The organism is Streptomyces sp. NPDC047869, from assembly GCF_040704065.1.
Taxonomy (GTDB): domain Bacteria; phylum Actinomycetota; class Actinomycetes; order Streptomycetales; family Streptomycetaceae; genus Streptomyces.
Genome location: NZ_JBEYRK010000047.1, coordinates 1 through 49,610, shown reverse-complemented (window position 1 = coordinate 49,610; position 49,610 = coordinate 1). Strand labels below are relative to the sequence as shown.

The following is a 49,610-nucleotide window of genomic DNA, read 5'->3' as shown; positions in this document are numbered from 1 at the left end:
CCTGGTTGAACTGCTCGTTCGACATGATCTGCAGGCCCGGACGGGCCAGCTCGGCGCGCATCAGCAGCGCCATCACGCCACCGATCAGGAAGAACGCGAACGAGGTGACCAGATAGAGCGTGCCGATCGTCTTGTGGTCGGTGGTCGTCAGCCACTTGACCACGACGTTTCCAGGCTGCTTGCGCCTGACCGGCAGCTCGTTCTCGTACGAGTCCTCAGCTGCCGCGGCACCCTGGGGTTCGTTGAGGATGCTCACAGGTTGTTCGTCTCCCGGTTCTTCTCGTGGCTCGTCTGCGCGATGCCGGCGGGAATGTAACCGGTCTGCCCCTTCTTGGCGAGGTCCTTGAGGTGCTGCTGGTATCGCTCGGGGGAGACGACCTTCACGTTGAACAGCATCCGGGAGTGGTCGACGCCGCAGAGCTCCGCGCACTTGCCGAGGAAGGTGCCCTCCTTGTTGGGGGTCACCTCGAAGGCGTTGGTGTGGCCCGGGATGACGTCCTGCTTCATCAGGAACGGCACCACCCAGAAGGAGTGGATGACGTCACGCGAGGTCAGGACGAAGCGAACCTTCTGGCCCTTGGGGAGCCAGAGGGTCGGCCCGGGGTTGCCCGTCTGCGGGTTCCGGGTGCCCGGGGTACCGACGTCGTAGACACCGCCGGCGTTGGCCGGGAAGGCGTCCTTGTACCGGTCCGGAATGGCGGACAGGTTCGGGTCGGTCTTGGCGTTGCCGGACGAGCCGGGAACGCTCTCGATGTAGTTGAAGCCCCAGCTCCACTGGAAGCCGACCACGTTGACCGTGACGTCGGGCTTCTTGGAGAGACTCAGGAGCTTCGTCTCGTCCCGGGCCGTGAAGTAGAACAGCACCGAGATGATGATGATCGGGACCACCGTGTACAGGGCCTCGATCGGCATGTTGTACCGGGTCTGCGGAGGAACCTCGACCTTGGTGCGGCTGCGCCGGTGGAACATGGCGCTCCACAGGATCAGGCCCCACACCAGCACGCCGACGGCGAGCGCAGCCGCCCAGGACCCCTGCCACAGGGAGAGGATCCGCGGAGCCTCTTCCGTGGTCGGGGTGGGCATACCAAGGCGGGGGAAGTCTTCCCAGTTGTACGAGCAACCGGTGGCTGTCGCCAGGACCAGGCCCGCGGTCAGTGCCTGCAGCAGCTTCCGCCGCATCGGGCGCCGCGGCGAGCGGTCGGAGCCGTTGGGACTCACGTAGCGCCTTCCCGAGAGTCTCGCCCGCGCTGTACGGCTGCGGCCTTCTCGCTGGTCGGTCGCCGCCCTGCGTCGGGCAGGGGTTTGGATGTTTATGCGGACCAAACCCTAGCCGACGCTCTCCGAGGGTTCGCGGGGAGGGTGCCATACGCGCTGCGGGTCACTCGAAAGCGCCCGGCAGCCCGGGCGGTTTCGGTGCGTTTGCGGCTGCTGGGCACGCGTCGTGGCTGGTCGCGCCGTTCCTCGCGCCCCTTGGGTCACTCGACCTGGCGAAGTCTTACCGTTGCCGTGTGGCTTACTTCGACGCGGCGTCCGCCGCTCCCCTCCATCCCGTCGCCCGGCAGGCTTTGTTGGCCTCGCTCGATGACGGGTGGGCCGATCCCGCCCGGCTCTACCGGGAGGGGCGCAAGGCCCGGATGCTGCTCGACGCGGCCCGGGAGGCGGTGGCCGAGGCCCTGGGGTGCCGGGCGGACGAGGTGGTGTTCGGCTCCTCCGGGACGTGGGCCGTACACACGGGTGCCGCCGGGGCGTTGGCCGGGCGGCGGCGCGTGGGGCGCCACCTGATCGTGTCAGCCGTCGAACACTCCTCGGTCCTCCATTCGGCTGAAGCGTTCGAGGCGGAGGGCGGTTCGGTCCACCGGGTGGCCGTGAACCGGGCCGGGGCGGTGGATGCGTCGGCCTACGCCGCCGCGCTCCGGCCGGACACCGCGCTGGCGTGTCTGCAGTCGGCCAATCACGAGGTCGGGACCGTGCAGCCGGTGGCGGAGGTGGCCGAGGCGTGCCGGGCGGCCGGGGTGCCGTTGCTGGTGGACGCGGCGCAGTCGCTGGCATGGGGGCCGGTCGAGGGCGACTGGTCGCTGCTGGCGGGCAGCGCGCACAAGTGGGGCGGCCCCTCGGGCGTCGGAGTGCTGGCCGTGCGCAAGGGGGTGCGGTTCGCGCCCCAAGGGCCGGTGGACGAGCGGGAATCGGGGCGGGCGCCCGGGTTCGAGAACCTGCCGGCGATCGTGGCGGCAGCCGCCTCCCTGCGGGCGGTGCGGGCCGAGGCGGCTCAGGAGGCGCTGCGGCTGCGGGAGCTGACGGAGCGGATCCGGGCCCGGGTGCCGCGGCTGGTGCCGGATGTGGAGGTGGTGGGCGATCCGGAGCGGCGGCTGCCCGGGGTCGTCACCTTCTCCTGTCTCTATGTCGACGGGGAGGCCCTGCTGCACGAGTTGGACCGGGAGGGCTTCTCGGTGTCGTCCGGGTCCTCCTGCACCAGCGGCACGCTGACGCCCAGCCATGTGCTGAGGGCGATGGGCGTGCTGAGCGAGGGGAACGTGCGGGTGTCGCTGCCGGCGGGGACGCCGGAGGACGACGTTGAGCGGTTCCTGGAGGTGCTGCCCGGGGTGGTGGCGGGCGTCCGGGAGAAGCTGGGCGCGCCTGCGGCCGCACCCGTGACGGCCGTACGGGCAAAGGAGCTGCTCGTCGACTCCCTCGGCATGCGCTGCCCGATCCCGGTCATCGAGCTGGCCAGGGCCTTCGCGGACGTGCCGGTGGGCGGGACGGTCCGGGTCCTGTCGGACGACGAGGCGGCCCGCCTGGACATTCCGGCGTGGTGCGAGATGCGGGGCCAGGAGTACCTGGGCGAGGAGCCCGCGGAGCGTGGCTCGGCCTATCTGGTCCGCCGGGTGAGCTGACGAGGGGGCGGGCAGGGCCCGCCCCCTCGTTCCGGTGAGCGCTCAGCTCAGGTGGGCGCGTACCTCTTCGGCCGCGTCGTGCCCGTACGCCTTGGTGAACCGGTCCATGAAGTGGCCCCGGCGCAGCTGGTACTCCTGGGTGCCGACCGTCTCGATGACGAGGGTGGCCAGCATGCAGCCGACCTGGGCCGCGCGCTCCAGGGAGACACCCCAGGCCAGACCGGAGAGGAAGCCGGCCCGGAAGGCGTCGCCGACGCCCGTGGGGTCGGCCTTGCGCTCCTCCTCCGCGCAGCCGACCTCGATCGGGTCCTCGCCGGAGCGTTCGACGCGGACGCCGCGCGAGCCGAGGGTGGTGATCCGGTGGCCGACCTTGGCCAGGATCTCCGCGTCCGACCAGCCGGTCTTGGTCTCGATCAGGCCCTTCTCGTACTCGTTGGAGAACAGGTACGTCGCGCCGTCCAGCAGTATCCGGATCTCCTCGCCCTCCATGCGGGCGATCTGCTGGGAGAAGTCGGCGGCGAAGGGGATGTTCCGGGAGCGGCACTCCTCCGTGTGGCGGAGCATGGCCTCCGGGTCGTCGGCGCCGATCAGGACCAGGTCGAGGCCGCCGACGCGGTCGGCGACGGTCTTGAGCTCGATGAGGCGGGCCTCGCTCATCGCGCCGGTGTAGAAGGAGCCGATCTGGTTGTGGTCGGCGTCGGTGGTGCACACGAAGCGGGCGGTGTGCAGGGTCTCGGAGATCCGGACCGATTCGGTGTCCACGCCGTGGCGGTCCAGCCAGGCCCGGTACTCGTCGAAGTCGAAGCCGGCGGCACCGGCGAGGATCGGCTTCGTGCCGAGCTGACCCATGCCGAAGGCGATGTTGGCGCCGACGCCGCCCCGGCGGACGTCCAGGTTGTCGACCAGGAAGGAGAGCGAGACCGTGTGCAGCTGGTCCGCGACGAACTGGTCGGCGAAACGGCCGGGGAAGGTCATGAGGTGGTCGGTGGCGATGGAGCCGGTGACTGCGATGCGCACGGCGTGGACTCTCCTGTGGAGTTAAGAGGGGGCGCGCGAGAGCGCTCGTCGGAAGAGGCTGACAGTTCACGCTACCCGGTTGGCACGGGACGCTGAAGCAGGCAAAACTACCTGATAGTAGGTCTTTCTTCATCGCTCCCCCATGCATACGGTGCCGCCATGACGAACCTCAAGGTCCACACGTCCGCTCCGGCCGATCTCGAAGGCGATCTCGCCTCGCTGCGCGGGGACTGCGCCCGGATGGCCCCGCACTGGGCGCCGCCGCGGCGCGCCGGCTCCCGTCCGGTGCCGCCGTCTCTGATCCACGGGGTGACGGTGCCGGCGCGGTCCGCGCGGCTGCTGGACGCGATGTCGGACTACGGCGACTGAGCCGGGGCGCGCGGGCGGGAACCGTGCGCTCCCCTGGCGCGTCCCATCGGCGTTCCCCCTGCCGGGAACGCGGGACACGAGCCAGCGAGGAGCGATGCGGTGAACACCGAGCGACCCGAGAACCCCGAGGATCCGAGGGACTCCGCCGAGCCGGAGGTCTCCGGCGGCGGGACGGCCGGGGCCGCCTGGGCGGCGGACGGCGCGGTCGGTGAGGCCCGCGCGGCGGCGGGCGGGGATGCCGGTGACACCCGTGCGAGGGCCGGCGGGGATGCCGGTGACATCGGCCCGGCGGCCGGCGGGGACGGCGGGGCGAACGCCGGTGAAGCCCGTACGAAGGGCGGCGAGGACGCCGGTGCCATCGGCCCGGCGGCCGACGGGGACGGCGGTGACTGGGCCCGGCGGAGCCGCTCGCGGGTGGTGATCGTCTCGGTCGCCGCGGCCGTTCTGCTGGTGGGTGGCGGGGGCGCGTACCTCGCCGCCGCCGGTGGCGGTGCCGGTCACCGCGCGGACGCGGGCGCGTCCGGTGGGGGCGCGACTCCCTCGCCGCTCCGGCTGGACGGGTGGACGCGGGGCGGTACGGAGGGCATCGCGCCCGGGGAGCCGGATCCCTACGGCGCGACCTATGTGGCGGTGGGCGAGCTGCCGGACGGCCCGGGCTCGGCACCGGTGTACGTACCCGGGGGCGAGGTCGGCAAGGAGCGGGTGGCCCGGCTGGCCGAGGCGCTCGGTGTCGACGGGGCGCCGGTGGCCGAGGGGCCCGGCTGGCGGGTCGGCGGAAAGGACGGATCCGGGCCGGTCCTGCGGGTGAACCGGGCCGCGCCGGGCGACTGGACCTTCAGCCGGTACTCGCCCGGCACCGACGACTGCCGGAAGGTGACCGTCTGCGCGCACGACCCGGCCGCTCCGGCCGCCGACCCGGTGAGCGTGGCCGACGCCGAGAAGGCGGCGGCGCCGGTGCTGAAGGCGCTCGGCCAGGACGACGCCAGGATCGACGCGAGCCGGGTCATGGGCGCGCAGCGGGTGGTAGACGCCGACCCGGTGGTGGGCGGTCTGCCCACCTACGGCCTGACGACCGGCCTGACCGTGGACTCGACGGGCGAACTGGCCGGCGGCCACGGGCAGCTCGCGACGCCGGTCAAGGGCGACACGTACCCGGTGCTGAGCGCGGCCAGGACGCTTGAGCTGATGAACAAGGGCCCGAAGAGCACGCACCGCATGGGGATCGGCGGCTGCGCCAGTCCGGTGCCGCTGAAGGACCGTGACGAGCGGCCGTGCGGCGGATCGACGTCGGTGCCGAAGGCGTCGGACCCGGTGAAGGTGGAGCAGGCGGTGTTCGGACTGGCCGCCCGCTCGTCCGGCGGCCGTCAGGTGCTGGTGCCGTCGTGGCTGTTCGAGGTCCGGGGCTCGACGCCGGGCGGCGGCTTCACGGTGGCGTACCCGGCCGTCGACCCGAAGTACCTGGTGGAGCGGTCCCCGGCCATCGACCCGGGCGCGCTGACCGCGCCGGGCGGGCCGGTGCCCTCGAAGCCGACCGCGACGACCAGGACGGTGAAGGCGGACGGTTACAGCGCCGACGGCCGTGAGCTGAGTGTGAGCTTCACGGGCGGGGTGTGCTCGGAGTACCGGGCGGCGGCGAAGGAGAGCGCGGGCCGGGTGACGGTGACGGTGACGGAGAGGTCGCGCAAGGGCGAGATGTGCGTCGCCATGGGCAAGCTGTACGCGAAGACCGTGCGCCTCGACGCACCGCTCGACGGCCGCCAGGTGGTCGGCAGCGACGGCCGGCGGCTCCCCGAGGTGAAGCGGGCGGAGCCGCGGCCGCGGACCGACGCCCGCTAGGGCTACCCACGAAGCGGCGGCCCCCAGGAGAGGGGGCCGCCGCTTCGTCCGTCAGGCCGTGGCCGTGGCCGGTTCAGCTGAAGGAGTCGCCGCAGGCGCAGGAGCCCGTCGCGTTCGGGTTGTCGATCGTGAAGCCCTGCTTCTCGATCGTGTCCACGAAGTCGACGGTGGCGCCACCGAGGTACGGAGCGCTCATGCGGTCGGTGACGACCTTGACCCCGCCGAAGTCCTTCACCACGTCGCCGTCGAGCGAGCGCTCGTCGAAGAAGAGCTGGTAGCGCAGGCCGGAGCAGCCGCCGGGCTGGACGGCGACACGCAGAGCGAGGTCGTCGCGGCCTTCCTGGTCGAGCAGGGCCTTGACCTTCGACGCGGCGGCGTCGGTCAGGATGATGCCGTCGGTGACGGTGGTGGTCTCGTCCGATACGGACATCTACATCTCTCCCGGGTTGTACGGAGACTGCTTGCCGACGAGTGCAACCGGCGCTTCCGCGGATTCATTCCGGGCCGGGCATTCGCGTGGTCGCGTTTTTGGTTGTCTCTTCATGCTCGCACACGCGCGTGGACACGGACAGCGGCCCGTGGAGCGACCCGGGCGGGATTCACGTCACATGGACACTATGGCCGTCGTCAAAGTGACGTGAAGCGGCTATGATAGATAGCGTCAGTTAGACGAAAAGTAGAAAGGGTGCGTGTCGTGACCACCGCCCAGATCCCGGAGCTCGACGTACAGCCGTCTCCGCTCGCCCTGCTGCTGCTCGGCCGCGAGGCCGACCCCAAGAGCGAGCGGGGTGTCGAGTGCCCCGGCGACCTGCCCTCGCCGTCCGACCCCGACCTGGTGGCGCGCGCCCGTGCGGCCAAGGAGAAGCTCGGCAGCAAGGTCTTCGTGCTCGGCCACCACTACCAGCGCGACGAGGTCATCCAGTTCGCGGACGTCACGGGCGACTCCTTCAAGCTGGCCCGGGACGCGGCCGCGCGCCCGGAGGCCGAGTACATCGTCTTCTGCGGTGTGCACTTCATGGCCGAGTCGGCGGACATCCTGACGTCCGACGGCCAGAAGGTGGTCCTGCCCGATCTGGCGGCCGGCTGTTCCATGGCCGACATGGCCACCGCCGAGCAGGTCGCCGAGTGCTGGGACGTGCTGACCGAGGCGGGCGTGGCCGGGCAGGTGGTACCCGTCTCGTACATGAACTCCTCGGCGGACATCAAGGCGTTCACCGGCAGGCACGGCGGCACCATCTGCACCTCGTCCAACGCGAAGCGGGCCCTGGACTGGGCCTTCGAGCAGGGCGAGAAGGTCCTTTTCCTGCCCGACCAGCACCTGGGCCGCAACACCGCGGTGCGGGACATGGGCATGTCCCTGGACGACTGCGTGGTCTACAACCCGCACAAGCCCAACGGCGGGCTGACCGCCGAGGAGCTGCGCGCCGCGAAGATGATCCTGTGGCGCGGTCACTGCTCGGTGCACGGCCGCTTCAGCCTGGACTCGGTGAACGACGTGCGCGAGCGCATCCCGGGCGTGAACGTCCTGGTCCACCCCGAGTGCCGGCACGAGGTCGTGGCCGCGGCGGACCACGTCGGCTCAACGGAGTACATCATCAAGGCCCTGGAGGCCGCGCCCGCCGGCTCCAAGTGGGCCATCGGCACCGAGCTGAACCTGGTCCGTCGCCTGGCGAACCGTTTCGCTCCCGAGGGCAAGGAGATCGTCTTCCTCGACCGGACGGTCTGCTTCTGCTCGACCATGAACCGCATCGACCTGCCCCACCTCGTCTGGGCGCTGGAGTCCCTGGCCGAGGGCAACCTGGTCAACCGGATCGAGGTCGACAAGGAGACCGAGGCGTTCGCCAAGCTCGCCCTGGAGCGGATGCTGGCGCTGCCGTAACGGTTCACCGGCACACGGCAGGGCCCGGTCCACGCAATCCGTGGACCGGGCCCTGTCTTTCGCTCAGACGCCCGCGGTCTCCAGCACCTCGGGCTCGGGCTCCCGCCCGGCCGCCTTCTTCTTCGCGCGCCGCTCCTTGCGGAGCTCCAGCATCGCGTAGAGCGTCGGGACCAGGAGGAGGGTCAGCAGCGTCGAGCTGATCAGGCCGCCGATGACGACCACCGCAAGCGGCTGGGCGATGAAGCCGCCCTCGCCGGTGACGCCCAGGGCCATCGGGAGCAGGGCGAAGATGGTCGCCAGCGCCGTCATGAGGATCGGGCGCAGCCGGTGCCGGCCACCCTCGATCACGGCCTCCACGACGCCGTGGCCCTGCCTGCGGTACTGGTTGATCAGGTCGATCAGCACGATCGCGTTGGTCACCACGATGCCGATCAGCATCAGCATGCCGATCATGGCCGGGACGCCCATCGGGGTGCCCGTGACGACCAGCAGGCCGATCGCGCCCGTGGCCGCGAACGGGACGGACACCAGCAGGATCAGCGGCTGGACCAGCGAGCGGAACGTCGCCACCAGCAGCATGAAGACGATCGCGATCGCCGCCAGCATGGCCAGACCCAGGTTCTTGAACGCGTCGTCCTGGTCGGAGGAGACACCGCCGATCTCGGCCCGCGCGCCCGCCGGGAGCTTCAGGTCCTTGATCCGCGACTGGAGCTGGGTGCTGACCGCGCCGGTGTTGTCACCGGTCGGCCGGGCCGTGACGGTCGCGGCGCGCTGCCCGTCGATGCGGGTCATCGACACCGGGCCGTCCACCACCTTGACGGTGGCGATGTCACCGAGCTTCACCGGGCCGAGGCGCAGCGCCTTGAGCTGGGCGAGGGTGGTGGCGGGCTTGGCCGACTTCACGACGACGTCGCGCTCGGTGTCGTCGAGGATCGCCTTCGCGGCCGTCGTGCCGCGCACGGCCTGCGTGACCGCGGCGCCCAGCTTCTGGTCGTCGAACCCGGCCGCGGCCGCCTCGGAGTTGGCCTTGACCGAGATCCGCGGCACGCTCTGGGCCAGGTCGCTGGTGACGTCGGTGACGTCGTCCAGGCCGGCCATGGTCGAGCGGACCCGCTCGGCGGCCTCGCGCAGCGCCCCGGCGTCGGAGGCCTTCACCACGACGCTGAGGTCCTGGCTGCCGAAGCCGTCACCGGCGGAGACCGTGGTCGTACCGATGCCGTCGAGCTTCTTCAGGCCGTCCTCGAGGTGCTTCCGCACGTCGTCGTAGGACGCCGAGTCCTTCAGCATGACCTGGTACGACGCCTGGTTGGTGTCGGTGCCGCCGCCGAAGGCCGCCATGAACCCGGAGGAGCCGACGGTGACCTGGTAGTCCTTGACGCCCTCGGTGGAGGCGAGCAGCTTCTCCACCTTCTTCGCCTGCGCGTCCGTGGCCGCGAGGCTGGTGCCGGGCCTGAGCTTCTGCTTGACCGTGAGGACCTCCTGCTCGCCCTGGTCGAAGAAGTTCGTCTTCAGCAGTCCGGACATGCCGAACGTGACGACCAGGACGGCCACCGCGATCAGCACGCTGGTGAGCCGGCGGCGGGTGGCGAAGCGCAGGACGGGGACGTAGAAGCGCTGGAGGCGGCTCTTCGCCTCCTTCTCCTCGGCCAGCCGGCGCGCCTCGACGGCGTCCTCGGGGGTGCCCTTGGGCGCCCGCAGGAACCAGTACGACAGGACCGGCACGACCGTCAGCGACACCAGCAGGGAGGCGAGCAGGGCCGCCGTCACGGTGATGCTGAACGAGCCGAAGAGGGCGCCCACCATGCCGCCGACCAGGCCGATCGGCAGGAACACGGCGACCGTGGTGAGGGTCGAGGAGGTGACCGCGCCGGCCACCTCGCGCACCGCTTCGAGAATGGCCTCGCGGCGCTCCTCGCCGTAGCCGAGGTGCCGCTTGATGTTCTCCAGGACCACGATCGAGTCGTCGACGACCCGGCCGATGGCGATGGTCAGCGCGCCGAGGGTGAGCATGTTCAGCGACAGGCCGCGGGTCCACAGCACGATGAGCGCGAGGACCACCGACAGCGGGATGGACACCGCCGTGACCAGCGTCGAGCGGATCGAGGCCAGGAACACCAGGATGATCAGGACCGCGAAGAGCAGACCGAGCGCGCCCTCCGTCGTCAGGCCCTTGATGGACTTGGACACGGCCGGGCCCTGGTCGCTGACGACCGTGAGTTCGGCACCCGAGCCGAGGTCGGCCCGCAGGCCGGGCAGCTTGTCCTGGACCGCGTCGGAGATGGAGACCGCGCTGCCGTCGTGGTCCATGGTGACGTTGACGGCGAGGCTGGGCCGGCCGTCGGTGCGGGTGATGGAGTCCGCCGGGGCCGGCCGCTGCTTCACCGTGGCCACGGAACCGAGGCGCACGGGCTCGTCCACGCCCTCGCCGGTGACCCTGAGGTCCTGGATCTGCTTCAGCGAGGTGAAGCCGCCGCCGACCTGGACGGTGCGGTTGGCGCCGTCCTCGTCGAAGGAGCCGGCCGGCACGGTCGCGCCGCCCGCCTGCAGGGCCTGGCCGAGGGCGGCGGAGGTGAGCCCCGCCTTCGCCAGCTTCGCGTCGTCCGGGGTGACGGCGACCTGCAGGTCCCGTGCGCCGGTGATCTGGACGCGGCCGACGCCGTCGATGTCCTTCAGGGCCGGTACGACGGTGGTGTCGAGCTGGTCGGCGAGGGCCTGCTGGTCCTTGTCGGAGGTGACGGCGAGGACCACGGTCGGCATGTCGTCCGTGGAGCCGGAGACGACCTGCGGGTCGACGTCGTCCGGAAGCTGGTTGCGGGCCCGGTTGACGGCCTGCTGGACGTCGGAGACGAGCCGCTTGGTGTCGTTGCCGTAGTCGAAGGACGCCATGATCACGGCGTTGCCCTCGCTCGCGGTGGAGGTCACTCCGGTGACGCCGTCGACGCCCTGGAGGTTGTTCTCGATGGGCTCGACGACCTGCTTCTCGACGACGTCGGGCGAGGCCCCCTGGTACGGCGCGACGACCGACACCATGGGCAGTTCGATGGTGGGCAGCAGTTGCTGCTTGATCTGCGGTATCGCGATCAGCCCGAAGACGAGCGCGATGAGGGACATCAGGCCGATCAGGGCCCGTTGCGCGAGGCTGAATCTCGACAGCCAGGACATGGGTCAGGGGTCTCTCTTCTGTGAGCGGCAGAAGCTGCTGCGGGGCGCGGTGAGCGCCCACCCCACCACCTTGGGCCATGCCGGACGCCGGTTTCGTAGCCCCCAGGTACATTCCCTTATCCGGTGCCTACTCCGCGCGCAGTACACGCGGGTGGAGATCAGTCCATCCTCGGACGTACCAGGCCCGACTCGTACGCGATGACGACGAGCTGCGCCCGGTCCCGCGCGCCCAGCTTGGCCATGGCCCGGTTGACGTGCGTCTTCACGGTCAGCGGGCTGACCTCGAGGCGCTCGGCGATCTCGTCGTTGGAATGGCCGGCCGCGACCTGCACGAGGACCTCGCGCTCCCGGCCGGTGAGGGCGCCGAGCCGCTCGGAGCGGGCCGGGTCGAGGCCCTCGTCGTCGCCCTGGGCGAGGAAGCGGGCGATCAGGCCCTTGGTGGCGGCCGGGGAGAGCAGCGCCTCGCCGCCGGCGGCGACCCGGATCGCGTTCAGCAGTTCCTCGGGTTCGCTGCCCTTGCCGAGGAAGCCGGAGGCGCCGGCGCGCAGCGACCGCACCACGTAGTCGTCGACCTCGAAGGTGGTCAGTATGACCACGTGGACCTGGGCGAGGGCGGGGTCGGCGCTGATCAGGCGGGTGGCGGTGAGGCCGTCGGTGCCGGGCATGCGGATGTCCATGAGGACGACGTCGGGGCCCCGCTCCTTGGCCAGCCGCACCGCCTCGTCGCCGTCGGAGGCCTCGCCCACCACTTCCATGTCGGGCTCGGAGTCGACCAGCACCCGGAACGCGCTGCGCAGCAGCGCCTGGTCGTCGGCGAGCAGGACACGGATCGTCATGCGGTCTCCCCCGGAGCCGTCGTACGGGTCGTGACCGGCAGGATCGCATGGACGCGGAAGCCGCCGCCGTAGCGGGGCCCGGTCCGCAGGGTGCCGCCGACGGCGGTGACCCGCTCCCGCATGCCGAGCAGCCCGTGCCCGCCGCCGTCCCCGGGCGCACCGCCCGCGCCCGCGCCGTCGTCGACCACGGTGACCTCGATGTTCCCGCCGACGCGAACGACGCTGACCTCGGCCCTGGCCTCGGTGCCCGCGTGCTTGCGGACGTTGGTCAGGGCCTCCTGGATGCACCGGTAGGCCGCCAGGTCCACGGCGGCGGGGAGTTCGGTGCCGTGGTCGGTGCGGGCCACCTCGACCGGGAGTCCGGCGCTGCGGAAGGTGCCGGCGAGTTCGTCGAGGCGGCTGAGGCCCGGGGCGGGCTCGGTGGGCGCCTCCGGGTCACCGGACTGGCGCAGCAGGCCGACGGTGGCGCGCAGTTCGTCGAGCGCGCTGCGGCTGGCCTCGCGGACGTGGGCGAGCGCCTCCTTGGCCTGGTCGGGCCGCCGGTCCATGACGTGCGCGGCGACGCCGGCCTGCACGTTGACCAGCGCGATGTGGTGGGCGACGACGTCGTGCAGATCACGGGCGATGCGCAGCCGCTCCTCGGCGACGCGGCGGCGGGCCTCCTCCTCACGGGTCCGCTCGGCGCGTTCGGCGCGCTCCCGGATGGCCTGCACGACGGCGCGCCGGCTGCGCACCGCGTCCCCGGCGGTGGCGCCGATGCCGGTCCAGGCGAGCAGGCCCAGGTTCTCCTGGGCGTACCAGGGCAGGGGGCCGGCGAGCATCGCGGCGGCGGTCAGCACGGTCATGGTGAGCAGGCCGACGCGCCAGGTGGTGGTGCGGTCGGTGGTCGCGGCGACGGTGTACAGGGCGACCACGGCGGCCATCGCGACCGGGGCGCGCGGGTCTCCGGTGAGGCACTCGATCAGGGAGCAGGTGCCGGTGACGGCGAGGACGCCCTTCGGGAAGCGGCGGCGCAGGACCAGCGCGGCGGCGGCGAGCACCATCAGGACGAGGCCGAGCGGGTCGGGGGTGGGGACGCCCCAGGTGACACCGTTCGCGCCGTGCGGCACCGCGAAGGAGCCGGCGACCATGCACGCCAGTACGCCAGCCGCGATGGCCGCGTCCAGGGCGAGAGGGTGGGCCTTGAGGCTGCACCGGGCGCGTTCGAGAGTGCTCACCCGCTGAACAGTACGGGGCCGGGCAGGGGGCCGGAACACGGCGAGGCGCGGGTCACCCGCCGCCGGCCGTCGACCGGTGTTCGCGGCGCGTACGCCGGGGCCTTCCGCTGCCGCGGGCTTTTCGCTGCCCCGGGGCTGAACCCGCGCACGGGCCGGCCGGAGGCGGGCTCAGCCCGGGATCAGGCCCTCGTCGCCGAGCAGTTCCCGGACCTCCTCCAGCGTCGCGTCCGGGGACGGGAGGATCAGGTCCGAGGGCTCCAGAGCGTCGTCCGGGAGCGAGGTGCCGAGGCGGCGGACGGCGTCCAGCAGGGTCGAGAGCGTGCGGCGGAAGCCCGCCCCGTCGCCGCCCTCCATCTCCGCGAGCAGTTCGTCGTCCAGCTTGTTCAGCTCGGTGAAGTGGGCGTCGTCCAGCTTCACCTGCCTCTCCCCCATGATCCGTACGATCACGTCGGCCTCCTCGGCTCGGGGTCCCGGCGCCGGACTACTGCTTGTCGAAGCGCGGGGTGTCCTGCGGCTGCTGCTGGGACTGTGCCTGGCCGGTGCCGCCCTCGATGGCCTGCTGCGGGGAGCCACCGGCCAGCTCGGCCTTCATGCGCTGCAGTTCCAGCTCTACATCCGTACCACCCGAGAGCCGGTCCAGCTCGGCCTGGATGTCGTCCTTGGCCATGCCGGAGGGGTCGTCGAGGGCGCCCGAGGCGAGCAGTTCGTCGATGGCGCCGGCCCGGGCCTGGAGCTGGGCGGTCTTGTCCTCGGCGCGCTGGATGGCGAGGCCGACGTCACCCATCTCCTCGGAGATGCCGGAGAAGGCCTCCCCGATGCGGGTCTGGGCCTGGGCGGCGGTGTAGGTGGCCTTGATGGTCTCCTTCTTCGTCCGGAAGGCGTCCACCTTGGCCTGCAGCCGCTGGGCCGCGAGAGTGAGCTTCTCCTCCTCGCCCTGGAGGGTGGAGTGCTGCGTCTCGAGGTCGGTGACCTGCTGCTGGAGGGCGGCGCGGCGGGACAGCGCCTCGCGGGCCAGGTCCTCACGGCCCAGCGCGAGCGCCTTGCGGCCCTGGTCCTCCAGCTTGGTGGACTGCTGCTGCAACTGGTTGAGCTGGAGTTCCAGGCGCTTGCGGGACGTCGCCACGTCGGCGACCCCGCGGCGCACCTTCTGGAGCAGCTCGAGCTGCTTCTGGTACGAGTAATCGAGGGTCTCGCGAGGGTCCTCGGCCCGGTCAAGGGCCTTGTTCGCCTTCGCGCGGAAGATCATCCCCATACGCTTCATGACACCGCTCATGGGCTTCGCGCGCCCCCTTCTGACGGACTCCGGCTCACCGATCCAGCGACAGAACCCACAGTACGGGCCCTGACTCCATTACCGCACTGTTCGGGGACCGATGCGCTCATCCCCAAGGACGACTGCGGGCTCCACCACTCCGGCGTGAGGAGTAGGTGATCCCCGGGGCGGGCCGCTCGGGCCCTTCCGGTGGCCTCCCTGTGCGACGTCCGCGACGTCCCCTCTGTCCCCCTACAGACGTCCGGTGTTGCCGGATCGTTCCCGGCCGGGCTGGGGTCCATGCCGGTGCAGCCCGTACCCTTGGGTTTTGTGTTCCGTAGCCGTGCCAAGGAAGAGAAGGCGTCCGCCGACAAGGCGGCCGTGAACTTCTCCAAGCAGCCCCGTGACCCGCAGGCCCCCAAGGGCAGGCCCACTCCCAAGCGCAGTGAGGCCCAGTCCCAGCGCCGCAGCGTCGCCAGTACGCCGACGACCCGCAAGGACGCCGCCAAGCGTCAGCGCGAGGAGCGCCGTCAGGCGCTGGACCGGCAGCGCCAGGCGCTGGCCGGCGGCGACGAGCGCTACCTGCCGGCCCGCGACAAGGGCCCGGTCCGCAGGTTCGCGCGCGACTGGGTGGACTCGCGGTTCAACATGGCGGAGTTCTTCCTGCCCTTCGCCGTGGTGATCCTGGTGCTGAGCGTGGTGCGGGTGCCGTCGATCCAGGCGCTGGCGCTGTGGCTGTGGGCCGTGGTGATCGTGCTGATCGTGGTGGACGCGGTGATCAGCGGCCTCCGGCTGAAGAAGCGGCTGGCCGAGCGCTTCCCCGACCAGAACCGCCGGGGCGCGGTCGCCTACGGTCTGATGCGCTCGCTGCAGATGCGCCGGCTCCGGCTGCCCAAGCCGCAGGTCAAGCGCGGAGAGCGGCCCTGAGCGCAGACGCTTTCACCGGGGGTGCGGCCGATGCCTGGCTGAACAAGCTGGGCGGGCTGCGTGATGTCGTACGACAGGAGCTGGTCGCCCGGCAGCTCGACGAGCAGATAGCCGGGCGGTTCCCGGTCGGGCAGCGGCTGCGGGTGCTCGACGTGGGGATGGGCCAGGGCACGCAGGCCCTGCGGCTGGCCCGGCTCGGTCACCAGGTGACCGGTGTCGAGCAGGACGCGACGATGATCGCGACCGCGCGCCGGGCCCTTGCCGGTGAGCCCGAGGGCATCCGCGAGCGGGTCCGGCTGGTGCAGGGCGACGGCCGGGACACCGGGGTGCACTTCCTGCCCGGCAGCTTCGACGTCGTGCTGTGCCACGGCGTACTGATGTACGTGGAGGAGCCCGACCCGCTGGTGGCCGGCCTGGCCCGGATGCTCGCCCCCGGCGGGCTGCTGTCCCTCCTGGTGCGCAACGGCGACGCGCTCGCCATGCGGCCGGGGCTGTCCGGCGACTGGGCGGGCACGGTGGCCGCCTTCGGCGCCACCTCCTACCGCAACCGCCTAGGCCTCGACGTACGGGCCGACCGGCTGTCGGCCCTCACCGCCACCCTGGCCGGCATCGCCGCCCCGCTGCACGCCTGGTACGGCGTACGCGTCTTCACCGACACGGCGGCGGACGACGCGGAGATCCCGGACGACCTGCGGACCCTGCTGGCGGCCGAGGAGCGGGCCGGCCGCACGGACCCCTATCGCTCGGTCGCGGCGCTGCTGCATCTGTGCGGGGTGCGCGGCTAGGGCCGTACGGCGCGGTACACGGCCGTCAGGCACCGGCGGTGTGCGGGTCCGTTCGGGCGTATCGGGCGGGCCCGGGGCGTTCCCCGTGGAAACACTCGGGGCATGGACGGTTCCCTTGCCCGTGCCCGCCGGTGGGGCGTACGTGTCCCCGCGCTGGGCTGTGCCGTGCTGCTCGTGGCCGGCTGCACGGCGTCGGCGAAGCCGGTGGAGCGGCCCGGCGCGTCCGACCGGGCGGCGCTCCCGCTGGCGCTGGACGACGTGCAGGGCCGGTACCTGAAGGTGATCAGGGAGGTCCTGCCGTCGGTCGTGCAGATCCGGGCGAGCCGTGATCTGGGCTCCGGGGTGGTGTACGACGGCCAGGGACACATCGTCACCAACGCGCACGTGGTCGGGTCCGAGAGGACCTTCCGGGTGACCACGGCCAACAGCGAGGAGCCGCTCACCGCGAGCCTGGTGTACTCGTACCCCGAGCAGGACCTCGCGGTGATCAAGCTGGACCGGGTGCCGGCCGGGCTGCGGGCGGCGGTGTTCGGGGACTCCGGGACCGTACAGGTCGGCCATATGGTGCTGGCCATGGGATCGCCGCTCGGACTGTCGTCCAGCGTGACGCAGGGTATCGTCTCGGCGACCGGCCGGACCGTCAGCGAGGGCGGCGCGGACGGGGGCCCGGGCGCCACCATCGCGAACATGGTGCAGACGTCGGCCGCCATCAACCCGGGCAACAGCGGCGGGGCGCTGGTGAACCTCGACGGGCAGGTCATCGGTATTCCGACGCTCGCCGCTTCCGATCCCGGCCTCGGGGGCGGCGCGGCCCCCGGCATCGGCTTCGCCATCCCGGCGTCGATGGTGCGGAAGGTCGCCGACCAGATCGTCAGGCACGGCAAGGTCGTCGACTCGGGGCGGGCCGCGCTCGGCGTCACCGTGCGCAGCGTCGTGGACGACGGCTACCGGCCCGCCGGGGTCGCGGTGGTGACCGCCGTCGGCGGCGGCGCGGCCGAGCGGGCGGGACTGCGGCCCGGCGATGTGATCACCAGGGTGGACCGCACACCGGTCAGCTCCGCCACCGCGCTCTCCGAGGCGCTGGCGACCCGGCGGCCGGGGCAGCGGATCCCGGTCACCTTCCAGCGCGACGGTGCGGCGAAGACGGTGGAGGTGACACTGGGTGAGCAGTGAGCAGTGAGCAGTGAGCAGTGAGCGGGGCGGGGTGGCAGTGAGGAGGGTGGTGGCGAACCCCTCCTCACACCCCGGCCGGATTACGACGCCTCGGCGTGCAGGCTCATCGGGCCGTAGATCTCGCTGGTCTCCTCGAACAGCCGCACCTGGTCGGCGCCGCCCTCCTCCAGCGCCTTCCAGTGCTCACCGATCCAGGACTCCGCGTCCCCCTGGGTCGTGAACTCCTCCGGCTGCACCGCGGGCTGGACCTCCGTCCCGTCGGCCTTCTCGAACCGCCACGTCCATGCCGTCATATGGGCCTCCTCTGATCCAACTCTGCCCCGGAAGACTAGCCGGAAGCGCAAGACCTGCTGGGACGGGTGAAAATCGGTCCGTGGAAGTCACTCTGCTCGGCACCGGTACCCCAGCGGGACTGCCCCGCCCCGACTGTCCCTGCGCCGTCTGCGCGACCGCGCTGGGCCCCGAGGCGCGGGCGGCCACCGCGCTGCTCGTGGACGGGGCCCTGCTGCTCGATCTGACGCCGGGCGCGGCGTTCGCGGCCGCGCGGTCCGGGCATTCGCTGGGCGGGGTACGGCAGGTGCTGCTGTCGCATCCGCACGACGGGCCGGCGATGGAGGTGCCCGCCGGGGTGCCGCAGCCCGGCCGGGTGCCGGACGGGCGGGAGTTGGCGCTGCTGACGGGGCATCGGGTGCGGGCGGTGGCGATGGACGCGGGCGGCACCGGGTACGCGGTGACCGGTCCGGACGGGCAGCGGCTGCTGTACCTGCCGCCGGGCGGGGCGCCGGCCGGACTGGAGGAGGCGACGGCGGAGTCGTACCAGATGGTCCTCGCCGACGTCGTGGGACGCCCGGACGCGCTGGCCCGGCTGCGGGCGGTGGGTTCCGTGGACCCGACGACGGACGTCGTCGCCGTGCACCTCGACCACGACGTGCCGCAGGGCGCGGAGCTGCGGCGGCGACTCGCGGCGGCGGGAGCGCGGGCGGTCCCGGACGGTACGACGCTGATGGTCGGGGCGTACGAGGACGTGCCGGACGTGCCGCGCCGGACGCTGGTGCTCGGCGGGGCGCGCTCGGGCAAGTCGGTGGAGGCCGAACGGCGTCTGGAGGCGTTCCCGGACGTGCTGTACGTGGCCACGGGCGGGACGCGCGGCGGGGACACCGAGTGGGCGGCGCGGGTGGCCGCGCACCGGGAGCGGCGGCCGGGGTCGTGGCGTACGACGGAGACGACGGACCTGGTGCCGCTGCTGGCCGAGGACGGGCCGCCGGTGCTGATCGACTGTCTGTCGCTGTGGCTGACGGACGTCATGGACTCCGTGGGGGCGTGGGACGACGCGGAATGGGCGGGTGGCGGGGAGAAGGCGCTGCGCGCGCGGGTGCGGGAGTTGACGGAGGCGGTGCGGGGCGCTCGGCGGACCGTGGTCGCGGTGTCCAACGAGGTGGGGTCGGGGATCGTGCCGGCGACTGCCTCCGGGCGGCGGTACCGGGATGAGCTGGGGCGGCTGAACGCGGGGTTCGCGGGTGAGTGCGAGCAGGTCCTGCTGGTCGTGGCGGGCCAGGCTCTGGTGCTGCGGGGCTGAGTGGATGCCCGGTGCCGTGCCGGACCGCGCGGGTACGCGGCTACGGCGTGATCTTGCGGGCCACGAGGCGGTAGGCGTTGGAGAAGGGGGTGTGACGGGTCAGGGGGGCCAGGGCGTGGTCCAGGGCCCAGGCCAGGTCGGTCAGGGGGGCCGCCGCGGCTCGCAGGAGGGGGTGGGTGCGGGACACGGCCAGGGTGAGGGCCGCCGACAGGTCGTAGGGGGCGTGGGGGGCGCTGCGGTCGGTGACGAGGATCGCGCAGCCCTGCCGTTCCAGCTCCGCGCGGAGGTTGGCCAGGGGCAGCAGGTGCAGGTGGCGGGGCTGGCCGTAGGACCACCACCACCTGCCGAGGAGCGGGGCGAACGCGCAGCGCGGGTCGGGGACTTCGACCACGAGGTGGCCGCCGGGGCGCAGGACGGTGAGGGCGGCGCGGAGTTCGGCGCGCGGCTCCGGGGCGTGCTGCAGGTGGTGGAACATGCTGACCACGTCGTAGCGGGCGCGCAGGCGGGCCGCCGTGCCGGGGGTGCTCAGGTAGCCGCGGTGGGCCTCCTCGACGCGGCCGTCCAGCAGGGCCTGTTCGACGCGGGCGGTCGGGTCCAGGCCGTCGAAGCTGGTGTACGGGAAGAACTCCTTCGCCGCCTCGGGGAAGTGGGCGTGTCCCGTGCCCACGTCCAGCCAGCTCTCCGGGTCGGGCAGCGCCGACAGCGCGTGGGCGGCGGCGCGGTGGCGGCGGCGGACCGTGCGGGCGGAGCGGAGCCGCTCGGCGAACTCCTCCAGCTCTCTCTCGTAGGAGTCCCGGTGGTAGAAGGCGAAGCCCTCCGCCGTGAGCCGGGGGTTCTGGAAGACGTGGGCGCAGTCGCCGCACTCGTCGAGGACGTGACTGCCCGGCCGGTGCCGCAGCGGGTCGGAGGCGCGCACCCGGGTCCGCAGGTGCCGGGAACCGCACCAGGGGCAGTCCCCGCGGCGCGGTTCCAGGAAGGGGTCGTAGGGCTCGGTGACCTGCGTGGTGGAGAGCGAGGGCTGCATGGACGGCTCCCAGGGCGACATTCCGCGGCAAACCGGAACGTATGGGATACCGATCCCAGGTGCAAAGACGCCGTCACCGTGTGGTGGCGATGTGGCGCCGGAGCCTTCGTCCGCTGCCGGTACTGTTCGGCGAATGAGCAGCCTTGAACTGGACGACTTCACCGATCTGATCGAGCGCCCGGACGGGGGCGTTCGCCGTGACGCCGAGGCCCGGCGCGAGCGCCAGATCGTGCCGCCCGGGTCGCTCGGGCGGCTGGACGAGCTGGGCGAGTGGCTGTCCGCCGCGCAGGGCGCCGTACCCGTACGGCCGGTCGAACGGCCGCGCGTGGTGCTCTTCGCCGGTGATCACGGTGTCGCGGAGCTCGGTGTCTCCGCACGCCCGGCGGGCGGCGCCGAGCGGCTGGTGCGGGCGGTGCTCGAGGGCGGCAGCCCGGTGGCGGTGCTCGCGCGCCGGCTGGACGTCCCGGTGCGTGTGGTGGACATGGCGCTGGACTGCCCGCCCGAGGCCTTCCCGGAGGACGTCGTGCGGCACCGGGTGCGACGCGGCAGCGGCCGTATCGACATCGAGGACGCGCTCACCGCGGACGAGGCCGAGGCGGCGTTCCGGGCCGGCGTGGCGGTCGCCGACGAGGAGGCCGACTCGGGAACGGACCTGGTGGTGCTCGGCGACGTGAGCGTGGGCGGGACCACGGCCGCCGCGGTGCTGGTCGCGGCGCTGTGCGGGACCGACGCCTCCGTGGTGACCGGGCGGGGCGGGCTGCCGATCGACGACCTGGCGTGGATGCGCAAGTGCGCGGCGATCCGGGACGCGCTGCGGCGGGCGCGGCCGGTCCTCGGGGACCAGTTGCAGCTGCTCGCCACCGTGGGCGGCGCCGACCTGGCCGCGATGACCGGGTTCCTGCTGCAGAGCGCCGTGCGCAAGCTGCCGGTGATCCTGGACGGCGTGGTGGCCGCCGCGTGCGCGCTGGTCGCCCAGCGGGTCGCGTTCCGGGCCCCGGACTGGTGGCTGGCCGGGCACGACAGCGGGGAGCCGGGGCAGGCCAAGGCGCTGGACCGGATGGCACTGGAACCGCTGCTGGAGCAGGGCGTGAAGGTCGGCGAGGGAGTGGGGGCGCTGCTGGCGCTGCCGCTGGTCCGGGCCGCCGCCGCGCTGGCCGCGGAGCTGCCGGAGAAGGCGGAGCCGGAGACGGACGAGAAGGCGGGGCCGGAGACGGAGTAGCCGGTCGTGGTCGGCTGCACGGTTCGCGGCAAGGGCGCACATATGATCCTCTCTCATGGGAGATGCCCGAAATGCCGTGGAGCAGCAGGCCGAACCGGGGCGGCGGTCCGGCGGTGCCTCCCGCCGGGCCGCCGCCTTCGCCGTCTGGTACCTGCGGGCCGTCGCCTTCGTCAACTTCCTGAGCGCGGTGTGGGTTTCGCTGGGGCAGGACGTGCGCCGGCACAACCAGGAGAACTTCTTCACGCCGTATCTGCTCACCGCCGGCTTCGCCTCGGGCGTGTTCACCACGTTCCTGGCGATCACCATGCGGCGGCGCAAGCGGGCCGCCTGGATCCTGAACCTGGTGCTGAGCGGGTCGTTCCTCGCCCTGTTCGCCTTCGCCATGGCGTTCCCGGAGATCCGGCAGTACACGCAGAACTGGGTCTCACTGGCGCTCACGGCCGTCTTCACCGGGGCGCTGCTGGCCGGCCGGCGGGAGTTCTACGCCAAGGGTGACCGGTCGAACCCGCGGCTGGCCGCGACCGTGGCGGTGGGCGGCGGTCTGCTCGCCTCGCTGCTGGCCGGAGTGCTGGTCACCGTCACCAACCAGGCGCCGGACGCGGCCCGTTCGACGTTCCTGGAGCGCTGGCACTACGGCACGCTGCGGCTGATCTCGGTGGCCGCTGACGAGAGCCGCTTCCCCGGGATCGACCCGCCCAACTGGGCCAACGTGGCCGTCAACGTGCTCAGTACGGTGCTCGTCCTGGCCGTGTTCTACGCCGCCTTCCGCTCCCGGCGCGCCGTGGACCCGCTCACCGAGGACGACGAGAAGCGGCTGCGGGCGCTGCTGGAGCGGCACGGGGAGCGGGACTCGCTCGGCTACTTCGCGCTGCGCCGGGAGAAGAGCGTGGTCTGGTCGCCGACCGGGAAGGCGGCCGTGGCCTATCGCGTCGTCGGCGGGGTGAGCCTCGCCTCCGGAGATCCGCTCGGCGACCCGGAGGCGTGGCCCGGTGCCATCGCGCCGTGGCTGACCGAGGCGCGGGCGCACGGGTGGATCCCGGCCGTGATGGGGGCGAGCGAGGAGGCGGGGACGGTCTACGCCCGGCACGGCCTGGACGCGCTGGAACTCGGTGACGAGGCGATCGTGGAGGTCGCCGAGTTCACCCTCGACGGGCGGGCGATGCGGACCGTCCGGCAGGCGTACAACCGGGTGCGGCGGGCCGGGTACCGGGTGCGGATCCGGCGGCACGAGGACATCCCGGCGGCGGAGACGGCGTACCTCGTGGAGCGCGCCGACGACTGGCGGGACGGGGCCACCGAGCGCGGCTTCAGCATGGCGCTGGGGCGGCTCGCGGACCCCGAGGACGGCCGGTGCGTGATGCTGGAGTGCACGGATGCCGAGGGCAGGCTGCGGGCGCTGCTCTCCTTCGTGCCCTGGGGGCCGCACGGGCTGTCCCTCGACCTCATGCGGCGGGACCGGGACTCCGACAACGGGCTGATGGAGTTCATGGTCATCGAGCTGCTGCGGCGGTCCCGGGAGATCGGGATCACCCAGGTCTCACTGAACTTCGCGATGTTCCGCTCGGTCTTCGAACGTGGCGCGCGCCTCGGTGCCGGTCCGGTGCTGAGGCTGTGGCGGTCGCTGCTCAGCTTCTTCTCCCGCTGGTGGCAGATCGAGTCGCTCTACCGCGCCAACGCCAAGTACCGGCCCATCTGGGAACCGCGGTTCCTGCTCTTCGAGAAGAGCGCGGACCTGCTGCGCATCGGCCTCGCGTCGGCGCGGGCGGAGGGGTTTCTGGAAGCGCCGGGGCTGCCGAAATGGCTGCATCGCAGGCATCTGGAGACGCACAGATGAGGAACGCCTGATGGAGAGGCTCGCCCGCTGGGCGCACGCCGAGTGGGGGCCCTTGTACGTCGCCGTGCGCGACCCCTTGCGCGAACGGCGGCTGCGGGCGGCGCCGATGGCGGCCGGGGCGGTGGGCCTGACCACGCTGCTGCAGTACGCGCAGAACCAGCCGTGGGGGTACCGGCTCGTGCAGGACGCGGGCGCGGTGCGGGCGGAGGACCCGCTGTGGCAGGCGCTGTTACGCACACCGCTGTCGCTGTTCGTGCCGGCGCTGGACCTGCCCGTGTGGGGGGCGCTCGCGCAGATCCTGTTCGTGTTCGGGATCGCCGAGATCTGTCTGGGCCGGTGGCGCACGCTGGCGGTCGCGTACGTCGCCACGCTCGCCGGGACGCTGTACGCGCGGATCGGCATCGCCCTCGGCCCGCACGCCCCGTTCGGTCTGCCCGCCTCCGATGCACGGGTGGTGGACACCGGCCCCTCGGCGGCCGTGGTCGGCCTCGCCGTGTACGTGGCCTGGCGCTACGGCGCCCATGTCACGGTGGGCGCGGTGACCACGGCGATGGTGGTGGAGGTGCTGCTGAAGGAGAACCTGGCCGGCAAGGAGCACCTGGCCGCCCTGATGGGCGTCGGCACCCTCTGTCTGTCCGCGGCCCTGCGCCACCGCCGCACCCACCGCACCCTCGCCGTCGCGCCTCCCGAGCCCAGCACCACCCCACCCGCTGTCCGCCCCTGAGCACCGCGTCGATCCCGGCCCGGCGGCGACGAACACCGGGCCGTGTCCCGCCCTCGCGCGGAGCGCTCAGTGGGGCCCCGGCAGGCGGGTCGGGCGGGGGTCGGGTTTGCCGCCGATCCAGTCCTGGACTGCGCGGCGGGGGCCGGACCAGCGGCGGTCGTGGCGGTACGCGCGCAGGGCGGCCTTGGCGCGGGCGCGGGGGCGGCGGCCGTAGAAGCGGCGGGCCCACAGGGAGCCGGGGCGGGCCAGCCGGATCGCGCCGACGAGCGCGACCAGCGGCACGACCGCGCCGAAGACCGCGAGGCGGGCCTTGCCCTTGCTCAGGGCGATCAGCGCGAAGAGGAAGTTCACGGCGATGGTGCTGATGACGCTGCCCCGGTCCTGCAGTTCCTGTTCCGACAGGTCGTTGACGCCGAACGGCACGAAGCCGGCCAGCAGCAGGCCCACCAGGGCGGCGGTGACGACGACCGCCTCGACGCTCTTGCGGCCCTCCGCGGTCCAGTAGACGTCGTCGAGGTGCAGGATCAGCGCGAACTCGTCCAGGACGAGGCCCGCGCCCATTCCGAAGGCCACGGCCGCGACGGCCCCGCCGACGCCGTTGCGGCCGCTGGCGACCGCGCCGAACCCGCCGACGACGGTGAGCACCACTCCCGGGACCACGTGGTGGATGTGCAGCCCGCCCGCCTTGACGTTCCCGAACGGGCCCTTGCCGGCCCGGATCAGCCGGGTGATGACCCGGGTGACGACGAAGGTCAGCACGAAGGCGGCGAGGGCGAGCAGCAGCGGGAGCTTGCCCGGCTCCAGGATGTTCCGCTCCCACCAGTGCCCCATGTGCGCACATTACCCGGAATTGCCCCGGCCCTCAGTGCCGTTCGTCCGATCACCCGCCGGGAGCCGGGCCGGCGCCCGGTACCCTGCGCCGGTGTCCAGGACCCCCGCTCTCCACGGCCTCCGCTTCGCCTTCGGCACGCTCACCGTGCTGCCCGTCCGGGTGCACCGCTGGGACCGGGAGGCCGCCCGCGGGGGCATGCTGAACGCCCCCGTGGCCGGACTGGCCGTCGGCGTCTGCGCGGCCGGGCTCGGACTGCTGCTGCTCCTGCTGGGCGCCGGCCCGCTGCTCGCCGCCGTGGCCTCGGTGGCCGTACCGGCCGCGCTGACCCGTGGACTGCACCTCGACGGGCTCGCCGACACCGCCGACGGACTGGGCAGCGGCAAGCCGGCCGAGGACGCGCTGCGGATCATGAAGCGGTCGGACATCGGGCCGTTCGGTGTCATCACCCTCCTGCTCGTCCTGCTGGCCCAGGTCGCCGCGCTGGCTCAGCTCTACGGCGACTCCTGGACCCGGGGCGCCACCGCCGCGCTGACCTCGGCGATCGCGGCCAGGCTGGTACTCACCCTGGCGGCGCGCACCGGGGTGCCCGCCGCCCGGCCGGAGGGGCTGGGCGCGGCGGTCGCCGGGGTGGTTCCGGTGCCGGGCGCGCTGGCCGTGGCGGCCGCCGTCACGGTCGTCTCGGCCGCGTGGGGCGCGGCCCTCGGGCCGTACGGGGCCCTGCGCGCCGCGGCCGCCGTGGTGCTCTCCCTGGCCGCCGCCGAACTCCTGCTGCGCCACTGCGTCCGGCGCCTCGGCGGAGTCACCGGCGACGTGTTCGGCGCGCTCGCGGAGACGGCCGCGACGAGCGCCCTCGTGGTGCTGTCCCTCGGTCGCTAGTCTCTTCGCCCGTACACGGACGGACAGGATCGATCGGGGGATCATCCGTGCTCACCATGCGCCGCGCCCTGGCCTGGTTCATCGACTTCGCGCTGGTGCTGACGGCTGCCTGGCTGCTGGCCGCGCTCACCTTCCACCGGATCACCGCGCTCGTCACCGACGTGCCGGAGCTGGCCACGCGCGGCGGCTTCGACCTGCTGACCTCGCGCGGTGACGTCCTCGACGCCGCCGAGACGGTCGGCCTCTCGCTGTGGAACGAGGCGGTGCTGGACGTCGAGGAGGCCTTCGGGGCGCTCGTGCTCGCCGCCTTCCTCTACCAGTGGGCCTGTCTCGCGCTGCTCGGCCGCACCCTCGGCAAGGGCCTGCTCGGCCTGCGGGTCACCCCGCGCCTGTCCCGCCGGGCGCTGCGCCGGGCCGCCGTCACCACCGCCGCCGACGTCGCCGTGTACGCCCTGGCCTGCGTGCCGCTGATCGAGGGTCAGCTCCTGCTGTCCGTGCTGGTGTGGGCGGCCGCCGTGACGCTCTTCCTGGTGAACGCGCTGCCGGTGCTCTCCCCCGGCCGCCGCTCCCTCGCCGACCGGCTGGCCGGCACGTCGGTCGCCGGGGTGGCCCTGCGTGCCGGGGATTGCGGGGATAGGGATTACCCGAAGGCATGGCCGAGGGATTACCCCAGGGCATGGCCCGGGGACCACCCACAGGGCTGAGGGAACGGGCGTACGCGCGTAGTCTCGTTGCGGGTGTTCGCCGACAGGGTGAAGGCCCCGGTTGCCACCTGCCTCCAGGCCTGGGCCTAGGGTCGGCTGTCGGGCCCGGTCGACCCACCCCTTTTCGGCCACAGCAACTTCACATCGGAAGCGAGATCTCACCACCGTGACTGCTCTGACTCTCAGCACCTCCGCGGCGCCCGGCCTGCGGGCCGACGCGATCGTGATCGGTGTCGCCAAGGGTGCCAAGGGGCCCGTCGTCGCGCCGGGCGCCGAGGCCGTGGACAAGGCTTACGACGGCAAGCTGGCCGGCGTCCTGGAGACCCTCGGTGCCTCCGGTGCCGAGGGCGAGCTGACGAAGCTGCCCGCCCCCGCCGGCTTCAAGTCGCCGCTCGTGGTGGCGGTGGGCCTGGGCGCGGAGCCCGAGAAGGACGCCGGATACGACGCGGAGGCCCTGCGCAAGGCCGCCGGCGTGGCCGCCCGGGCCCTGACCGGGGCCCGCAAGGCCGCGTTCGCGCTGCCCGTCGACGGTCCCGGTGCCATCGGCGCGATCGGCGAGGGCGTGCTGCTCGGCGCGTACGCCTTCGACACGTACAAGGAAAGCGCCAAGGACGCGCGGGCCAAGAACGGCAAGGCCCCGCTGGCGGAGGCCGTGGTGCTCGGCGGCAAGCCGCGCGACGCCGCCCACAAGGGCGCCGTGGCCCGTGCCGTCGCGGTCTGCGAGGAGCTGAACCGCGCCCGCGACCTGATCAACATGCCGCCGAACGACCTCACCCCGCAGGCGTTCGCCGGGGTCGCGCAGAGCGCGGCCAAGGAGCACGGCCTGAAGATCCAGGTGCTCGACGAGAAGGCCCTCGTCAAGGGCGGGTACGGCGGCATCCTGGGCGTCGGCGGCGGCTCGGCGGCCACCCCGCGCCTGGTCAAGCTGTCCTACTCGCACCCCAAGGCGGACAAGCACCTCGCCCTGGTCGGCAAGGGCATCACCTACGACTCGGGCGGCATCTCGCTGAAGCCGGCCGGCCACAACGAGACGATGAAGTGCGACATGAGCGGTGCCGCCGCCGTGTTCGCCGCGGTCGTCGCCGCCGCCCGGCTGGGCCTCAGGGTCAACGTCACCGGCTGGCTGGCGCTGGCCGAGAACATGCCCTCGGGTTCCGCCGTCCGCCCCGGCGACGTGCTGAACATGTACAGCGGCAAGACGGTCGAGGTGCTCAACACCGACGCCGAGGGCCGGCTGGTGCTCGCCGACGCGCTGTGGGCGGCCTCGCAGGAGGCGCCGGACGCGATCGTGGACGTCGCCACGCTGACCGGCGCGATGGTGCTGGCGCTGGGCAGCCGGACCTTCGGCATCATGGCCAACGACGACGCGTTCCGCTCCGCGCTGCACGAGGCGGCCGAGGAGGTCGGCGAGCCCGCGTGGCAGATGCCGCTGCCCGAGCACCTGCGCAAGGGCATGGACTCGTCCGTCGCCGACATCGCCAACATGGGTGAGCGCATGGGCGGCGGACTGGTCGCCGGCCTCTTCCTGCGCGAGTTCGTGGGCGAGGGGATCACCTGGGCGCACCTCGACATCGCGGGTCCCGCGTTCAACGAGGGCGGTCCGTTCGGCTACACCCCGAAGGGCGGCACCGGTTCCGCCGTCCGCACGCTGGTGCGGCTCGCCGAGCTGACTGCCGCGGGTGACCTGGGCTGATGAGCGCCCGGTAGCCCGGGCCGCCCCCTCGCGGGGCGGCCGCCGGAGCGTGGGGACCGATCGCCCGGTCCCCACGCCCGCGCCCCCGCTCGCCTTCGATTGCGGGGGTACGTGGGGTGTCTCACACTCAGGCCCCGCGTCTCGTCCGCCTCGAACAAGTGCAAAGATGGAGCCCGGCAGGACAGGGCCCCCACCGAAGGGCCGAAGCATCAAGCGGCCGGACACCAGCCGCCCGCCGGTCATCGGAGATCGGCGCAAGGCGCACATGCATGGAGGACGTGACGTGGCGAACGACGCCAGCACCGTTTTCGACCTAGTGATCCTCGGCGGTGGTAGCGGTGGTTACGCCGCGGCCCTGCGCGGGGCGCAGCTGGGCCTGGACGTCGCCCTGATCGAGAAGGACAAGGTCGGCGGCACCTGCCTGCACCGGGGTTGCATCCCCACCAAGGCCCTGCTGCACGCGGGCGAGGTCGCCGACCAGGCCCGCGAGAGCGCGCAGTTCGGCGTCAAGGCCACCTTCGAGGGCATCGACATCGCCGGGGTCCACAAGTACAAGGACGGTGTCATCTCCGGCCTGTACAAGGGCCTGCAGGGTCTCGTCGCCTCCCGCAAGGTGACGTACATCGAGGGTGAGGGCCGGCTGTCCTCCCCCACCTCCGTCGACGTGAACGGCCAGCGGATCCAGGGCCGCCACGTCCTGCTGGCGACCGGCTCCGTGCCGAAGTCGCTGCCGGGCCTGGAGATCGACGGCGACCGGATCATCTCCTCCGACCACGCCCTCGTCCTGGACCGCGTGCCGAAGTCCGCGATCATCCTGGGCGGCGGTGTCATCGGTGTCGAGTTCGCCTCGGCGTGGAAGTCCTTCGGCGCCGACGTCACGGTCGTCGAGGGCCTGAAGCACCTCGTCCCGGTCGAGGACGAGAACAGCTCGAAGCTGCTCGAGCGCGCCTTCCGCAAGCGCGGCATCAAGTTCAACCTGGGCACCTTCTTCCAGAAGGCCGAGTACACCCAGGACGGCGTGAAGATCACCCTCGCCGACGGCAAGGAGTTCGAGGCCGAGGTCCTGCTCGTCGCCGTCGGCCGCGGCCCGGTCTCCCAGGGCCTGGGCTACGAGGAGCAGGGCGTCGCCATGGACCGCGGCTACGTCCTGGTCGACGAGTACATGCGCACCAACGTTCCGACCATCTCCGCCGTCGGTGACCTGGTCCCGACGCTCCAGCTCGCGCACGTCGGCTTCGCCGAGGGCATCCTGGTGGCGGAGCGTCTGGCCGGTCTGAAGACCGTCCCGATCGACTACGACGGTGTCCCGCGGGTGACGTACTGCCACCCGGAGGTCGCCTCCGTCGGTATCACCGAGGCCAAGGCCAAGGAGATCTACGGCGCGGACAAGGTCGTCGCTCTGAAGTACAACCTGGCGGGCAACGGAAAGAGCAAGATCCTCAACACCGCGGGCGAGATCAAGCTCGTCCAGGTGAAGGACGGTGCCGTCGTCGGCGTCCACATGGTCGGCGACCGCATGGGTGAGCAGGTCGGCGAGGCCCAGCTGATCTACAACTGGGAGGCGCTGCCGGCCGAGGTCGCCCAGCTCATCCACGCCCACCCGACGCAGAACGAGGCCCTCGGCGAGGCGCACCTGGCGCTGGCCGGCAAGCCGCTGCACTCCCACGACTGAGCCTTCGGTCAACGGGCGCGACGACACAGACTTTCCGCAATTCGTTAGGAGCAACCGAAACCATGGCGGTTTCCGTAACCCTTCCGGCGCTCGGTGAGAGCGTCACCGAGGGCACTGTCACCCGCTGGCTGAAGGCCGAGGGCGAGCGCGTCGAGGCCGACGAGCCGCTGCTCGAGGTGTCGACCGACAAGGTCGACACCGAGATCCCCTCGCCCGCCGCCGGCGTGCTGGCCTCCATCAAGGTCGCCGAGGACGAGACCGTCGAGGTCGGCGCCGAACTGGCCGTCATCGACGACGGTTCCGGCGCCCCCGCCGCGGCTCCGGCCCCGGCCCCCGCCGAGGCCCCCGCCCCCGAGGCCCCCGCCGCTCCGGCGGCCGAGGCCCCGGCCCCCGCCCCGGCCCCCGAGGCCCCGGCCGCCCCCGCCGCTCCGGCCGGTGGCGCCGAGGGGACCGACGTGGTCCTGCCCGCGCTCGGTGAGTCCGTCACCGAGGGCACCGTCACCCGCTGGCTGAAGTCGGTCGGCGACTCCGTCGAGGCCGACGAGCCGCTGCTCGAGGTGTCCACGGACAAGGTCGACACCGAGATCCCGGCGCCCGCCTCCGGCGTGCTGCTCGAGATCGTGGTGAACGAGGACGAGACCGCCGAGGTCGGCGCCAAGCTCGCCGTCATCGGCGCCCCGGGTGCCGCCCCGGCCGCCGCTCCGGCTCCGGCCGCCCCGGCCCCGGCGCCCGCCGCCGCTGCCCCGGCTCCGGCCCCGGCCGCTCCCGCCGCCCCGGCTCCGGCCCCCGCCGCCCCGGCTCCGGCCGCCGCTGCTCCGGCCCCGGCCCAGCCCGCGGCTCCGGCCCCCGCGCCGGCCGCGCCGGCCCCGGCTCCGGTCACCCCGGCGACCGCGCCGACCGCGCCGACCGCCACCCAGGCGACCGACGAGGGCGCGTACGTGACCCCGCTGGTGCGCAAGCTCGCCGCCGAGAACGGTGTCGACCTGGCCGACGTCAAGGGCACCGGCGTCGGTGGCCGTATCCGCAAGCAGGACGTCCTCGCCGCCGCCGAGGCCGCGAAGGCCGCCTCCGCGCCGGCCCCCGCCGCCGCCCCGGCCGCCGCCAAGAAGGCCCCGGCGCTCGAGGTCTCCCCGCTGCGCGGCCAGACCGTCAAGATGACCCGCATCCGCAAGGTCATCGGCGACAACATGGTCAAGGCCCTGCACGAGCAGGCCCAGCTCTCCTCGGTCGTCGAGGTCGACGTCACCCGTCTGATGAAGCTGCGCGGCAAGGCGAAGGACTCCTTCGCCGCCCGTGAGGGCGTCAAGCTCTCCCCGATGCCGTTCTTCGTCAAGGCCGCCGCCCAGGCGCTGAAGGCCCACCCGGTCATCAACGCCCGGATCAGCGAGGCCGAGGGCACCATCACCTACTTCGACGCCGAGAACATCGGCATCGCGGTGGACTCGGAGAAGGGCCTGATGACCCCGGTCATCAAGGGCGCCGGCGACCTCAACATCGCGGGTATCGCCAAGGCCACGGCCGACCTGGCGGGCAAGGTCCGCGCCAACAAGATCACCCCGGACGAGCTGTCCGGCGCGACCTTCACCATCTCCAACACCGGTTCGCGCGGCGCGCTGTTCGACACGATCATCGTGCCGCCCAACCAGGTCGCGATCCTCGGCATCGGTGCCACGGTCAAGCGTCCGGCCGTCATCGAGACCGAGGAGGGCACGGTCATCGGCGTCCGCGACATGACCTACCTGACCCTCTCCTACGACCACCGTCTGGTGGACGGCGCCGACGCGGCCCGCTACCTGTCGGCGGTCAAGGCGATCCTGGAGGCGGGCGAGTTCGAGGTCGAGCTCGGCCTCTGACCTCCCTGATCAGGCAGTGCGGCACCCCGTCCGGAGCGTTCCGGGCGGGGTGTTCGCGTTTGTCGGGGTGCGCGCCGTGTAAGCCTCGTCTCACCTGCGTGAAAGCACCCCGCGCGCCCTCTCCGCGGCGCGAACCCGCCGTATTGTCTAAACGTCAGCCCCTGGGAGGAGCCCCCCATGACCGCGCCCGTCGTCCACTCGCTGCGCGAACAGATCCGCGAGCACATCGTGGAGGGAATCGTCAGCGGGCGCTGGCAGCCGGGCGAGCGCATCGTGGAGCGGCGGATCGCCACCGAGCTGGAGGTCAGCCAGACGCCGGTGCGGGAGGCCCTGCGCGAGCTGGAGTCCCTCCGCCTGATCGAGTCGGCCCCCAACAAGGGTGTGCGGGTCCGCAACCTCACCGCCGCCGACCTCGAGGAGAGCTACCCCGTCCGGGCCGGTCTGGAGGCCATCGCGGCGGAGCTGGCGGCCGACCGCCTCGCCGGGGACTGCTCGGCCCTGGAGCCGCACGTCCTGGCCCTGTACGAGGCCGACCGCGCGGCCGACGGCACGGCCCAGGTGCGCCACACGGTCGGCTTCCACCGGGAGCTGGTCCGCGCGGCGGACAACTCGGTGCTGCTGCACACCTGGGAGGGCCTGGGCATCGAGGTGTTCACGGCGCTGTCCATCCGCTGGCTGGGCACGGTCCAGCAGAGCTACGCGGAGGAGCACGAGGAGCTGGTGCAGGCGTTCAAGCGCCGTGATCCCCGGATCGCCGAGCTGGTGAAGGCTCACGTCCTGGGCTGCGCTCCGCGCGCCTGACGCAGTAGAGCGCACCCTCGCTCAATCGCCGTCCGACCTGCGAAAACCCCCTTCGATCACGACACTCGGTGCCCCCGCGCAAGGCACCGCGTGCCGACTTTCTCGATATCGAGAAGTTTTCCCCCTCCAACCTTTGATCGATCATCGATCACGGAGTTAGAGTCTCGGGCGGACCTCCACCGAGGCCCGCCTGCCCTGTCCTGCCAAAGACCAAGGGCAACCCCGAACCCTTAACGATGAGGGAACCCCCTTCGACTGAGGAAGGCGGCGACATGACCGACCCCAACGCCATCCAGCCGAGCGCGCTCGACCAGCTCCCGGACCGCGACCCGGAGGAGACCGCCGAATGGCAGGCCTCCCTGGACGCCGTGGCCAGGGAGGCCGGGCCGCACCGCGCCGCCTACCTGATGCGGCGCACGCTGGAGCGTGCCGAGGCGGGCGGCGTCGCGCTGCCGAAGCTCCTCGAGACGGACTACGTCAACACCATCCCCACCTCCGCCGAGCCGGGCCTGCCCGGTGACCCGGAGATGGAGGCCCGGATCACCGCCTGGAACCGCTGGAACGCGGCCGCCATGGTGACCCGCGGCGCGAAGCACGGCGTCGGCGGCCACATCGCCACCTTCGCCTCCGCGGCCTGGCTCTACGAGACCGGCTTCAACCACTTCTTCCGGGGCAAGGAGCAGGACGGCTCCGGCGACCAGCTCTACATCCAGGGCCACGCCTCCCCCGGCATCTACGCCCGCGCCTTCCTCGACGGCCGGCTGGACGAGTCGCACCTCGACAACTTCCGCCAGGAAGCCGGCGGCAACGGCCTGCCGTCGTACCCGCACCCGCGCCGGCTGCCCTGGCTGTGGGAGTTCCCGACGGTGTCGATGGGCCTCGGCCCGCTCTCCGCGATCTACCAGGCGCGCTTCAACCGGTACCTGACCAACCGCGGTATCAAGGACGTCTCCGCCTCCCACGTCTGGGCCTTCCTGGGCGACGGCGAGATGGACGAGCCCGAGTCGACGGCCGCGCTCGCGCTGGCCGCCCGTGAGGAACTGGACAACCTCACCTTCGTCATCAACTGCAACCTGCAGCGCCTCGACGGCCCGGTCCGCGCCAACTTCAAGATCGTGCAGGAGCTGGAGGCCCAGTTCCGCGGCGCCGGCTGGAACGTCGTCAAGACGCTGTGGGGCTCGGCCTGGGACGAGCTGTTCGCCCTCGACACCACGGGCGCGCTGGTACGCCGGCTGCGCCAGGTGCCGGACGCGCAGGTGCAGACGTACCAGACCCGCGACGCCGCCTACATCCGCCAGGACTTCTTCGGCGCCGACCCGGCGCTGGCGGAGATGGCCAAGCTGCTGAGCGACGACAAGATCCTCGAGTGCTTCCACCTGTCCCGCGGCGGTCACGAGGCCCGCAAGGTCTACGCCGCGTACAAGGCGGCCGTCGAGCACAAGGGCGCGCCGACCGTGATCCTGGCCCAGACGGTCAAGGGCCACACCCTCGGCAGCGGCTTCGCGTCGAAGAACGCCAACCACCAGATGAAGAAGCTCTCGGTGGACGAGTTCAAGACGATGCGCGACCTGCTCGGCCTGCCCATCAAGGACAGCGACTTCACCGACGGCGTGGTCCCCTACGGCCACCCGGGTGCCGACTCCCCCGAGGTCCGCTACCTCCGGGAGCGCCGCGCGGCCCTCGGCGGTCCGGCCCCGGCCCGCCGCGTCCACCCGCTGGCCCCGCTGCCCGCCCCCGCCGACAAGGCCTTCGCCGCCTTCGACAAGGGCTCCGGCTCCCAGAACGTCGCCACCACCATGGCGTTCGTCCGCCTGGTCAAGGACCTGGTCCGCGACAAGGAGACCGGTAGGCGCTGGGTGCCGATCGTCCCGGACGAGGCGCGCACCTTCGGCATGGAGAGCCTCTTCCCCTCCCTCGGCATCTACTCGCCGAAGGGCCAGACGTACGAGCCGGTCGACCGCGACCAGCTGATGTACTACAAGGAGGCCAAGAACGGCCAGATCCTCAACGAGGGGATCACCGAGGCCGGTTCGATGGCCGACTTCATCGCCGCGTCCAGCGCGTACGCGACGCACGGCGAGGCGATGATCCCGTTCTACATCTTCTACTCGATGTTCGGCTGGCAGCGCACCGCCGACCAGATGTGGCAGCTCGGCGACCAGCTCGGCCGCGGCTTCCTGGTCGGCGCCACGGCGGGCCGTACGACGCTGACCGGCGAGGGCCTTCAGCACGCCGACGGCCACTCCCCGGTGATCGCGGCCACCAACCCGGCCGCGCTCAGCTACGACCCGGCCTTCGCCTACGAGGTCGCGGTGATCGTCCGCGAGGGTCTGCGCCGGATGTACGGCGAGGCGAAGCCGGGCGAGGACCAGAACGTCTTCTATTACCTCACGGTCTACAACGAGCCGCTGCCGCAGCCGGCCAAGCCGGCCGCTCCCGGCATCGACGAGGGCATCGTCAAGGGCCTGTATCGCTTCAACACGGCGGAGTCCGCGGGCGTGACCGTCCCGGCCAACGCCCCGCGCATCCAGCTCCTCGGCTCGGGCACGGCGATCCACTGGGCCCTCGACGCGCAGAAGCTGCTGGCCGAGGAGTGGGGCGTGGCCGCCGACGTGTGGTCCGCGACCTCCTGGGGCGAGCTGCGCCGCGACGCGCTCGACGCCGACGCGGCCCTGCTGCGCGGCGAGGAGCGGGTGCCGTACGTCCGGCAGGCGCTGCAGGGCGCCGAGGGCCCGGTCCTGGCCGTCTCCGACTACATGCGCCAGGTCCCGGACCAGATCGCGCAGTGGGTGGAGCAGGACTGGTCCTCGCTGGGCGCGGACGGCTTCGGCCTCTCCGACACCCGTGAGGCGGCCCGCCGCCACTTCGGCGTCGACGCCCAGTCGATCGTCGTCGCCGCGCTCGCCCAGCTCGCCAAGCGCGGCGAGGTGCAGGCGACGGCGGTGAAGGAGGCCCGGGCGAAGTACGGCCTGTAGGCACCGGCATCTTTCGGAAGGGGTACGGCGACCGCCGTACCCCTTCCGCTGTCAGTGGCCCCCGGCATCATGAGGCCATGCGCGCCGCCCGCCTCATCAAGATGGTGCTCCTCCTCCAGTCCCGGCCCTCCATGACCGCCGCCGAGCTGGCGCGGGAGCTGGAGGTGTCGGAGCGGACGGTCACCCGGGACGCGCAGGCGCTGTCGGAGGCGGGCGTGCCGGTGTACGCGGACCGGGGGCGGGCCGGCGGGTACCGGCTGGTCGGCGGGTACCGGACGCGGCTGACGGGGCTGGCGCGCACCGAGGCCGAGGCGCTGTTCCTGAGCGGGGTGCCGGGCGCGCTGCGGGAGATGGGGCTGCAGGACGCCGCCTCCGCGGCCCGGCTGAAGGTGTCGGCCGCGCTGCTGCCCTCCCTGCGGGACGCCCCGGACAGCGCCGCCCGGCGGTTCCACCTGGACGCGCCCGCCTGGTTCCGGGAGCCGGAGACACCCGCGCCGCTGCCGGTGATCGCCGAGGCGGTGTGGGCCGACCGGCGGATCGGCACGGTGTACCGGCGCGGGGAGCGGCCGGTGGAGCGGGAGCTGGAGCCGTACGGGCTCGTGCTGAAGGCCGGTGTCTGGTACCTGTGCGCGCGGGTGGCCGGCGGCGGGGCCTTCCGGACGTACCGCATCGACCGGTTCGTCGCCGTCGACGCCCTGGACGAGCGCTTCGAGCGGGTGCCGGACTTCGATCTGGCGGCCTTCTGGTCCGAACAGGTCGAGCGGTTCGCCCGGTCGATCCTGCGCGCCGCGGTCGTCGTGCGGCTGTCCCCCGAGGGCGCGCGCAGGCTGCCGTACGCCGTGGACCCGGCGGCCGCGCGCGAGGCGCTGGCGGGCACGGGCGGGCCGGACGGCGAGGGGTGGGTGACGGTGACCGTGCCGGTGGAGTCGGAGGAGGTCGCCCACGAGCAGCTGACGGCGCTGGGTCCGGAGGCCGAGGTGCTGGCGCCGGCGGGTCTGCGGGAGCGGTTCGCGGCGGACGCGGCCCGGCTCGCCGCGCGCTACCGGCGTGCGGACGGCGGATAACGATCCGCCACACTCCACGTGCGCCCCACCGGTGGAGGCCCGATGCTGGTGCCGTGATGGACGAGACGGAGTTCTGGGAGCTGATCGACGCGGCCCGCGAGGCCGCCGAGGGCGATCCCGAGGAGCAGGCGGACCTGCTCGTGGAACGGCTGCTCCAGTTGGACCCGGAGCTGGTCCTGGACTTCGCCCGTCACTTCGAGGCCCGGTACAACCGGGCCTACCACTGGGACCTGTGGGGTGCCGCCTGGGTCCTGCTGGACGGGGCGAGCGACGACGCGTTCGACTACTTCCGGTGCTGGCTGATCGGCCAGGGCCGGGAGGTCTTCGAGGGCGCCCTGCACGACCCGGACTCCCTGGCCGACCTGCTGGAGGACTTCGACGAGGAGATCGACGGGGACGGCGAGGAGCTGGGCTACGCCGCGGACGAGGCGTACGAGCAGCTCACCGGCACCGTCGCCCCGGACCTCGGCATCGCCCCGGCGCCGGCCGAGCCGGAGGGCACCGCGATCGCCTTCGAGAACGAGCGGGTGCTCGCCGAGCGCTATCCCCGGCTGTGGGAGCGCTTCAAGGAGTAGCGGTGCCGGCGCGGGCGGCCCGGGGCCGACTCACGCGCCCGTGCGCCGGGCGGTGTCCGAGGGCTGCCAGGCGGCCGTGTCGGCCCTGGCGGGGTGGTGCGGGGGTGCGGCGTTGGCCTGGTCGAGCGCGGAGGCGGTGACGGCGGCCGGGCCGAGGACGACGGTCGCGACGGCGCAGACCACCGCCCAGGGCCCGCGCGACGCCCGCGCTCGTTCCGCCCGCTCCGCCCGCCCGGTGAACCGCCCGCGCCCGCCGCTCATGGCCCCGACTTCCCTCGTCCGGCGCCGTGCCCGGCGCCCCGTCCTGTGCCCTGCCCCGGCGGGTCCTGCCGCGCGGTGCGCGGCGCGTCGTCCCGCGCCGTGGCCCGACGGTAGGGCGTGCGGCTCGGAGCGGGCTGCGGGCCGGCTATGGCCTCGCTGTGGCCGCCCTGCCCTGGAGCCGGGCCGCCGTCTGCCTGATCTCCGGCAGCCGGGCGGTCAGGGCGGCGCCGGGGCAGGTGGTCATGAAGCCCTCGTTGTGGCCGGCCACGGCGGGCAGGGTGGTGGCGGCGCCCGCCTTGAAGCGGCTGTGCCCGTTGCTGGAGACCAGGTGGGCCCCGGCGCGCGGGTCGACGTCGGCGAGGCCGAGCTTCCAGGCGGCGAGGGCGGCGATCGCGTCGGTCATGGCCCGCGGCACGGGCACGCCGGCGGTGAAGGTGCCGAGGGCGGCGATGCCCGCGGTGCGGTGGTTGAAGCCCTGGGTGTGGGCGCCGGTGACCGGCCGGTCCACGCCTCCGGCGCGGCCCTCGTAGATGGTGCCGCAGCGGTCGACGAGGAAGTTGTAGCCGATGTCGTCCCAGCTCCGGCTGCCGGTCTGGCCGGCGTACAGGGCGCGGATGATGCGCGGCGCGTCGGCGCAGTCGTACCGGTTGGGCGAGTCGGTGTGGTGGACGAAGACGGCGACCACCTTGTCGTCGTAGCGCGGGGGCGGCTGGCTGCGCGGGGCGGCGGCCGGGTCCAGCCAGACGGAGCGGGACAGTATGCGCGGCCGGGCGGCGTGGTGGGCCGGGGCCGCACGGTCCGCGCCGGGCCGGGCGAGGCGGACCGGGGCGGCGCTCTCGACGCCCCGGGCGCACAGGGCCAGCGCCAGGACGGCGGTCAGGCCGGGGAGGCAGCCGAGCAGCACCAGCAGGGTGCCGGGGACTCGGGCGGGCCGCCGTCCGCGTATTCCCGGCGTTCTTCGGGGGACGCGCATGGTCCCACTGTCGGCTCGCCGCGCCGTGCTCGCGATGTGGGGTGTGCCACCTGGTGGAACCATCGTCCTTGTCCAGGCCGTTTCTGGGGATATACGCACACGTGGCCGATCGGCGGCCCGGGCGGCCGCTCACGCGCGCGCGTGACCGATCACCGGGGCCGCCCGGCCCGTATCTCAGGGGGTCAGAGAGAAAGGCGGCTCCGTGGACCTGCTCGACCTGGTGCTCGCACTGGTGGTCGTCGTCTACGCGGTGTCCGGTTACCGGCGCGGCTTGGTGGCCGGATGCCTGTCCCTGGCCGGGTTCGTGGGCGGCGCGGCGGTCGGGGTGTGGGCGCTGCCGTGGGTGACCGGGCTCGCCGAACGCGGATCGGCGACGGCGACCGTGCTGGCGGTGCTGACCGTGCTGGTGCCGGGCGTGGTGGGGCACGAGCTGGCGGCCCGGCCGGCGCTGCGGCTGCGGCGTCGGCTGGACCAGGAGGGCCGGGGCCCGCTGCGGGTGGCGGACGGCGCGGGGGGCGCGCTGGCGAACTCGGTCGCCGTGCTGATCGTGGCCTGGGTCGCGGCGAGTGTGCTGGGCGCCTCTTCCTCGCAGACCGTGACCACGGCGATCCGGAACTCGGCGGTGCTGGGCGCGGTGCAGCAGGCGATGCCGCAGACCACCCCGGTGTGGTTCTCGCGGGCCACCTCCGCGCTGACGGAAGCGGGTTTCCCGCAGGTCTTCAACCCGTTCGAGAACGAGTCGACGGCCCAGGTGGCCCGGCCCACCGGCGACAGCGTGACGTCCGCGGCGGCGAACGCGGCCAGACGCAGCTCGGTGAAGATCGAGGGCGCCTTCGGCACCGAGGGCCGGGAGGGCAGCGGCTTCGTGTTCGCGGCCCGGCACGTGATGACCAACGCGCACGTGGTGGCGGGCATCGACCACCCGAGCGTGCGGGTGGGCGGGGTCGGGCCGGCGTACCGGGCCCGGGTGGTGCTCTTCGACCCGGACCGGGACGTGGCGGTCCTCTACGTGCCCCGGCTGCGCGCCCCGGTGCTGCGGTTCGACCACAGCGCGGTGCGCGGCGAGCCGGCGGTGGTCGCGGGCTATCCGCAGGACGGCGGCCTCGATCTGCAGGCGGCCACGGTGGCGAACCGGGTGCGGGCGCGGGGCCAGAACATCTACGGCACCCGTACGGTCACCCGGGAGATCTACTCGGTCCGCTCGACGGTCCTGCCGGGCAACTCCGGCGGCCCGCTGCTGTCGGCCGACGGCCGGGTGTTCGGCATGGTCTTCGCCCGCTCCACCTCGGACGCCGAGACGGGTTACGCGCTGACGGCGGACGAGGTGGCGCGCGACGCCTCGACGGCGGCCACGGCGACGGCGCCGGTCGACACCGGCCACCTCGTCACGTCGTAGGGCGCACGGCCCGGGCGCGCTCAGGGTGCAGGGAGGGGCAGGGGCCTCAGAGGGCGCGTCCCATGAGCACGTCGTCGACGAAGGCGCCCTCGATCAGCCACTCACCGGGCAGCACGCCCTCGACCGCGAAGCCCTGGGACTCGTAGAGCCGCCGGGCCGGGGTGTTGTGCCCGAGCACCCGCAGGGTGAGGCGGCGCGCGCCCCGCGCCCGCGCCTCCTCGACGGCGGCCCGGACCAGCGCGCCGCCGACGCCCTTGCCGCGGGCCGCGTCGGAGACGACCAGCCCCTGGATCTGGCGGACGTGCGCGTTGGCGGCAAGCCCGGTGGGCAGGACGAGGCGGATGTAGCCGGCGATGCGTCCGTCCAGTTCGGCGACGAGGTAGTCCTGCGGCCGGTGGCGCTCGTCGAAGAAGGGCGGGTACGGCGGCCGCGGTGCGGGCAGTACGGCGTGCAGCGGGGACCAGGCGGCCCGGTCGAGGAGGGCCAGCTCCTCCCCGTCGGCGGGCAGGGCGATGCGTATGGACGGCATGGGGGTCACCTTAAGCAGGCCGGGGAGGAACGGGCCGGGCGGGGAAGGATGGGCGCATGGAACGTTCGCGAATCGCGGTGGCCGGTGCGTCCGGTCTCATCGGCAGCGCCCTGGTGCGGTCCCTGACCGCGGACGGGCACGAGGTGGTGCGTCTGGTCCGCCGCGCGCCCCGGGACGGAAGCGAGGTCCGCTGGGACCCGGAGCGGCAGCAAGTGGACGCGGCGGGGCTGGCCGGTTGTGACGCGGTGGTCAACCTCGCCGGGGCGGGCATCGGCGACCGGCGCTGGACGCCGGAGTACAAGCGGTTGATCCGGGACAGCCGGGTGCTCGGCACGGCCGCGCTGGCGGAGGCGGTGGCCTCGCTGGACACCCCGCCGCGGGTCTATGTGAACGGCAGCGCGATTGGCATCTACGGCGACACCGGTGACCGTGCGGTGGACGAGGACGCGCCGCCCGGTGACGGCTTCCTGCCCTCGCTGTGCGTGGAGTGGGAGGAGGCCGCGGCACCCGTGCAGGAGGCGGGGGTGCGGACGGTGTTCCTGCGCACCGGTCTGGTGGTCGCGCGGGGCGGCGGGGCCTGGGGCCGGCTGCTCCCGCTGTTCAAGGCGGGGCTCGGGGGGCGCCTGGGGAGCGGGCGCCAGTACTGGTCGTACATCGCGCTGCACGACGAGGTCGCCGCGATCCGGCATCTCATCGACCATGACACCGCGTCCGGGCCGTTCAACCTGACCGCGCCGCGGCCGCTGACGAACCGGGAGATCACGGAGGCGATGGGGCGGGTGCTGCACCGGCCGACGGTGTTCGCGGTGCCGGAGCCGGTGCTGCGGGCGGCGCTGGGCGAGATGGCCGGGGACGTGCTGGGCAGTCAGCGGGTGCTGCCGAAGCGGCTGCTGGAGTCGGGGTTCACGTTCGCGTTCCCGGGCATCGAGGACGCGATCCGCGCGGCCTGACCGGCGGTCAGGGGCCCGTCGGTGTCTCCTGAGGTCTCGTGTGATCTGTTGAGTCCTCTTGTGACCGAATGCGACCGCCGTGCGACCGTGCCCTGTCGATGCGCGACTGCCCCTGATCGGTCAGGGCCCTACCCTCGAGCCGAACTCGGGTATCCCTGGAGCCAGTTGGGGGCATGACGTCTCCACCGGCCGCGCAACCACAGGAGGGGCCTCGTGCTTGAGCCCGCGTACCAGGTGGACGTCGTCATCGTGGGAGCCGGGATCGCCGGACTCTCGGCGGCTCACCGGCTCACCAGCGCAGGAGTAACCACCGCAGTCCTGGAGGCCGCCCCTTGTGCGGGCGGCCGCATGTCGACCGAGAAGGTCGACGGCTTCCGGCTCGACCGCATAGGACAGCTGATGTCCACGTCGTACCCCGAACTCCGCCTGACGCCGGGGCTCGGCGCGCTCGCCCTGCGCCGGTTCGCGCCGGGCGTGCTGCTGCATCGCGACGGGCGCACGCACCACGCGGGCGCACCGGCGGCCACGGGGAGCGCAAGGGGCGCACTTCACGTGGTGCGCGCCCTGGCGAGCGCCCCCCGCGGTCCGGCGGCCTCACCCGGCCGGGGCGGCGCGCCGGCCGGCGGCGCGGTCGGCCAGGCCCGGCTCGGCACCGCGCTGGGCCGGATCGCCGCCACCCCGGTCGAACGCCTGCTGTCCCGGCCCGAGCTGCCCGCGGCGCAGGCGCTCGCGGCCCGGGGAGTGCCGGCGCGCACCATCGAGGGTTTCCTGCGTCCGCTGCTCGCCGCGCTGCTGTGCGACCCGGAACTGTCCACGTCCAGCCGGTGCGCGGACCTGGCGCTGCGCGCCTTCGCGAGCGGCCGGCTGTGCGTGCCGGAGGGCGGCGCCGAGGCGCTGCCCGAGCTGCTGGCCCAGACGCTGCCGCCCGGCACCGTGCACACCGGGGTGCGGGTCACCTCGGTGTCCACGACGTCGGTGACCACCGCCGAGCACGGCGAGATCCACTGCCGCGCGGTGCTGCTCGCGACCGACGCGCGGGCCGCGGCGGAGCTGCTGCCGGGCCTCAGGGTGCCGGACTTCCACCCGGTGACGGTCCTGCACCACACCACGGACGATCCGGCGCCGGCCCTCGCGACCGGCACCTCGCTGCTGCTGGACGCCGACCGCGGCGGACCGGTCGCGCACACGGCGGTGCTCAGCAACGTCGATCCGAGCCGGGCACCGGCCGGCCGGGTGCTGATCTCCTCGACCGTGCTGGGGACCCCGTCCGACGGGATCGACACGGCCGTGCGCATCCATCTGTCCCGGCTCTACGGCACCTCGACCCGGCGCTGGGAGACGCTGGCCGTGCACCACACCCCGGAGGCGGTGCCGGCCATGCGCCCCCCGCACGACCTGCGCCGCCCGGTGCGGCTGCTGGCCGGCCTCTACGTCTGCGGCGACCACCGCGACACCAGCACCGTCCAGGGCGCCCTGCACTCGGCCCACCGGGCGGCGGCCGCCGTCCTCGCGGACCTGGGCGCGGCGGGGTCGATGCACCGTTCGGATCCCGCGCCCACCCTGCCGAGGGCCGCCTGATCCACCGGGCGGCCCCTGGGCCGGGTCCGCGAAGTCACGCCTGCGAGGCGGCCTCGCGGACCCGGCCCTAGCCGAGCGCGGCCACCTTCTCGCGGTAGCCGCGCACGGGAGCCGCGTCCCGGTACGGCTCCAGGCGCCGCTCGAAGTCCTTGACGTACTCGACGGCCCGCACGGACCGCATCTGGGCCGCCTGGCCGGCGGCCTCCGCCGCCAGCGCGCACGCCTGGTCGAGCTCGCCGAGGCCGAGCCGGGCGGTGGCGAGGACGACCCGGCAGAACAGGCGGCTGCGGGCGAAGGCGTGCGCGCGCAGTTGCAGGGAGCGCTCGGCGTGCTGCGCCGCCGCCCGGAACTGCTGGAGATCGCGGTGGCAGTGCCCGAACTCGTCGGCGAGCTGCGCCTCGTCGAAGAAGCGGGCCCAGTACGGCACCTCGTCCCCGGGCCGGGCCGCCTCCAGGGCGCGCTCGGCCCGCACCAGCGCCCCGGTGCACGCCCGCACCTCGCCCAGGACCCCGTGCGCGCGGGCCTCGGCGGCGTGCAGCAGCGCCTGCACGACCGGCGGGGCGCCGGACCCGACGCCCTGCTGCGCCACCCGCGCGAGCTGCACGGCCTCCCTGCCGTGCCCGAGATAGACGGCCTGGCGGCTCATGGTGACGAGCACGTAGGAGCCGTAGGCCCGGTCGCCGGCCGCCTGGGCGAGCCGCAGGGCCTGCACGAAGTAGCGCTGGGCGAGCCCGTGCGCCCCGATGTCGTACGAGGTCCAGCCGGCGAGCCGGGTGAGGTCGGCGGACGCCGCGAACAGGCGCCGCCCGGTCTGCTCGTCGTAGGCGCCGCGCAGCAGCGGCTCGCACTCGTGCTCCAGGTAGCGCACGAGGGCCTGCCGGGCGTGACCGCCGCCGTAGGCGTCGTCGAGGGTGCGGAACAGCTCGCCGACCGAGCGCAGCGCGGCGATGTCACCGCCGGTGACCCGGTGGCCGGGCGCCCGCTCGGCCTGGCCGCGCGGCCGGGCCGGAGCGTTCACCGCCTCCAGCCGGCTCCTGACGGCGGCCGGGCGGCCCTGGGCGGGCACCCGGGCCACCGGCTCGCGGGCCACCCGGTCGTCGGCCTTGCCGATCAGCCAGTCCCGGCTGGGCACGACGAGGCCGGCCGGGGTGAAGGCGATCTTGCGCAGCTCGGCGTGGCTGCCGGAGTCCTTGCGCCACAGCCCGCTGACGATGTCGACGGCCTCCTCCGGGGTGGCCGCGAACTCGAGCCCGGCGTACACCGGCGCGCACGCGTCCAGACCGAGATCCTGGGCCGTGAGCCGGCGCCCGAGCCGGCGCGTGAACACCTCGGCGATCAGTGCGGGCGTGGTCCCCCGGGGCTGCTGGCCGCGCAGCCAGCGGGTGACCGAGGTCTTGTCGTATCTGAGGTCCAGCCCGTGCTCCAGGCCGAGCTGGTCGACGCGACGGGCCAGACCCGCGTTGGAGAACCCCGCTTCTGCGATGAGCGCGGCGAGCTGGCGGTTGGGGGTGCGCTGCGCGGGTCGGTCCGTCATCTGCGGTGCGTTCTCCTGCCTTACGGCTCTGCTGAAGTACCCGGATTGCCGGTGAGCAGCCCTTATGGCCTCGTGGACGGCGCGAATGTAGCGGAGAGTGAGCAGACGATCGCACAGTTCCCCGTTCATTCATCCGATCGTGTGAGGATTGCCCTCAGGGCTGACGTACGCCGGACGGTCGTACAGTGGCGTGGGCGCGCCACGCGCCTGACACCGGTTCGCTGAGGGAGGCGCTTGCCGTGAGTGAGTTGCGGTTCGTCCACATGGGGTTCGGCGCGGACGCCGTCGAGTACCAGGAGGCGTGGGACGAGCAGCGCCGGGTGCACGCGGCCCGGTTCGCCGACGAGGTCCCGGACACCGTCATCCTGCTGGAGCACCCCCCGGTCTACACGGCGGGCCGCCGCACCGAGGACAGCGAGCGCCCGCTGGACGGGACCCCGGTCGTCGACGTGGACCGCGGCGGCAAGATCACCTGGCACGGACCCGGCCAGCTCGTGGGCTACCCGATCCAGAAGCTGCCCCGGCCGGTGGACGTGGTCGCCCATGTGCGCCGCCTCGAGGAGGCCCTGATCCGCACCTGCGCCGAGTTCGGCCTGGAGACCACCCGGGTCGAGGGCCGCAGCGGGGTGTGGGTGCTCGGCGACCCGGTCGAACAGCGGCCGGCGCTCGGAGGGCTCTCCCTCGACTTCGACCCGAGGCTGACGGGCGAGGAGTTCGACCCCCGGCTGAACGGCCCCGAGTACGCTCCCTCCAACGCCGGCCAGCGCCGTGAGGACCGCAAAATCGCCGCCATCGGCATCCGCGTGGCCAAGGGCGTCACGATGCACGGGTTCGCGCTGAACGTGAACCCCGACAACAAGTGGTTCGACCGGATCATCCCGTGCGGCATCCGCGACGCGGGCGTGGCCTCGCTCGCCGCCGAACTGGGCCGGGACATCACCGTCGAGGACGTCCTGCCGGTGGTCGAACGGCACCTGCGGGACGTGCTGCAGAACGCGGACCTCAAGCCGCGCGTCGTGGAGAAGGCCTCCGCCTGATCCAGGAATGCGCCCTGCGGCCCCGGGGTTGGCCTCGGCGGTAGGGCCCAGTAAATACGGGCGTACCCTGGTGTACGCCGAGGAATCGAAGTCACAGGGAGCCGGTCGTGTCCGCAGTCGCACCCGACGGACGCAAGATGCTGCGCCTGGAGGTCCGCAACAGCCAGACCCCCATCGAGCGCAAGCCCGAGTGGATCAAGACCCGGGCGAAAATGGGTCCCGAGTACACGAAGATGCAGAACCTCGTGAAGAGCGAGGGCCTGCACACGGTCTGCCAGGAAGCCGGCTGCCCGAACATCTACGAGTGCTGGGAGGACCGCGAGGCGACCTTCCTCATCGGCGGCGACCAGTGCACCCGGCGCTGCGACTTCTGCCAGATCGACACCGGCAGGCCCGAGGCGCTCGACCGTGACGAGCCGCGCCGCGTGGGTGAGTCCGTGGTCACCATGGACCTGAACTACGCCACCATCACCGGCGTCGCCCGGGACGACCTGGAGGACGGCGGCGCCTGGCTGTACGCGGAGACCGTGCGCCAGATCCACGCGCAGACGGCGGAGCGCGAGGGCGGCCGGACCAAGGTCGAGCTGCTCGCCCCCGACTTCAACGCGGTCCCGGAACAGCTCGCCGAGGTCTTCGGGTCCCGGCCCGAGGTGTTCGCGCACAACGTCGAGACGGTGCCGCGGATCTTCAAGCGCATCCGCCCCGGCTTCCGCTACGAGCGCTCCCTGAAGGTCATCACCGAGGCCCGCGACTTCGGCCTGGTCACCAAGTCCAACCTGATCCTCGGCATGGGCGAGACCCGCGAGGAGGTCGGCGAGGCGCTGAAGCAGCTCCACGACGCCGGCTGCGAGCTGGTCACCATCACCCAGTACCTGCGCCCCTCCGTGCGCCACCACCCGGTGGAGCGCTGGGTGAAGCCGCACGAGTTCGTGGAGCTGAAGGAGGAGGCCGAGCAGATCGGCTTCTCCGGCGTGATGTCCGGCCCGCTGGTGCGGTCGTCGTACCGCGCGGGGCGCCTCTACCAGATGGCCGTCGAGAAGCGGGGCTCCTACATCGCCGCCCAGGCCGTGTGAGCCGAGCGTGTGAATTCACGCACAAGTTACTACTGGCCAGTAATGGCCGAGTCGACGCGGTCCCGGCCGTCCTCGCTGATGAGGACGCCGCCGGGGCCGCGTCGGCGTTCCCGGGTTCCACATCGAGGCTTCATGGGCGTTTGACCGGCCGGTCATGCCCTGGTAACACCAATCAGTGACTCTGGTATCACGCCCCGTATCCCACCAGTGACGAAGGGGACCCCGATCATGCAGGCCGCGCCCGTTCGCGCCACACCGATTCCGTCCTTCACCGACGCGCTCCGCGCCGTCGAGTCCCTGCTCATGAGCAGTGGGCAGCGCACCGCCCGCCGCAACGCCTGGAACTCCGTCCTGGAGGACCGCCGCCGCGCCAAGGACCGGGTCGAGGCGCAGCGCGTGCTCGAGCAGGCCGCCGGCCGCCCCTGAACCTCGTCCCCACGGGCACTGCCGTCGTGGGCGCTCCCGGGGCCACGTAGACTTCGTGGCATGGCGAGGAAGGAAAACGCGGCGGACGCCGCGAACGCAGGGCGACTGAAGCAGATCGCCCTCACGTACAAGATGACCCGCAAGGCCGACAAGAAGCTCGGTCTTGTACTCGCGGCTGTCGGTATCGGCACCTTCGGTGTCTTCCTCGCGATCGGTTTCTTGATCGGCCACCCGTACTACGCCGGGATCCTGGGCCTGCTGCTCGGGTTCCTGGCCACGGCGATCGTGTTCGGCCGCCGGGCCGAGCGGGCCGCCTTCGGGCAGATGGAGGGCCAGCCGGGCGCCGCAGCGGCCGTGCTGGACAACATCGGCCGGGGCTGGACCACGACTCCGGCGGTGGCGATGAACCGCAGCCAGGACGTGGTGCACCGGGCGGTCGGCAAGGCGGGCATCGTGCTGGTCGCGGAGGGCAACCCGAACCGGGTGAAGAGCCTGCTGGCCGCCGAGAAGAGGAAGATGAACCGCATCGTCGCGGACGTCCCGGTGCACGACCTGATCGTCGGCACCGGCGAGGGCCAGGTCGAGCTCAAGAAGCTGCGCACGACCATGCTGAAGTACCCGCGCGTGCTGACCGGCCCGCAGGTCACCGCCACCAACGACCGGCTGCGCGCCCTCGGCGACCTGATGAGCAACATGCCGCTGCCCAAGGGCCCGATGCCGAAGGGCATGCGGATGCCGAAGGGCGGGCCGAAGACCCGCTAGGACTACTCGTACGAGAAAGGGGGCGCCCGGACCTGGTCCGGGCGCCCCCTTCGTCGTGGGCGTGCTCCGCGCCTCGGGCGCCGTAGCGGTGTCCCGCGCTCCGTGGCGCCGTAGCGGTGTGCCGCGCCCCGTGACGGTGGCCGCGGGGCGGGCGCGGGAGCTACAGGCGGACCTCGACGGTCTTCGCGAGCCGGTCGTGCAGGCCGCGGCCGTCCCGGTCCCAGATCAGCGCGGGGATCGCGAGGCAGAGCAGAACCGAGCGCAGCAGCGCGCGCCCCGGGTTCACGGTGCCGGTCTCCAGGGCCACGACCCGGATGCCGAAGAGGCGCTTGCCGGGCGTGAAGCCGATCGTGCCGACGGTCAGGACGCTCATCACGAAGAAGACGAGCAGGGCCCAGTTGCTGGTGGCGGGGCTGTTGCCGTGGGTGATGAGACCGTATGCGATCAAGACGCACAGACCCCAGTCCACGGCCAGCGCGCCCAGGCGCCTGCCGGGCCGGGCGATCGAGTTCGGCCCCTCCTCGGGCAGACCGAGCTGCTCGCCCCGGTATCCGAAGTCGGCGCCGGCGTCTTCCAGCGCCGCACGCGGCCCGGAGAGCCACGATCCCATTGCTTGCCTGTTGTCCACCCGACCACGGTACTGCGCCCGGATTCGGGCAGGGCGCACAGGGGTGTGTCGGGGCTAGGGTGGAGGCGTGGCCGGTTAACTTCTGCGAAACAAATGGGTCACGCCCGAGAAATCACCCGTCCCTAGGGTCGAGGGCAGCGTGTGCCACCGCACTGGCCGCACGAACGATCTACCACCCCGGCGGGATGGTCGGGAGTAGGAGGAGCTGGATGTTCCAGAACGCCGACGAGGCCAAGAAGTTCATCGCGGACGAGGACGTCAAGTTCATCGACGTCCGGTTCTGCGACCTGCCGGGCGTCATGCAGCACTTCACGTTGCCCGCCGAGGCGTTCGACCCCGACGACGAGCAGGCCTTCGACGGGTCGTCGATCCGCGGTTTCCAGGCCATCCACGAGTCGGACATGTCCCTGCGTCCCGACCTGTCCACGGCGCGCGTGGACCCGTTCCGCCGGGACAAGACGCTCAACATCAACTTCTTCATCCACGACCCGATCACGGGCGAGCAGTACTCCCGTGACCCGCGCAACGTGGCGAAGAAGGCGGAGGCCTACCTCGCCTCGACCGGTATCGCGGACACCGCGTACTTCGGTCCCGAGGCGGAGTTCTACGTCTTCGACTCCGTCCGCTTCGCGACGGGCGCGAACGAGTCCTTCTACCACATCGACTCCGAGGCCGGCGCCTGGAACACCGGCGCCCTGGAGAACAACCGTGGTTACAAGGTCCGCTACAAGGGCGGCTACTTCCCGGTCCCGCCGGTCGACCACTTCGCCGATCTGCGCGCCGAGATCTCCCTGGAGCTGGAGCGGTCCGGCCTGAAGGTCGAGCGCCAGCACCACGAGGTGGGCACCGCCGGCCAGGCCGAGATCAACTACAAGTTCAACACGCTGCTCGCCGCCGCCGACGACCTCATGCTCTTCAAGTACATCGTGAAGAACGTGGCCTGGAAGAACGGCAAGACCGCGACCTTCATGCCGAAGCCGATCTTCGGCGACAACGGCTCGGGCATGCACGTGCACCAGTCGCTGTGGACCAACGGCGACCCGCTGTTCTACGACGAGGCGGGTTACGCGGGCCTGTCGGACACCGCCCGCTACTACATCGGCGGCATCCTCAAGCACGCCCCGTCGCTGCTGGCCTTCACCAACCCGACGGTGAACTCCTACCACCGCCTGGTGCCGGGCTTCGAGGCGCCGATCAACCTGGTGTACTCGCAGCGCAACCGCTCCGCCGCGATGCGCATCCCGATCACCGGCTCCAACCCGAAGGCCAAGCGCGTCGAGTTCCGCGCCCCGGACTCCTCGGGCAACCCGTACCTGGCGTTCTCCGCGCTGCTCCTCGCGGGCCTGGACGGCATCAAGAACAAGATCGAGCCGGCCGAGCCGATCGACAAGGACCTCTACGAGCTGGCTCCCGAGGAGCACGCCAACGTGGCCCAGGTCCCGACCTCGCTCGGTGCCGTCCTCGACCGCCTCGAGGCCGACCACGAGTTCCTCCTCCAGGGCGACGTCTTCACGCCGGACCTGATCGAGACGTGGATCGACTACAAGCGCACGAACGAGATCGCGCCGCTGCAGCTGCGTCCGCACCCGCACGAGTTCGAGCTGTACTTCGACGTGTGACAGGCGCCCCCGGGACCGGCGGTCCTGAGGGGTTCCGTGCGGAGGGCCGCCACCCGGAACATGTTCCGGGTGGCGGCC

Annotated in this window: 44 protein-coding genes and 1 pseudogene; 28 read left to right on the top strand and 17 right to left on the bottom strand. The window is 72.7% G+C overall.

The genetic code is table 11. The features are described 5' to 3' along the window. Both AB0924_RS36625 and coxB read right to left on the bottom strand, forming a co-directional pair. Nucleotides 1–256: pseudogene (locus AB0924_RS36625) on the bottom strand (cytochrome ubiquinol oxidase subunit I); the annotation flags it as partial. Beyond that, nucleotides 253–1,218: a cytochrome c oxidase subunit II gene (coxB, locus tag AB0924_RS36620; RefSeq protein ID WP_358939052.1), complete on the bottom strand. Its 966-nt coding sequence runs from the start codon at nt 1,216–1,218 to the stop codon at nt 253–255. The gene coxB and the pseudogene AB0924_RS36625, both read right to left, overlap by 4 nt. A 290-nt stretch (nt 1,219–1,508) precedes the next feature. Between coxB and AB0924_RS36615 the strand changes: the two genes are divergently transcribed. Further along, nucleotides 1,509–2,891 carry an aminotransferase class V-fold PLP-dependent enzyme gene (locus tag AB0924_RS36615; protein WP_366913756.1) on the top strand — a complete coding sequence of 461 codons (1,383 nt, stop codon included), beginning with the start codon at nt 1,509–1,511 and terminating at the stop codon, nt 2,889–2,891. A 42-nt stretch (nt 2,892–2,933) separates the two neighbouring features. Here the strand turns inward: AB0924_RS36615 and AB0924_RS36610 are convergent, their stop codons facing one another. Beyond that, nucleotides 2,934–3,908, bottom strand: a complete 975-nt coding sequence (locus AB0924_RS36610) for a carbohydrate kinase family protein (RefSeq protein ID WP_358939056.1) — start codon at nt 3,906–3,908, stop codon at nt 2,934–2,936. Between the two features lie 159 nt (nt 3,909–4,067). Between AB0924_RS36610 and AB0924_RS36605 the strand changes: the two genes are divergently transcribed. Then, nucleotides 4,068–4,277, top strand: coding sequence for a hypothetical protein (locus tag AB0924_RS36605; RefSeq protein WP_358939058.1), 210 nt, complete (start codon nt 4,068–4,070; stop codon nt 4,275–4,277). Nucleotides 4,278–4,376: 99 nt separating this feature from the next. Continuing rightward, nucleotides 4,377–6,113, top strand: coding sequence for a hypothetical protein (locus tag AB0924_RS36600; RefSeq protein WP_366913755.1), 1,737 nt, complete (start codon nt 4,377–4,379; stop codon nt 6,111–6,113). 73 nt (nt 6,114–6,186) lie between these two features. On the opposite strand, the gene AB0924_RS36595 is transcribed toward AB0924_RS36600, so the two are convergent. Beyond that, nucleotides 6,187–6,543, bottom strand: coding sequence for an iron-sulfur cluster assembly accessory protein (locus AB0924_RS36595; protein ID WP_061919812.1), 357 nt, complete (start codon nt 6,541–6,543; stop codon nt 6,187–6,189). A 264-nt stretch (nt 6,544–6,807) separates the two neighbouring features. Between AB0924_RS36595 and nadA the strand changes: the two genes are divergently transcribed. Next, on the top strand, nt 6,808–7,992 hold the full coding sequence (gene nadA, locus AB0924_RS36590; RefSeq protein ID WP_366913754.1) for a quinolinate synthase NadA: 1,185 nt from the start codon (nt 6,808–6,810) through the stop codon (nt 7,990–7,992). Between the two features lie 63 nt (nt 7,993–8,055). On the opposite strand, the gene AB0924_RS36585 is transcribed toward nadA, so the two are convergent. The 5 genes from AB0924_RS36585 to AB0924_RS36565 form a co-directional block, all read right to left on the bottom strand. Next, the gene (locus AB0924_RS36585; protein WP_366913753.1) at nt 8,056–11,154 is read right to left on the bottom strand and encodes an efflux RND transporter permease subunit; all 3,099 of its coding nucleotides are present in this window, start codon (nt 11,152–11,154) and stop codon (nt 8,056–8,058) included. A gap of 158 nt (nt 11,155–11,312) precedes the next feature. After that, nucleotides 11,313–11,990 carry a response regulator transcription factor gene (locus AB0924_RS36580; RefSeq protein WP_358939067.1) on the bottom strand — a complete coding sequence of 226 codons (678 nt, stop codon included), beginning with the start codon at nt 11,988–11,990 and terminating at the stop codon, nt 11,313–11,315. Beyond that, entirely contained in the window at nt 11,987–13,207 is a 1,221-nt protein-coding gene (locus tag AB0924_RS36575; protein ID WP_358939069.1) for a histidine kinase, read from the bottom strand. Before AB0924_RS36575 ends, AB0924_RS36580 begins: the two co-directional genes overlap by 4 nt. 168 nt (nt 13,208–13,375) lie before the next feature. Next, nucleotides 13,376–13,654 carry a hypothetical protein gene (locus AB0924_RS36570; protein WP_366913752.1) on the bottom strand — a complete coding sequence of 93 codons (279 nt, stop codon included), beginning with the start codon at nt 13,652–13,654 and terminating at the stop codon, nt 13,376–13,378. A gap of 34 nt (nt 13,655–13,688) precedes the next feature. Continuing rightward, complete coding sequence (locus tag AB0924_RS36565) at nt 13,689–14,480, bottom strand: PspA/IM30 family protein (RefSeq protein ID WP_199210260.1); 792 nt, start codon at nt 14,478–14,480, stop codon at nt 13,689–13,691. Nucleotides 14,481–14,759: 279 nt separating this feature from the next. On the opposite strand from AB0924_RS36565, the gene AB0924_RS36560 reads away from it, so the two are divergent. The 3 genes from AB0924_RS36560 (at nt 14,760) to AB0924_RS36550 (ending at nt 17,344) form a co-directional block, all read left to right on the top strand. Then, nucleotides 14,760–15,386, top strand: a complete 627-nt coding sequence (locus AB0924_RS36560) for a DUF3043 domain-containing protein (protein WP_358939074.1) — start codon at nt 14,760–14,762, stop codon at nt 15,384–15,386. Between the two features lie 80 nt (nt 15,387–15,466). After that, complete coding sequence (locus AB0924_RS36555) at nt 15,467–16,171, top strand: methyltransferase domain-containing protein (protein WP_358939128.1); 705 nt, start codon at nt 15,467–15,469, stop codon at nt 16,169–16,171. Between the two features lie 102 nt (nt 16,172–16,273). Continuing rightward, the gene (locus AB0924_RS36550) at nt 16,274–17,344 is read left to right on the top strand and encodes a trypsin-like peptidase domain-containing protein (protein WP_366913751.1); all 1,071 of its coding nucleotides are present in this window, start codon (nt 16,274–16,276) and stop codon (nt 17,342–17,344) included. 80 nt (nt 17,345–17,424) lie between these two features. Here AB0924_RS36550 and AB0924_RS36545 read toward each other — a convergent pair whose 3' ends face one another. Further along, nucleotides 17,425–17,637: a hypothetical protein gene (locus AB0924_RS36545; RefSeq protein ID WP_199210263.1), complete on the bottom strand. Its 213-nt coding sequence runs from the start codon at nt 17,635–17,637 to the stop codon at nt 17,425–17,427. Between the two features lie 80 nt (nt 17,638–17,717). Between AB0924_RS36545 and AB0924_RS36540 the strand changes: the two genes are divergently transcribed. Continuing rightward, the gene (locus AB0924_RS36540; RefSeq protein ID WP_358939078.1) at nt 17,718–18,920 is read left to right on the top strand and encodes a bifunctional adenosylcobinamide kinase/adenosylcobinamide-phosphate guanylyltransferase; all 1,203 of its coding nucleotides are present in this window, start codon (nt 17,718–17,720) and stop codon (nt 18,918–18,920) included. Nucleotides 18,921–18,960: 40 nt separating this feature from the next. Here the strand turns inward: AB0924_RS36540 and AB0924_RS36535 are convergent, their stop codons facing one another. Beyond that, on the bottom strand, nt 18,961–19,944 hold the full coding sequence (locus AB0924_RS36535; RefSeq protein WP_366913750.1) for a class I SAM-dependent methyltransferase: 984 nt from the start codon (nt 19,942–19,944) through the stop codon (nt 18,961–18,963). Between the two features lie 133 nt (nt 19,945–20,077). Here AB0924_RS36535 and cobT point away from each other — a divergent pair, with 133 nt between their 5' ends. Genes cobT through AB0924_RS36520 form a run of 3 tightly spaced genes read left to right on the top strand, consistent with a single transcriptional unit; the run spans nt 20,078 to nt 23,721 of the window. After that, entirely contained in the window at nt 20,078–21,163 is a 1,086-nt protein-coding gene (gene cobT / locus AB0924_RS36530) for a nicotinate-nucleotide--dimethylbenzimidazole phosphoribosyltransferase (RefSeq protein WP_358939082.1), read from the top strand. A gap of 55 nt (nt 21,164–21,218) precedes the next feature. Next, a complete protein-coding gene (locus tag AB0924_RS36525; protein ID WP_358939084.1) occupies nt 21,219–22,997 on the top strand; it encodes a phosphatidylglycerol lysyltransferase domain-containing protein in 1,779 nt (592 codons plus the stop codon). A 10-nt stretch (nt 22,998–23,007) separates the two neighbouring features. After that, nucleotides 23,008–23,721, top strand: coding sequence for a hypothetical protein (locus AB0924_RS36520; protein WP_366913749.1), 714 nt, complete (start codon nt 23,008–23,010; stop codon nt 23,719–23,721). Between the two features lie 66 nt (nt 23,722–23,787). Here the strand turns inward: AB0924_RS36520 and AB0924_RS36515 are convergent, their stop codons facing one another. Continuing rightward, a complete protein-coding gene (locus AB0924_RS36515) occupies nt 23,788–24,552 on the bottom strand; it encodes a hypothetical protein (RefSeq protein ID WP_358939088.1) in 765 nt (254 codons plus the stop codon). A 91-nt stretch (nt 24,553–24,643) separates the two neighbouring features. On the opposite strand from AB0924_RS36515, the gene AB0924_RS36510 reads away from it, so the two are divergent. The 9 genes from AB0924_RS36510 (at nt 24,644) to AB0924_RS36470 (ending at nt 36,766) form a co-directional block, all read left to right on the top strand. Further along, entirely contained in the window at nt 24,644–25,429 is a 786-nt protein-coding gene (locus tag AB0924_RS36510; RefSeq protein ID WP_358939090.1) for an adenosylcobinamide-GDP ribazoletransferase, read from the top strand. 56 nt (nt 25,430–25,485) lie between these two features. Continuing rightward, nucleotides 25,486–26,133 (top strand): RDD family protein, encoded by a 648-nt coding sequence (locus AB0924_RS36505; protein ID WP_366913757.1) that lies wholly within the window; start codon nt 25,486–25,488, stop codon nt 26,131–26,133. A gap of 166 nt (nt 26,134–26,299) precedes the next feature. Beyond that, a complete protein-coding gene (locus tag AB0924_RS36500) occupies nt 26,300–27,826 on the top strand; it encodes a leucyl aminopeptidase (protein ID WP_358939092.1) in 1,527 nt (508 codons plus the stop codon). Between the two features lie 283 nt (nt 27,827–28,109). Beyond that, nucleotides 28,110–29,498 carry a dihydrolipoyl dehydrogenase gene (gene lpdA / locus AB0924_RS36495; protein ID WP_199210267.1) on the top strand — a complete coding sequence of 463 codons (1,389 nt, stop codon included), beginning with the start codon at nt 28,110–28,112 and terminating at the stop codon, nt 29,496–29,498. Between the two features lie 62 nt (nt 29,499–29,560). Further along, nucleotides 29,561–31,351, top strand: a complete 1,791-nt coding sequence (sucB, locus tag AB0924_RS36490; protein ID WP_366913748.1) for a 2-oxoglutarate dehydrogenase, E2 component, dihydrolipoamide succinyltransferase — start codon at nt 29,561–29,563, stop codon at nt 31,349–31,351. Between the two features lie 177 nt (nt 31,352–31,528). Further along, nucleotides 31,529–32,152, top strand: a complete 624-nt coding sequence (locus AB0924_RS36485) for a GntR family transcriptional regulator (RefSeq protein WP_358939097.1) — start codon at nt 31,529–31,531, stop codon at nt 32,150–32,152. A 272-nt stretch (nt 32,153–32,424) separates the two neighbouring features. Further along, a complete protein-coding gene (gene aceE, locus AB0924_RS36480) occupies nt 32,425–35,127 on the top strand; it encodes a pyruvate dehydrogenase (acetyl-transferring), homodimeric type (protein ID WP_366913747.1) in 2,703 nt (900 codons plus the stop codon). A 77-nt stretch (nt 35,128–35,204) separates the two neighbouring features. Then, the gene (locus AB0924_RS36475) at nt 35,205–36,191 is read left to right on the top strand and encodes a YafY family protein (protein WP_366913746.1); all 987 of its coding nucleotides are present in this window, start codon (nt 35,205–35,207) and stop codon (nt 36,189–36,191) included. A 56-nt stretch (nt 36,192–36,247) separates the two neighbouring features. After that, a complete protein-coding gene (locus AB0924_RS36470) occupies nt 36,248–36,766 on the top strand; it encodes a DUF4240 domain-containing protein (protein WP_358939132.1) in 519 nt (172 codons plus the stop codon). A 30-nt stretch (nt 36,767–36,796) separates the two neighbouring features. Here AB0924_RS36470 and AB0924_RS36465 read toward each other — a convergent pair whose 3' ends face one another. Both AB0924_RS36465 and AB0924_RS36460 read right to left on the bottom strand, forming a co-directional pair. Next, on the bottom strand, nt 36,797–37,027 hold the full coding sequence (locus AB0924_RS36465; RefSeq protein WP_358939104.1) for a hypothetical protein: 231 nt from the start codon (nt 37,025–37,027) through the stop codon (nt 36,797–36,799). Nucleotides 37,028–37,172: 145 nt separating this feature from the next. Further along, the gene (locus tag AB0924_RS36460) at nt 37,173–38,000 is read right to left on the bottom strand and encodes a peptidoglycan recognition protein (RefSeq protein ID WP_366913745.1); all 828 of its coding nucleotides are present in this window, start codon (nt 37,998–38,000) and stop codon (nt 37,173–37,175) included. A 202-nt stretch (nt 38,001–38,202) separates the two neighbouring features. On the opposite strand from AB0924_RS36460, the gene AB0924_RS36455 reads away from it, so the two are divergent. Continuing rightward, on the top strand, nt 38,203–39,396 hold the full coding sequence (locus AB0924_RS36455) for a MarP family serine protease (protein WP_366913744.1): 1,194 nt from the start codon (nt 38,203–38,205) through the stop codon (nt 39,394–39,396). Nucleotides 39,397–39,442: 46 nt separating this feature from the next. Here the strand turns inward: AB0924_RS36455 and AB0924_RS36450 are convergent, their stop codons facing one another. Next, entirely contained in the window at nt 39,443–39,925 is a 483-nt protein-coding gene (locus AB0924_RS36450; RefSeq protein WP_366913743.1) for a GNAT family N-acetyltransferase, read from the bottom strand. Nucleotides 39,926–39,981: 56 nt separating this feature from the next. Here AB0924_RS36450 and AB0924_RS36445 point away from each other — a divergent pair, with 56 nt between their 5' ends. Beyond that, complete coding sequence (locus AB0924_RS36445) at nt 39,982–40,875, top strand: TIGR01777 family oxidoreductase (RefSeq protein WP_366913742.1); 894 nt, start codon at nt 39,982–39,984, stop codon at nt 40,873–40,875. Between the two features lie 213 nt (nt 40,876–41,088). After that, entirely contained in the window at nt 41,089–42,453 is a 1,365-nt protein-coding gene (locus AB0924_RS36440) for an NAD(P)/FAD-dependent oxidoreductase (protein ID WP_366913741.1), read from the top strand. 67 nt (nt 42,454–42,520) lie between these two features. Here AB0924_RS36440 and AB0924_RS36435 read toward each other — a convergent pair whose 3' ends face one another. Next, entirely contained in the window at nt 42,521–43,987 is a 1,467-nt protein-coding gene (locus tag AB0924_RS36435) for a regulator (protein WP_358939114.1), read from the bottom strand. A gap of 239 nt (nt 43,988–44,226) precedes the next feature. On the opposite strand from AB0924_RS36435, the gene lipB reads away from it, so the two are divergent. The 4 genes from lipB to AB0924_RS36415 all read left to right on the top strand — a co-directional run bounded on the left by lipB (nt 44,227) and on the right by AB0924_RS36415 (nt 47,285). Then, nucleotides 44,227–45,024: a lipoyl(octanoyl) transferase LipB gene (lipB, locus tag AB0924_RS36430; protein WP_366913740.1), complete on the top strand. Its 798-nt coding sequence runs from the start codon at nt 44,227–44,229 to the stop codon at nt 45,022–45,024. Nucleotides 45,025–45,131: 107 nt separating this feature from the next. Further along, nucleotides 45,132–46,097: a lipoyl synthase gene (lipA, locus tag AB0924_RS36425; RefSeq protein ID WP_358939118.1), complete on the top strand. Its 966-nt coding sequence runs from the start codon at nt 45,132–45,134 to the stop codon at nt 46,095–46,097. A 228-nt stretch (nt 46,098–46,325) separates the two neighbouring features. Then, on the top strand, nt 46,326–46,523 hold the full coding sequence (locus AB0924_RS36420; RefSeq protein WP_358939120.1) for a hypothetical protein: 198 nt from the start codon (nt 46,326–46,328) through the stop codon (nt 46,521–46,523). Between the two features lie 60 nt (nt 46,524–46,583). Then, nucleotides 46,584–47,285, top strand: coding sequence for a DUF4191 domain-containing protein (locus tag AB0924_RS36415; RefSeq protein WP_358939122.1), 702 nt, complete (start codon nt 46,584–46,586; stop codon nt 47,283–47,285). A gap of 160 nt (nt 47,286–47,445) precedes the next feature. Here AB0924_RS36415 and AB0924_RS36410 read toward each other — a convergent pair whose 3' ends face one another. Beyond that, a complete protein-coding gene (locus tag AB0924_RS36410) occupies nt 47,446–47,913 on the bottom strand; it encodes an RDD family protein (protein ID WP_358939124.1) in 468 nt (155 codons plus the stop codon). 209 nt (nt 47,914–48,122) lie between these two features. On the opposite strand from AB0924_RS36410, the gene glnA reads away from it, so the two are divergent. Continuing rightward, entirely contained in the window at nt 48,123–49,532 is a 1,410-nt protein-coding gene (gene glnA, locus AB0924_RS36405) for a type I glutamate--ammonia ligase (protein WP_358939126.1), read from the top strand. Nucleotides 49,533–49,610: the final 78 nt, after the last annotated feature.

Bases quoted from the DNA above. Each gene is read 5' to 3' on its own strand.
- AB0924_RS36580 (WP_358939067.1), bottom strand. From the start codon at position 11,990: ATGACGATCCGTGTCCTGCTCGCCGACGACCAGGCGCTGCTGCGCAGC.
- cobT (WP_358939082.1), top strand. From the start codon at position 20,078: ATGAGCAGCCTTGAACTGGACGACTTCACCGATCTGATCGAGCGCCCG.
- AB0924_RS36475 (WP_366913746.1), top strand. From the start codon at position 35,205: ATGCGCGCCGCCCGCCTCATCAAGATGGTGCTCCTCCTCCAGTCCCGG.
- AB0924_RS36470 (WP_358939132.1), top strand. From the start codon at position 36,248: ATGGACGAGACGGAGTTCTGGGAGCTGATCGACGCGGCCCGCGAGGCC.
- AB0924_RS36435 (WP_358939114.1), bottom strand. From the start codon at position 43,987: ATGACGGACCGACCCGCGCAGCGCACCCCCAACCGCCAGCTCGCCGCG.
- AB0924_RS36535 (WP_366913750.1), bottom strand. From the start codon at position 19,944: ATGCAGCCCTCGCTCTCCACCACGCAGGTCACCGAGCCCTACGACCCC.
- AB0924_RS36450 (WP_366913743.1), bottom strand. From the start codon at position 39,925: ATGCCGTCCATACGCATCGCCCTGCCCGCCGACGGGGAGGAGCTGGCC.
- AB0924_RS36550 (WP_366913751.1), top strand. From the start codon at position 16,274: ATGGACGGTTCCCTTGCCCGTGCCCGCCGGTGGGGCGTACGTGTCCCC.
- AB0924_RS36595 (WP_061919812.1), bottom strand. From the start codon at position 6,543: ATGTCCGTATCGGACGAGACCACCACCGTCACCGACGGCATCATCCTG.
- AB0924_RS36525 (WP_358939084.1), top strand. From the start codon at position 21,219: ATGGGAGATGCCCGAAATGCCGTGGAGCAGCAGGCCGAACCGGGGCGG.
- AB0924_RS36585 (WP_366913753.1), bottom strand. From the start codon at position 11,154: ATGTCCTGGCTGTCGAGATTCAGCCTCGCGCAACGGGCCCTGATCGGC.
- sucB (WP_366913748.1), top strand. From the start codon at position 29,561: ATGGCGGTTTCCGTAACCCTTCCGGCGCTCGGTGAGAGCGTCACCGAG.
- AB0924_RS36560 (WP_358939074.1), top strand. From the start codon at position 14,760: ATGCCGGTGCAGCCCGTACCCTTGGGTTTTGTGTTCCGTAGCCGTGCC.
- AB0924_RS36465 (WP_358939104.1), bottom strand. From the start codon at position 37,027: ATGAGCGGCGGGCGCGGGCGGTTCACCGGGCGGGCGGAGCGGGCGGAA.
- AB0924_RS36485 (WP_358939097.1), top strand. From the start codon at position 31,529: ATGACCGCGCCCGTCGTCCACTCGCTGCGCGAACAGATCCGCGAGCAC.
- AB0924_RS36505 (WP_366913757.1), top strand. From the start codon at position 25,486: ATGCGCCGCGCCCTGGCCTGGTTCATCGACTTCGCGCTGGTGCTGACG.
- AB0924_RS36515 (WP_358939088.1), bottom strand. From the start codon at position 24,552: ATGGGGCACTGGTGGGAGCGGAACATCCTGGAGCCGGGCAAGCTCCCG.
- AB0924_RS36460 (WP_366913745.1), bottom strand. From the start codon at position 38,000: ATGCGCGTCCCCCGAAGAACGCCGGGAATACGCGGACGGCGGCCCGCC.
- AB0924_RS36445 (WP_366913742.1), top strand. From the start codon at position 39,982: ATGGAACGTTCGCGAATCGCGGTGGCCGGTGCGTCCGGTCTCATCGGC.
- AB0924_RS36605 (WP_358939058.1), top strand. From the start codon at position 4,068: ATGACGAACCTCAAGGTCCACACGTCCGCTCCGGCCGATCTCGAAGGC.
- AB0924_RS36565 (WP_199210260.1), bottom strand. From the start codon at position 14,480: ATGAGCGGTGTCATGAAGCGTATGGGGATGATCTTCCGCGCGAAGGCG.
- AB0924_RS36545 (WP_199210263.1), bottom strand. From the start codon at position 17,637: ATGACGGCATGGACGTGGCGGTTCGAGAAGGCCGACGGGACGGAGGTC.
- AB0924_RS36420 (WP_358939120.1), top strand. From the start codon at position 46,326: ATGCAGGCCGCGCCCGTTCGCGCCACACCGATTCCGTCCTTCACCGAC.
- AB0924_RS36520 (WP_366913749.1), top strand. From the start codon at position 23,008: ATGGAGAGGCTCGCCCGCTGGGCGCACGCCGAGTGGGGGCCCTTGTAC.
- glnA (WP_358939126.1), top strand. From the start codon at position 48,123: ATGTTCCAGAACGCCGACGAGGCCAAGAAGTTCATCGCGGACGAGGAC.
- AB0924_RS36415 (WP_358939122.1), top strand. From the start codon at position 46,584: ATGGCGAGGAAGGAAAACGCGGCGGACGCCGCGAACGCAGGGCGACTG.
- aceE (WP_366913747.1), top strand. From the start codon at position 32,425: ATGACCGACCCCAACGCCATCCAGCCGAGCGCGCTCGACCAGCTCCCG.